The sequence below is a fragment of the Uliginosibacterium paludis genome (assembly GCF_039631355.1).
GTDB classification, from domain to species: Bacteria; Pseudomonadota; Gammaproteobacteria; order Burkholderiales; family Rhodocyclaceae; genus Uliginosibacterium; species Uliginosibacterium paludis.
Window position 1 is genome coordinate 508,647 of record NZ_JBDIVF010000003.1, and the last position, 57,671, is coordinate 566,317.

A 57,671-nucleotide genomic window follows, 5' to 3' on the forward strand; every position below is an offset into this window, starting at 1 on the left:
CTCAATCGCGAACTGGCGCGGGACGAGCGCGTCATGCTCGACGACCTTGCCCGCGCGCTCGATGAGAGCGCCGATCTCGTGACCGCAGCCGAACTTGTCCGCCGGCTGATGTTCATGGAAAAACTGCGTCAGGAGATTTCCGACGCATTGTCACAACTGGAAAATTGATGGCTCTTCTTCAGCTCTCCGAGCCGGGTGAATCGCCTGATCCCCATCAGCAGCGATTTGCCGTTGGCATCGACCTCGGCACGACAAATTCCCTGGTGGCGACCGTTCGCCACTCGATTCCCGAATGCCTTCCGGGAGAAGGCTGCGGCGTGATTCTGCCCTCTGTCGTACGCTATTTCAGGGACGGCCACACGGTCGTGGGCGCCGAGGCGCTGGCCGCCCAGGCGGCGGATCCCCGCAACACCATCGCCTCGGTCAAGCGCCTGATGGGGCGCGGTCTGGCCGACGCAGACGCGGGCATGCGGGCCCGTTATGACCTCATGGACTCCGGCGCCATGGTGAGGCTGAAGACCATCGCAGGCCCGCGCACGCCGGTCGAAGTCTCCGCCGAAATTCTCAAGGTCTTGCGCGCGCGTGCCGAAGCGACGCTCGGAGATGACCTCGTCGGGGCCGTGATCACTGTTCCGGCCTATTTCGATGATGCGCAGCGCCAGGCGACCAAGGATGCGGCGAAGCTGGCCGGCCTCAACGTGCTCCGCCTGCTCAACGAGCCCACCGCCGCCGCCATCGCCTACGGCCTGGATGAAGCAGCGGAGGGCGTTTACGCGGTCTATGACCTGGGTGGCGGCACTTTCGATTTCTCGGTGCTGCGCCTCTCGCGTGGGGTGTTCGAAGTGATGGCCACCAGCGGTGACTCTTCCCTGGGCGGCGACGACTTCGATGAAGCGCTGGCGCATTGGCTCGAGCAGCAGATTCATGGAGTCGATCTGGATTGCTCCAGTTCGCGGGCGCTGCTGGTCGAGGCTCGTCGCGTCAAGGAAGCCCTGACCACTCAGGCGAGCGTTGTGGCCCGTGTGCCCGTTGCGACCGATGGCGTGCGGGAAGTCACGGTGAGTGTCGAGCAGTTCCATGCACTGACCGCAGGGCTGGTCGATCGCAGTCTGCTACCCGTTCGCAAGGCGCTGCGTGACGCGGGCCTGGGATTTGAAGACATCGAGGCGGTGGTCATGGTGGGTGGCGCCACCCGCATGCCGCACGTCCGCACCGCTGTGGCGAAGCTCTTTGGCCGTGCGCCCCATACCGACATCGACCCGGACAAGGTTGTTGCCATCGGTGCCGCGATTCAGGCCAATGTTCTGGCCGGAAATCGTCGTCCGGGTGAAGACTGGTTGCTGCTGGACGTGATCCCGCTCTCGCTCGGTCTTGAAATGATGGGCGGGCTGACGGAGAAGATCATCACCCGGAACTCCACCATTCCGGTGGCCAAGGCGCAGGACTTCACCACCTTCAAGGATGGTCAGACGGCCATGGCGATTCATGTGGTGCAAGGGGAACGAGAACTGGTGCAGGACTGCCGCTCACTCGCCCGCTTCGAGCTCCGGGGCATTCCTCCGATGCCGGCTGGCGGCGCCCGGATCCGGGTGACCTTCCAGGTGGACGCGGATGGTCTGCTCTCCGTCAGCGCGCGGGAGCAGACAACCGGCGTCGAGTCGCATGTGCTGGTCAAACCCAGCTACGGCCTTTCGGATGAGGAAATTGCCGGCATGCTCAAGGCGGGTTACGACAATGCCGCGCTCGACATGCAAGCCCGTGCCTTGCGTGAGCAGCAGGTTGAGGCCGAGCGCCTGATCGAGGCGACCGAGCAGGCCATGAAGGAAGATCCTGATCTGCTCGGCACGGATGAACATGCCGCCCTCGATGCTGCCATTGCACGGTTACGAGCGCTGATTGCGGGCCCGGATCATCAGGCAATCCGTGTCGGGATTGATGCGCTCTCCGCCGCGACCGGCAACTTCGCCGCCCGGCGCATGGACAAGGCGATCCGCAAGGCGCTGACCGGCAGCACCGTGGATTCGCTCTCCCTTTGATCGAGGACTCCTGATGACCCAGATCGTTGTACTTCCCCATGCGGAACTCTGTCCCGACGGCGCGGTGATCGATGCCGAGCCCGGGACCAGTATTTGCGACGCCTTGCTGCAGAACGAAATCGAAATCGAGCATGCTTGCGAGAAGTCCTGCGCGTGTACCACCTGCCATGTCATTGTCCGTGAAGGCTTTGCCTCGCTTGAGCCGGCGGATGAACTGGAAGAGGATATGCTCGACAAGGCCTGGGGTCTTGAGCCGCAGTCCCGTCTCTCTTGCCAGGCCAAGCTCGCGGAGATTCCGCTGGTCGTGGAGTTGCCGCGTTACACCCTGAACATGGTCAGTGAGGGCAGCAAATGAAGTGGACGGATACGCTGGAAATCGCGATTGCGCTCGCCGATGCGCATCCTGATGTCGATCCCGCCCGGATCAATTTCGTGGATCTGATGAAGAAGGTTCAGGCCTTGCCGGAGTTCGACGACGATCCTGCACGCTGCGGCGAGCGTATTCTTGAAGCGATCCAGGGCGCCTGGATCGAAGAGCTGGCCTGATCAGTCCGCTGTTTCGTTGATGTTGAGCCAGTACTGGGCCAACTGGCCCAGTGCCGCCAGAAAACGCTCGAAGTCGACCGGTTTGCGCACATAGCTGTTCGCACCGAGCGCATGGGCTTCATGGATGTCTTCGGGCCGGCGCGACGTACTCAGAACCACGACCGGCACATGCCGGGTGTGCTCATCGGCGCGAATGCGCCGCAGGACTTCGCGACCATCCAGCCGGGGCAGCTTGAGGTCCAGCAGGATGACTGCGGGCGTTCTGGCAGGATTGCGGGTCGAGTGAGCGCCGGTCGCGAAGAGATAGTCCAGCGCTTCCTGTCCGTCCCGTGCCACTACGACCGGATGATCGATTTCGGCCTTCGCGAATGCCCTCAGCGCCAGGGCTTCATCGTCCGGATTGTCTTCAACGAGGAGTATCGGGCGCTTGGTCGGCATCGATCGGTCGTGAGCAAAACGCGCATCCGGGCAGGTTTCCGGTTCGGGCGGCGCGGGCTCAGGTAGCCCGCTTGGACGATTATAGGGATAGTGCCCGCAGGCTGGCGCCGCCGCCGAACCCCGGCGGCGGATTTTCAGGCGGGCAATTGGTCGGCGCGCAACAGGAAGACCTTTTCTTCCTCGCTGGCATTGGTGAGCCACACGAACTCGAGTTCGGGGAAGGCGGCTTCAACCAGATCACGGTTGTGGCCGACCTCGACAACCAGAATGCCGTCGTCGGTCAGGTGCTTTCTTGCGCCGGCAATGATCCGGCGAACGATATCCAGCCCGTCGTCTCCCGCAGCAAGCGCCATGCGCGGCTCGTGCAGATACTCTTCCGGCAGGACCTGCATGGCGTCTTCCGTGACATAGGGCGGGTTGCTCAGGATCAGTTGATAGCGCTCCTCACCCAGCGCGCCGAAAACATCGGATTCGATCAGGCGGACCACCTCCTCCAGCCCGTAATCGGCCACGTTCTGACGCGCCACGTCGAGGGCATCAGGCGACAGGTCGATGCCGTCGATCCGGGCCGACGGGAAGTAATGGGCCATCAGGATCGCCAGGCAGCCGCTGCCGGTGCAGAGATCCAGCGCATGGGTGACGCCCTCCGGATCCGCAATCCAGGGTTCGAAACCTTCGCGCAGCAACTCGAAGAAATAGGATCGCGGCACGATCACGCGCTCGTCTACGAAGAAGCGGAATTCGCCGAGCCAGGCTTCCTTGGTGAGGTAAGCCGCAGGAATCCGTTCCTCGACACGGCGCTGAATGACATCCAGCACCTCGATGCGTTCGTCAGCAGGGATGCAGGCATCAAAGAAGGGTTCGAGTCTGTCGATCGGCAGATGGAGGGTGTGCAGCACCAGGTAGACCGCTTCGTCATAGGCGTCCACGGAGCCGTGTCCGAAAAAGAGCCGGGCCCGGTTGAACTGGCTGGTCGCGTAGCGGATCAGATCGCGTACGGTCACGAGTTCGTCATGCGGGCCGTGGCTGTGTTCATGGTCCTCATGGTCGCAGTTCTCGCCGCATTCATGATCGTGTTCGTGTGCTTGCATGGTGTGCTTTCAAAATGAAGGCGGCGCCTACAGGCGCCGCAGATCAATGGAGTGTGCCGGAGATCAGCTGGTTTCGTCCATGTGCAGCGTAAAGGAGCTGAACGATGCGCCGTCGTCTTCCACCGGATCAAACTCCGCGATGGTATCCAGAACAGGCGAGGCCTTCTTGTTGACCTCGGAATCGGTCGGCGCATTGTTGACCAGCCAGGAGAAGTTCGTGGGCGAGTCGGAGTTGGCCAGGGCTTCTTCCAGAGTAATCGAATCGGACTTGTAGAGCCGGTAGAGGTCCTGCTCGAAGGTTTGCGATCCGGGGGCGAGGGATTTTTCCATCGCCTCGCGTACGTCGCCGAACTCGCCACGCTCGATGAGTTCGGCAATATGGCGTGTATTCATGAGGATTTCCGCTGCGGGAATCCGTGAGCCGTCGGGTTTCTTCACCAGCCGTTGCGAAATGATGCTCCGCAGCGAGACAGCCAGATCAAGGTAGAGCAGAGGCCGGTTTTCCAGCGGATAGAAGCTGGTGATGCGGTTGAGCGCGTGGTGAGCGTTGTTGGCGTGGAGCGTGGCCAGCACCAGGTGGCCTGACTGCGCGTAGGAGATCGCAGCCTTCATGGTTTCCAGATCACGGATTTCGCCGATGAGGATGCAGTCAGGCGCCTGGCGCATCGCGTTCTTCAGCGCGTCTCCCCAGCTGTGGGTGTCGAAGCCGACTTCGCGCTGGTTGATCACCGACTTCTTGTGCCGGAACAGGTATTCGATCGGATCCTCGACCGTCAGGATGTGCCCGGCGACATGGCCGTTCCGGTAGTCCAGCATCGACGCGATGGTGGTCGACTTGCCCGAACCCGTGGCCCCCACGACGAGGACCAGGCCGCGCTTCTCCATGATGATGTCGTTGAGCGCGGAGGGCAGGTTCAGCGTTTCGAGCGCCGGAATTTCGCCCTGGATGAAACGCACCACGATGCCGACGCTGTTGCGCTGCCAGAAGAAGTTGATCCGGAAATTGCCCAGTCCGCGGCGGGAGAACGAAATGTTGAGTTCCCGGTCCCGCTCGAAGAGCGTGATCTGTTCGGGATTCATGATTTCGTAAGCCATCCGCTGAATGACAGCGGGATCCATGACCTGCTGGTTGATGGGGATGACGACACCATCGATCTTGATATGGATCGGCGCACCGGCGGACACGAAAATGTCCGAAGCACGTCGTTCTGCCATCAACTGGAACAGCTTGTCGAAAATCATTCAGTTTCTTCCCTGCCGCAAAAACCGTTTCAGCGCCAGTCGGGGGCAAAAGCCCCCGGCTCCCGGATTGCTCAGTCGCGCAGCAACTCGTTGATCGAGGTCTTCGATCGGGTCTGAGCGTCGACCTTCTTCACGATCACTGCACAATACAGCGAATACTTGCCGTCGGAAGAGGGCAGGTTGCCCGATACCACGACGGAACCTTCAGGGATGCGGCCATAGCTCACTTCACCGGTGGCACGGTCATAGATCTTCGTGCTCTTGCCGATGTACACGCCCATCGAGATCACGCAGTTGTCTTCAACGATCACACCCTCCACGACTTCGGAGCGTGCGCCGATGAAGCAGTTGTCGCCGATGATCGTCGGGTTGGCCTGCAGCGGCTCAAGCACGCCACCGATACCGACGCCGCCCGAGAGATGAACGTTCTTGCCGATCTGGGCGCAGGAGCCGACAGTCGCCCAAGTGTCGACCATTGCGCCCTCATCCACATAGGCGCCGATATTCACATAGGACGGCATCAGCACGACGTTCTTGCCGATGAACGATCCGCGGCGGGCGATGGCGTTCGGGACCACGCGGAAACCGCCGTTGCGGAAATCTTCTTCGCTGTACTGACCGAACTTGGCCGGCACCTTGTCGAAATACTTCGTGCAGCCGCCGTCCAGTACGCTGTTGTCATGGGTGCGGAAGTAGAGCAGTACGGCTTTCTTCAGCCATTGATGGGTGACCCAGTCGCCATTGATCTTTTCGGCTACGCGAAGACGGCCGGCGTCGAGCTCGCCAATCACTTCCTCGATGGCACGAGCCAGAACCGGATCGCATGCCGACGGAGTGATCTCGGCACGACGTTCGAATGCATCTTCGATAAGACCTTGGAGCGGATGTTGAGACATTGGAGTTTCCTGGGGAAAGAAAGGGAATGAACTACTTCAGATACTCGACGATGCGCTGCGCGGCGGTAAAGCATTCATCAATGCCGGCAACCAGTGCGATGCGGACGAAACCCTGGCCCGGATTGCGGCCGTGGGCTTCACGGGCCAGATACTGCCCGGGCAGCACTGTGACGTTGGTCGCCGCGAGCAGCTTGCGGGCGAACTCGGCGTCGTCTCCGGGCGTACGCGCCCAGAGGTAGAAGGCTGCGTCAGGGCGGCTGACATCCAGAACCTGCGACAGCAGCGGTACCAGACGGTCGAACTTCTCGCGATACATCGTGCGGTTGGCCACGACATGCTGCTCGTCGTTCCAGACTGCAATGCTCGCCGCCTGAACCGTCGTACTCATGGCGCAGCCGTGATAGGTGCGGTATTTCAGGAAGCCGGCCAGGATGCGCGCGTCACCCGCAACAAAGCCGGAACGCAGGCCAGGCACGTTGGAGCGCTTGGAGAGGCTGGAGAACATCACGAGGCGTTCGAATCCATGCCGGCCGAGTTGATGGGCCGCCTCCAGAGCGCCCAGCGGCGGCTGCGCCTCGTCAAAGTAGATTTCCGAATAGCACTCGTCGGAAGCAATCACGAAACCGTAGCGATCGGAGAGTTCGAACAACTGGCGCCACTCGTCCAGTGACAGCACCCGGCCTGTCGGATTGCCTGGCGAGCAGACGTAGAAGAGCTGGACTCGCGACCACTCTTCCGCGCTCAGCGCATCGAGATCGAATCCGAAACCGTTTTCCGGAGTCTGGTTCAGGAACACCGGACGGGCGCCGGCCAGCAGCGCAGCACCTTCATAGATCTGATAGAACGGGTTGGGGCTCACGACCAGCGGCGCCGGGCGACTGGCGTCCACCACGGCCTGAGCGAAAGAAAAAAGTGCTTCACGCGAGCCATTGACGGGTAGAACCTGGGTCGCCCAGTCGAGCGAAGGCAGCTTGTAGCGCCGCATGGCCCAGCTGGCGATAGTCTGGCGCAGCGCATCGATACCGGCCGTGGTCGGATAGACCGACAGCCCGCCGAAAGCCTCGCGCAGCGCGTCATGAATGAGGGCAGGGGTTTCGTGTTGCGGCTCGCCGATCGAAAGTCTGATGGGCGGAACCGGAGCCGGCTCGACGCCGGCGAACAGTTTGCGGAGTTTCTCGAAGGGGTAAGGCTGGAGCAGGTCGAGCAGCGGATTCAATTTGATTCGCCCGGGTTATGTTGTAGCGCCGCTGCATGGCGGCTTTGGGTGCTGGAGCGGCTGCTATTATAGCCCGGCCTTCTGCCTTGAACTTTCCCGTCTGCTACCCAACGTGCGCCTCTCGAAGCTCAAGCTCGCCGGTTTCAAGTCATTTGTCGATCCGACCACGATCCTCACCCCGGGGCAGCTCGTCGGGATTGTCGGCCCTAACGGTTGTGGCAAGTCCAACGTCATTGACGCCGTGCGCTGGGTGCTGGGCGAGTCGCGCGCTTCCGCGCTGCGGGGCGAGTCGATGCAGGACGTGATCTTCAACGGTTCGACGACCCGCAAGCCCGTTTCACGCGCCAGCGTCGAGATGATTTTCGACAACGCCGAAGGACGCGCTGCCGGCCAGTGGTCGCAGTACGCGGAAATCTCGGTCAAGCGGCAGGTAGACCGGAACGGCGGCTCGGATTACTTCATCAACAATGTGGCTGTCCGCCGCAAGGACGTAATCGACCTCTTCCTCGGAACGGGGCTCGGGCCCAAGGCATACGCGATCATCGAGCAGGGCATGATTTCGCGGGTGATCGAGGCACGCCCGGAAGAGGTTCGTGCCTTTCTCGAAGAGGCCGCAGGCATTACCAAATACAAGGAGCGGCGCAGGGAAACGGAAGGCCGGCTTTCCGACGCCCGCGACAATCTGGCACGCGTGGAAGACATCCGTGCCGAGCTGGGTTCGCAGATCGAGCGTCTGGAGGGGCAGGCCGAACTCGCCCGGCGTTACAAGGATCTGTCTTCCCAGCTGGCGCAAAAACAGGTCCTGCTCTGGCGCTACAAGCACACCATGGCACAGCGGGAGCAGACTGCACTGGCCGAGGGGATTGCGCAACTCCAGACCCGGCTTGAGGAGTCGCAGCAGCAACTGGTCGAAACCGAGACGCGATCAACGCTCGCGCGAGACGCGCATGCTGTGGGTTCCGACGCCCTGAATGCAGCCCAGGCGGATCTTTATGCCATCGCGGCGGAAGTGACCCGTATCGAGGGCGAGTTGCGTAATCTGCGCGAAACACATGCCCGCCTGACGCAGCGTGGCAGTCAGCTGCTGGCCGAGGAGCAGACCTGGCAGGCCCGGCTGGAGCGGGCGCAGGCAGAAGACGGCCTCTGGGCCGAACGCGGCATGCAGGCCAACGAGGCGCTGGAGCTCGCACTTCTGCAGGTGGCCGAAGCCGAGGAGCGCCTGCCTGAGGCCGAATCCGCATGGCGCGAGGCGCTGGCGGCTCAGGAGCAGGCCCGCCGGGAGCTCTCCCAGGTCGAGCAGCATGTTCGGGTTGAAGAAGCCCGCCGCCTGGCGGCCGAGCGCGCGCTGGAGTCGCTGGCGCAGCGGCGCGGCCGGATGGAGGCCGAACGGGCCTCGCTGAGACCCGAGGACGAAGCGGCTCTGGCGCTGCTCGAAACCGAGGTTGCGGATCTCATCGAGTCCCAGCAGCAGGCCGAACTCCGGCTGGGAGACACGCAGGACGCACTGAGCCAGGCACAGGCGGCCCTTGAAGAAGCGCAGCGCCTCCGCCAGCAGACCGGGAAGGAGCTGACCGAGCAGCGTGCCCGCCTGGATGCGCTCCGGGGTTTGCAGGACAGCCTGCGCGATCAGGGCGACCTCGGCACCTGGATGCGCGAGGCAGGGCTGGAGGATTTGCCGCCCGTCTGGCGCAGTCTGCAGGTTGATGCCGGCTGGGCGCTGGCTGTAGAGGCGGTGCTGCGCGAGCGGATCGGCGCAGTCGGCCCGGTAGCGCTGGCGCCGCGGATGATTGCCGGCCCGGTGCCGGCGCCGCAGGCCGTGCTGTGCGCAGCGCAAGCGCCCGCGCCCATGGCACCTCTGTTTGACGCGCCCTTGCTGCTGGAAAAGATCCGCTGCACACGCCCCGAACTGGCGGCGAATCTGCGTCACTGGCTGGATGGCGTCTATGCGGTTGAGACGCTGGATGACTGGATCGGCTCGCCGGCGGCGCTTCCCGCCGGCGTAACGCTGGTGAGCCCGGCGGGGCAGCAACTGTCCTCCTCCCTGCTGAGTCTCTACGCGCCGGACGCGCGCACCCACGGCGCGATTGAACGACAACGGGAAATCGAGGAGCTGGAGGCTTCGATCCTTCCGCTCGAGGCTGCGTTCGACGAGCGTGGCGAGCGCGCGGAGGCTGCGGCCGAGGAAGTCCGGCAGTTGCAGCAGTCGCTCACCGATATCCGGCGCGACATCCAGTCACTGCAGTCGCGGCTTCACGACCGGCAGCTCGCCTTCGTCAAGGCTCAGCAGGAGCAGGCGAGGCAGAGCGAGCGCCTGGAGCAGATCGCTCGCGAGGCGGCTGAGTTGCTCAAGCTTGAGGGTGTTGAGCGCGGTCACGCCGAAGAGGCTGCGCTTGCCCGTGAGGCGGCCGAAGAGCGGATGCTGGGGCTGCGCGACGAGCTCCTGCAGGCCAATAGCGCGGCCGAAGGCACGGACCGTCTCCTGAGGCAGGCGCGCGACATGCTGGCTGCGTCGCAAAGGATCCGGCATGAAGCCGAGTTTGCCTTGCGGGACGCCAACGCAAAACTCGATGAGCAGCGACGGCATGCGCAACTGGCGGCGTCCGAGCTCGAAAAGCTGGCGCGTGAGCGCGAGCAGCTGGCCGGCGAGCAGGAGGAGCTGGATGACTCTGCACTGCAGACCGCCTTGCAGACCGCGCTCGACCTGCGCCGTGGGCGCGAGGAGGTGCTCGCCACGCGGCGCGAGGCGCTGGAAGAAGCGTCGCGGCAGATCCGCGCGCTCGACGAGCTGCGGCAACGTTGCGAGCACGCGCTCGGCCCCTTGCGCGATCAACTCGGGGATCTGCGCCTGAAGCATCAGGCTGCCGAACTGGGCTCGACTCAGGCGCTGGAGCGGCTGGGCGAGCTGGGCGCTGAGGTCGTCCCGCTGGAAGAGTCCGTGCTGGCTGAAATCCGTGAAGCCGCGCTGTCGCGCGAAGTCGGCCGGCTGGGGCGCGACATCGCCGAGATGGGCGCGGTGAATCTGGCAGCGCTGGCGGAGCTGGAATCCGCGCGCGAGCGCAAGCACTATCTGGACATGCAGTTCGATGACCTCATGCGGGCCATCGGCACGCTGGAGGACGCGATCCGGCGCATCGACCGGGATACCCGCGAGCAGCTGGGCGAGACCTATCACACGGTCAACCGTCATTTCAGCGAGCTCTTCCCGCGCCTGTTCGGCGGTGGGCAGGCGCAGCTCGTGCTTACCGGAGACGAAATTCTTGACGCCGGGATACAGATCGTCGCCCAGCCTCCGGGCAAGAAGAATGCGTCGATCCATCTGCTTTCGGGCGGCGAGAAGGCACTGACGGCGATCGCACTGGTTTTCGCGATGTTCCAGCTCAACCCCGCGCCCTTCTGCATGCTCGACGAAGTGGATGCGCCGCTCGATGACGCCAATACCGAGCGCTACTGCGAGATGGTGAAGCACATGTCCTCGGTGACGCAGTTCATCTTCATCAGTCACAGCAAGATCACGATGGAGATGGGCAAGCAGCTCGTCGGCGTGACGATGCAGGAGCAGGGCGTGTCGCGGATCGTCGAAGTGGACATGGAGGAAGCCCTGAAGCTCGCCCAGCCCGTCTCGGCTTGATGCGATAATGCGGGTCCCGGCGGAAGCCCAACCATCCGACCCAATACATGATGTCAGGTAACGAACTTCAATACGGCTTGATCGGCCTGGGCGTAATCGCTATCGCAGGCCTGGTGATCTACAACCTGTGGCAGGAACGCAAGGCGCGCAAGACGGCCGAGCACGCGTTCCGGTCCACGCACCACGACGTATTGCTGGACGGCGAACCCGAACCTGTCATTCCCCCGGCGCCCGGCGGGCGCATGGAGCCCGGGCTGCGCGAGGAGCCGGCCATCGAGTCCTCCGCCGCGGTGGCCGCACGCGCGGCAAGCACGCACGTCCGCCAGCAGGAGCCGGTGCTGCCACGTGACCTGCAGGCGATTGACTGTGCCGTCACCATCGAGGCGCCGGCTGGCGTTTCCGCCTCGTCGCTGTTCTCGACGCAGCTTGAAGCGCTGTCGGGAAATTCCCGCCATATCGCCTGGTATGGCTGGGCAGACCTGGACAACAAATGGTTCCCGATTGACGCCAGAACGCCTGGCAGCATCAATCGGGCCTGTGTGACGCTGCAGCTCGCAGACCGCCGTGGTGCGATCTCCGACCGCGAAGTCGACCGCTTCTATGATCGCCTTGGCCGCATCTGTGATCAGTTCCTGGCGGTGCCGCGCCTGCCCGAAAAGAACGAGACCCTGGCCCGTGCGCGGGAGCTGGATCAGTTCTGCGCCGATGTCGATATCCAGATCGCCATCAACGTGCTGGCGACGGCCGAGGCTTTTGACGGCATGCGCGTGCGCAGCATCGCAGAAGCTGCCGGGCTCACGCTGGGCAAGGATGGCTGCTTCCATGCGATTGACGAGTTCGGGCAGCGCATGTTCGTGCTCTCCAATCAGGAGTCGGCGCTGTTCACGCCTGAACAGATCCGCCATCTTCACACCATGGGCCTTTCACTGGTGCTTGATGTGCCGCGTGTGAGCGCGCCGACCGGTGCCTTCGATCGCATGGTCGAATTCGCAAGGCATCTTGCCGCGAGTCTCGACGGGCAGATCGTCGACGACAATCGCGCGCCGCTGTCGGATCGCTCGGTCTCCCTGATCCGTAACCAGATCGGGCAGTTCGAAGCCCGGATGGAGCGGCAATCCATTCCCGCTGGCAGCGAAATCGCCCAGCGTCTGTTCGCCTGATTTCCGGAAGCGCTGATGGACCTGTTTTCGAAGGCTGATGACGAGTCGCGTGCGCGCACGCTGCGCGATACGCTCAATCGCTACGCCCATGCGTACTACGTACTGGATGCGCCACTCGTGCCAGATGCCGAGTACGACCGCCTGTTCCGCGAGTTGCAGGCGCTGGAAGCTGAAAATCCCCATCTGCGCACTGCGGATTCGCCGACGCAACGTGTCGGGGGGCGTGCGCTGACTGAGCTTGCACAGGTTCGGCATGTGGTGGCCATGCTGTCCATCGAGACCGAAACCGACACGACGGAGCAGGGCGCACGAGCCTTCGATGCGCGTGTGCGCCGCAAACTCGGTCTGAGCGAAAGCGATCCGCTTGTCGAGTATGCGGCGGAGCTGAAATTTGACGGGCTTGCCATCAATCTGCGCTACGAAGCCGGTGTGCTCGTGCAGGCCGCGACGCGCGGTGACGGAGAGGTTGGCGAGGACGTCACGCACAATATCCGCACCATTGGTCGCATCCCCTTGCGGCTTCAAGGGGACGTACCGGAACTGCTCGAAGTTCGCGGTGAGGTCTACATGCGCCGGGACGACTTTGAGCGTCTCAATGCTCGTCAGCGCGAACGCGGCGAAAAAACCTTCATCAATCCGCGCAACACCGCAGCGGGGGCGGTTCGCCAGCTTGACCCGGCGGTGACCGCGCAGCGGCCGCTGGCGTTCTTTGCCTACGGGCTGGGCGAAGTACGCGGATGGACGGCGCAGCCGCAAACGCACAGCGCCATGGTCGAAGCCCTGGCAGCTTTCGGTTTGCCGGTGTGCGAGCACCGGGCGGTCGCCAAGGGCGCAGAGGGACTGGTCGAATTTCACGCCAGGATGGCGGCCTTGCGGGACAGTCTGCCTTTCGACATCGACGGCATCGTCTACAAGGTCAACAGTCTGGCGCTGCAGCGCGAACTGGGTTTCCGCAACCGCGAGCCGAACTGGGCGGTCGCGCACAAGTATCCGGCACAGGAAGAAATCACCGAACTGCTGGAGATCGAGGTGCAGGTCGGACGTACCGGCGCCATTACGCCGGTGGCTCGCCTGCGGCCTGTATTCGTCGGTGGCGTGACGGTCACCAATGCCACCCTGCACAACGAAGACGAGATGCGTCGCAAGGATCTCCGGATCGGTGATGCGGTGATCGTCCGTCGTGCTGGCGATGTGATTCCCGAGGTAGTGGCGCCGGTCCTCGAGCGCCGGACGGGCGCCGAGCGTCTGTTTGCGATGCCGCTGACCTGTCCGGTCTGTGGTTCTCATGTCGTGAAGGGCGAGGATGAGGCGGTTGCTCGCTGCTCGGGCGGGCTTTTTTGCCCGGCCCAGCGGAAGCAGGCGCTGATCTACTTCGCCGGACGCAAAGCCATGGATATCGAAGGGCTGGGCGACAAGATCGTCGAGCAACTGGTCGATGGGGGGCTCGTCCACACGCCGGCCGACCTCTATGGCCTGACGCTGCCGACGCTGGCGGGTCTGGAGCGGATGGCAGAGAAGTCCGCCAGAAACCTGCTCGAAGCGATTGATCGCAGCCGGAGCACCACGCTCGCGCGCTTCATCTTTGCGCTCGGGATCCGGAACGTGGGCGAAGCCACTGCCAAGGACCTGGCCCGTCATTTCGGCAAGCTTGACGGTCTCCTGGCAGCCACCGAATCAGATCTGCTGGAGGTGCCAGATGTGGGGCCGATCGTGGCGGCCAGCATTGCGGGCTTCCTGGCGGAGCCACACAACCGTGAGGTCATTGCCCGGCTGCGCGACGCAGGCGTGCAGTGGCCCGAGCAGGAGCCTGCGGGCAGGGCAGAGGGCGTACTGGCCGGCAAGACGCTGGTGCTGACCGGGACCTTGCCCTCGATGAGTCGGGAACAGGCGACTGCGCTGATCGAACAGCATGGCGGCAAGGTCAGTGGTTCGGTCTCGCGCAAGACGGATTACGTCGTGGCCGGGGCGGAGGCCGGTTCCAAGCTTGCCAAGGCCGAGCAACTGGGCGTTGCCGTGCTGGATGAGGCGGCATTGCGAAAGCTGCTGGGCACCCTCTGACACGGCTTTTGTCAGCATGGGTCTGACGACGCCTCATCGACCTGCCCTTATTGACACTTTGACACCACATTCCTGCAGGGAATGAATCCGCTTTGTCAGGAACCGGCGGAAGCCGGTCGCGGTCTAGGGTATTCTTGCGACCCCGAAGGCATGTCGAGTGCGCTTGCATGCCAAGATAATCAAGGATTTACTGGATGGAAAAGGTCTGGCTCAAGGCCTACCCGGCAGGTGTGCCGGCAGAGATCGATCTCACTGAATACGCGTCACTTGCGGATTTCTTTGCGCGTGGCGTGGAGCGCTGGGGCGACAGAACGGCTTACATCAACATGGGTGTCGAGCTCAGCTATCGCCAGATCGACGCGCTCTCGGCACGTTTTGCGTCCTATCTGCAGAACGTCCTGCAGCTGCCCAAGGGCAGCCGCGTTGCGCTGATGATGCCCAACATCCTGCAGTATCCCGTCTGCATGTTTGGCGCCCTGCGGGGGGGCTACACCGTCGTCAACTGCAATCCGCTCTACACGCCGCGCGAGCTTGAACATCAGTTGAAGGATTCGGGCGCCGAAACCATCGTGGTGATGGAGAACTTCGCGCACACCTTGCAGAGCGTGCTGGCCAATACCGCCGTCCGGAACGTGATCGTGACCAGCATGGGCGAGATGCTGGGGCTTCTGAAGGGCAAGCTCATCGACTTCGTGGTGCGTCGCGTTCGCAAGCTTGTGCCGCGCTGGACGATGCCTCGCGCTCAGCGGCTGACTGCGGCGATGAAGGCGGGCAGTGCGCATGAGCTGAAGCCGGTCGAGATCAGCCGGGACGACCTTGCTTTCCTGCAATACACCGGTGGCACGACCGGTGTAGCCAAGGGTGCCATGCTGAGTCACGGCAACATTCTGGCCAATCTGCTCCAGGCGCACGTCTGGATCGATGCACGCCTCAAGCATGGCCGGGAGTTCATCGTGACCGCCCTGCCGCTCTACCACATCTTTTCGCTGACGATCAATTGCTTCGTCTTCTTCATGATCGGCGCGAGAAACCTGCTGATCACGAATCCCCGTGACATGAAGGGTTTCGTAAAAGAGTTGGCCCGTTATCCCTGGACGGTCATTTCGGGCGTCAATACGCTCTACAACGTTCTGATGAATCAGCCGAAGTTCTGCGCGCTGGATTTCTCCCGTGTCACGCTATCGCTCTCTGGGGGCATGTCGCTGCAACGTTCTGTGGCGGATCGCTGGAAAAAACTCACTGGAAGCGCCCTGATCGAAGCCTACGGGCTGACCGAAGCGTCACCGGGCGTGTGCTGCAACCCGATTGATCAGGCCGAGTACACCGGCTCGATCGGCCAGCCGGTTCCTTCGACCGAGGTTTCCCTGCGCGACGAAGCTGGCAAGGAAGTCGGGATCGGTCAGGCAGGCGAACTGTGCATGCGTGGCCCGCAGATGATGAAGGGCTACTGGAATGCGCCGGAAGACACGGCTGCAGTCATGACCGACGACGGCTTCCTCCGGACGGGGGATGTCGCCGTCATGGATGAGCGCGGTTTCCTGCGGATCGTGGATCGCAAGAAAGACACCATTCTGGTGTCTGGCTTCAATGTGTACCCCAACGAAATCGAGGACGTTGTCTCCGCACATCCTGATGTGGCTGAGGTGGCCGCGATCGGCGTGCCCTGCGAGTCCACGGGCGAGGCCGTCAAGCTCTTTGTCGTGCGGAAAAATTCCGGGCTGACAGAGAAGGATCTGATGGCCTTCTGCAAGCGTTACCTGACTGCATACAAGGTGCCACGACAGGTCGAGTTCCGCGAAGAATTGCCCAAGACCAATGTCGGAAAGATCATGCGCCGGGCGCTGCGCGATGAAGAGGTCCTGCGGCTCCGAACCCTTGCAGCCCGGTCGCTTTGAAGCTTCGCATCAGGTATCCATTGGCTTCGTAGGGGAAACTACCTCCCTGCAGGTCGCTTGTGCGAAGTCGCTGCCTGTGCTTCAATGGAATCGCGTTTCTCACTTCTGTCTGGTTTCCTTTCCGTGACCTCTGCCTGCTTCAACGCTATCCGTACTGTTTCCGTCGCCGTTCTGGCTGCGGTAGTAGTCGTACGTGTAGTAGGCGTAGGCGGCAGCGCGCCGTAACGGGGACGAGTCAGACTCAAGAGATTCAACCCCGCCGGCGCGAGCCGGGCGGGGTTTTTTTATGCCCCACGGCAAGGCTGGCATGACCAGAACCAGGGAGTTTGAAGATGCAGTTCAATGGTGCTCAATTGATTGTTCGTCTGCTGGAGCAGCAGGGGATTACACAGCTTGCCGGCATTCCCGGCGGTGCGGCACTGCCGCTTTACGATGCCTTGTCGCAAAGCACGATCATTCACCACGTACTCGCCCGTCATGAGCAGGGGGCCGGTTTCATTGCCCAGGGCATGGCGCGGGTAAGCGGTCGTGCCGCTGTCTGTCTCGCTTCAAGCGGGCCGGGGGCCACCAACCTCGTGACCGCCATTGCGGATGCAAAGCTCGACTCGATTCCGCTGGTCTGTATTACGGCACAGGTGCCGCGCAGCATGATCGGCACCGACGCCTTTCAGGAAGTGGATACCTACGGGATTTCCATTCCGATCACGAAACACAACTGGCTGGTCCGGAATATCGAGGATCTGCTCGAAATCATTCCTTCAGCATTCCGCATTGCAGAGTCAGGGCGGCCCGGGCCGGTCTGGATTGATGTTCCGAAAGACGTTCTGACTGCGAAAATCGAGATCGAAGCCCTGCCGCCGCTGCCTGCTGCAGAGCCTTTGCCGGCGATTGATGCCGGTCTGGTGATGCGCGCGGCCGAGTTGATCAACGCGGCGAAGACGCCGGTGCTCTATCTGGGCGGCGGAGTGATTGCATCCGGAGCGAGTGCCGCTGCGGTGGCGTTTGCCGAGGCGGCCGGTCTTCCGACGACCATGACCCTGATGGGGCTGGGCGCGATGCCGGTGGATCACATCCTCTCGCTGGGCATGCTGGGCATGCATGGCGCGCGCTACACCAACTACGCGCTGGAGGAGTCGGATCTGCTCATTGTCATGGGGGCTCGCTTCGATGACCGGGCCATCGGTAATGCGGCAAAGTTCTGTCCGAACGCGGCGATCATTCATATCGATATCGATCCTGCCGAGCACGGCAAGATCCGGCGTCCGGACGTGGCGATTCATGGCGATGTGGGCAAGGTGCTCGAACGTCTCTCCGCTCACGTCCGTGCCAATCCGCGCACGGCATGGCGCGATCGTGTCAATGCGCTCAAGGCTGCGCATCCGCTCGCCTTGCCGGATGCCGAGGACCCTCGCAGTCATTACGGACTCGTCCTTGCGGTAGCCGGTCTGCTTGATGATGATGCGGTCATTGCGACGGACGTTGGCCAGCATCAGATGTGGGTGGCACAGGCCTATCCGTTCCGGCGTCCGCGTCAGTGGCTGACTTCGGGTGGTCTCGGTACGATGGGTTTCGGCATGCCGGCAGCCATTGGCGCCGCACTGGCGGAGCCGGAGCGTACCGTGGTGTGCTTCTCAGGCGACGGCAGTCTCAAGATGAACATCCAGGAAATGGATACCGCCGTCGAAGAGGGCGTCAACATCAAGGTCGTGCTGATGAACAACCAGTCGCTGGGGCTTGTGCATCAGCAGCAGGACATGTTCTACGGGCAGCGGATCTACGCCTCGGATTACCGGAGGCACACCAACTTCCAGATGATTGCGGCCGGCTTCGGCATGCGGGTGTTTGATCTCGATCAGACCGACGATCCGCGAAACATGCTGTCCGAGGCTCTGAGTGTTCGAGGCCCTTGCCTGATTCACTGTTCCATCGATGTGAATCAGAAGGTTTATCCGATGGTGCCCCCGGGTGCCGCCAACACCGAAATGATTGGAGGCTGAGATGGAACACGAGGTTCAGGATATTCCCGTCATGAAATCGGTGCAGAAGGTGGTGCTGGAGTTGTCGGTGCATAACCACCCGGGCGTGATGTCGCACGTCTGCGGGCTTTTTGCCCGGCGCGCCTTCAACGTGGAAGGCATTCTCTGCATGCCGGTCGGAGATGCCCGCGAGAGCCGGATCTGGCTGCTGGTCTTCGATGATGCACGTCTTGCGCAGATGATTGCGCAGGTGGAGAAGCTCGAAGATGTCATCCGCGTGGATCGTCACGGCGCGGATCATCGCGTGTTCGAGCGCCTGGAAGAGTTCTTCGTGTAATCAGGCGTCATGAAGCGAAAAAGCCGACCCCAGGGTCGGCTTTTTTCGTTCCGCTGGCCGGTATCAGGCCTGCAGTTCGTCGGTGCAGTGCGCGCGCACGATCTGAAGCAGTTGGGCAAAGATCTTCGGGGAGCCTGCAACCAGATTGCCGGTGCCAAGGTAGTCACCTTCTCCAGCAAAGTCGCTGGCCAGACCACCGGCTTCCGTCACCAGCAGCACGCCAGCGGCCATATCCCAGGGTTTCAGGCCGATTTCGAAGAAACCGTCGGTGCGGCCGCAGGCCAGCCAGGCGAGATCAAGCGCTGCGGAGCCGGGGCGGCGCAGTCCGGCGGTCTTGCCGGCGAGCTCCTTGAACATGCCGAGATAGGCATCCACATGCGCCATTTCCTTGAAGGGGAAGCCGGTGCCGATGAGGGCATCGAACAGCTTTGCGCGCTTGCCGACGCGGATCCGTCGATCATTCAGGAAAGCGCCGCGCCCTTTTGAGGCTGTAAACAGGTCGTTGCGGTTCGGATCGTAGATCACCGCGTGCTGGATAACACCGCGCTCGGCCAGTGCGATCGAAATCGAATATTGCGGAAAACCGTGGATGAAGTTGGTTGTGCCATCGAGCGGATCGATGATCCATTGGAATTCGCTCTCTGCGCCGGAGTCGCCGGACTCCTCTGCTAGAATCGCGTGCTCCGGATACGCCTCGCGAATGACATCGATGATGGCCGCTTCGGCTGCTCGATCCACTTCGGTGACGAAGTCATTCGGCTGTTTGGAGCTGATTTCGAGCTTGTCGAGATCCAGCGAAGCACGGTTGATGAGGGAGCCGGCACGGCGGGCGGCCTTGACGGCGGTATTCAGGAATGGATGCATGAGCCTAGGATCTCGAGACTGGCGCTGGTAAGTGACTGCAGGCGCAACAGGAAACCGCACATTATATATGCCCGAAGTACTGTCTTTGAATCGTTTTCGTGTGGTTTTGTCCAGACCCGGCATTCCGGGCAATATCGGGGCGGCGGCGCGAGCCTTGAAAACCATGGGGTTTTCGCGGCTGTATCTGGTCAATCCCAAGCACTATCCGCATCCGGAAGCCGAATCCCGCGCCTCGGGTGCTACGGATGTGCTGGCTTCCGCCGTTGTCTGTGAAACGCTCGAGGAGGCCTTGGCTGGCGTGAGTCTGGCGGCCGCCTTTACCGCCCGGCGCCGCGAGCTCGCCCTGCCGATGCAATGGTCGCGCGAGGCTGCCGGAACGCTGGCGGCGTCCGCGATGCAGGGGGAAGTTGCCCTGGTGTTCGGCAATGAGACCTACGGTTTGTCGAACGAAGAGCTCGCCTTGTGCCACCTGCCCGTGATGATCCCGGCCAATCCTGATTACAGCTCGCTCAATCTCGGGGCTGCGGTTCAGGTGATGTGTTACGAGCTGCGGATGGCCCTGCTGACACCGGGGGAGGCACCTTCGGGAGAAGGGGCGCTCGCCACGGTTGACGAGGTTGAGCAACTCATGACGCACATCGAGCAGGCCACGACTGAAAGCGGCTTTTACAATCCAGATAATCCCAAGCGCCTCATGCGCCGCCTGCGCAGGATGTTCGGACGGATCAGGCTTGAAAAGGACGAGGTGAACATCCTTCGCGGCATGCTCAACAGCTTCCAGTTTCCGGAGCGGTTTGGCAAAAAAGGCAAGTCCTGAGCCAGGGCACCCCGCCGCGATCGTTTCTTCCATATCCGTTGAGTACAGCGGTATCCAGCACCAGAGTTGTCATCACACATGTTTGCCCATCTTCGCGAAGACATTGCCAGCGTTCTAGAACGTGACCCCGCAGCCAGAAGCAGGCTGGAGGTGCTCCTGTGTTATCCGGGCGTTCATGCGCTGATTCTCTACCGGCTGGCCAACAAGTTGTGGCGCGGCCAGTTTTTCCTTGTGGCGAGGTTCATTTCGCACGTTGCACGCGTGCTGACGGGCATCGAAATCCATCCGGGGGCAACGATTGGTCGCCGGGTGTTCATCGATCACGGTTTTGGCGTGGTGATCGGTGAGACGGCGGAGGTCGGGGATGACTGCACGATCTATCAGGGCGTCACTTTGGGAGGGACCTCTCTTTACCGGGGCGTAAAGCGCCATCCCACGCTTGAAGCGGGGGTGGTGGTCGGGGCCGGGGCCAAGGTGCTGGGTGGTTTTACCGTCGGTGCTGGCGCCAAGATCGGTTCCAACGCGGTGGTGGTGAAGCCCGTGCCCGCCGGTGCCACTGCGGTCGGAAACCCGGCGCATGTGCTGCAACCGAAAGATGCGCGTGACGACAAGCCGGACTTCTCGGCCTATGGTGTGACGCGCAACATGGACGACCCGATCAGCAAGGCACTGCACTCCTTGCTGGACCATGCACATGAGCAGGATCGCCGGATCAGCCTGCTGACCGAGCGCCTCCGGAGTGCGGGGCTTTGCGGTGAGGGCGAAGGCGACTGCACCAAGCCGCTGGATGTAGAGTTTCTGAACCGGATCGTCGACTGAAGCTCAGGCGAGGGGCCTGAAGCTTTCCGGCACGGCAAAGCGCTCGGCGAGTTCATTGAGCCCGGTTGTTTCAAGCAGATCCTGAAGCCTCAGGGCTGCGGCGCGCTTCTTCTGTCCGGTGTGACGCGCGATGATGAGTTCGTTCTTCATCGAATGCTCCCAGCCGACGAGCTCGGTGACATTGAGCTGGTAACCGTGGGCTTCAAGCTGCAGGCAACGCAGCACATTGGTCAGCTGACTGCCGAATTCCCGCGTGTGGATCGGATGGCGCCAGAGCTCGGTCATCGAGGATCGCGATAGCATGCTGGCCTTGTTCTTGCGCAGGGTTGCCGCGACTTCCGCCTGGCAGCAGGGAACCAGCACGATATGCCTGGCCTGACGGGCGAGTGCGAAGCGGATGGCGTCATCCGTGGCGGTGTTGCAGGCATGCAGTGCGGTCACGACATCGATCCGCTCGGGCAGTTGCGTTGACTCAATCGATTCCGCGACCGACAGGTTGAGAAACTCCATGCCGGCAAACCCCAGTCGCTGCGCCAGCTCCCGCGAGCGGACGACCAGTTCGTCACGCGTCTCGATGCCCCAGATGCGTCCATGGGCTGCATGTTCGCGGAAGAACAGGTCGAAGAGGATGAAGCCGAGATAGGACTTGCCTGCGCCATGATCCACCAGCGTGATATCCGCGTGATCGCTCATGACGTCCCGCAACAGGGGTTCAATGAACTGGAAGAGGTGATAGACCTGCTTGAGCTTGCGACGGCTGTCCTGGTTCATCTTGCCGTCACGCGTGAGGATGTGGAGTTCCTTCAGCAGCTCGACGGACTGGCCTGGCTGGATGTCGTAAGTCTTGGAGTTCATGGCGGGTCCCTCGGCGGCAAGGGCGCGATTCTGGCACGCCGCGCGCCGTCCGTCAGCCTTGCATGATCCTGCGGTGAAGCGCGAGCTCAGCGGATCAGGTTGAAAGCGAGGGAACCCATGCCGATGCCGATCAGTCCGTCCAGTACGCGCCACGACGAGGGACGCGAGAAAAACGGGGTCAGGCGACTCGCACCGAAGCCCAACGCACTGAACCAGAGCACGGATGCGCTGATGCAGCCGCCCCAGAAGATCCAGCGCTGGTCGCTGGCAAGGTGCGCACCGATCGAGCCGATGAGGACGACGGTATCGAGGTAGGCATGCGGATTGAGATAGGTAAAGGCGAGAACGAGCCATACCGCTCGCCGGAGGCTGATTGCCTGTTCATTGAGGCCGACTTCCATGCTGCGCGGCGCCAGTGCTGAGCGCAGCGAATTGATGGCGTACCAGAACAGGAAGGCCGCTCCCGCCCAGGTTGCGAGGCGGACTGCTTCAGGCCAGCGGTCGAGCAGGGCGCCCATGCCGGCGATGCCGAGCCCGATGAGCAGCGCGTCCGAAAGCGCGCAGATGAGCACGGTCGGAAGGACGTGTTGCCGTGAAAGCCCCATTCTGAGGACGTGCGCGTTCTGGGCGCCTATGGCAAGAATGAGACCGCCGCAGACTGTGAATCCTTGTACAAAGCTGTTCATGATGCGTTTCCGTGAATCCGGGGATTGATCTTCGGCAGGATTCTCGCGCTGCGGATCATTGTGGATTAGCATCATGCATAGATTTCATGTTTGATCAGGTTTTCTAATGAATCCAGACTTCTCCTTGCTGGAATGCCTCGAGGCTGTCGTGACGGAGGGCAGCTTCGACAAGGCTGCGGCAGCGCTTTCGATTACCCAGTCCGCCGTGTCACAGCGCATCCGGGCGCTGGAATCCCAAATTGGTCAGCCCTTGCTGTTCCGGACACGTCCGGTCAAACCGACGCCCGCCGCACAGCCTCTGCTGAGGTTTGCGCGACAAACCCGATTGCTGGCGATGGAGGTCTGGCCGGAGGTGAGGGAGAGCCTCAAGCGCGGGCAGTTGCGCCTGGCGGTTAACGCGGACAGTCTGGGCAGTTGGGTGCTCCCTGCGCTTCAGCCCTGGATGCGCCAGTACCCTGATGTGATGCTGGAGTTTGTGGTGGATGACCAGACTCAGACCCAGGCGCGACTGCGCAACGGCGAAGTCATCGGTTCCATCAGCTCCGATCCGGTCGCGGCAAAGGGCTTCAGTGTCCGGCCGCTCGGCCGGATGGGCTACGTCTGCGTCGCCTCTCCGGACTTCATGCGGCGCTATTTTCCGGAGGGATTGAGCATCCCGGCAGCGCTGAAGGCGCCTGCACTGGTGTTCAACCGGCGCGATGATCTGCAGGCAGACCACCTCTCGCGGTGTCTGGACTGGCCCGAGCCGAGATTTCCGCACCATTTTGTTCCGGCCTACGAGGCCTATCTTGATGCCGCTATTCTCGGCTACGGCTACGGCATGTCGCCCCTGTTGCAGTGCGAGCCGGCCCTCAAGGACGGGCGGCTGGTTGACGTGACGCCTCATGCTCCTGTCACGGTTCCGCTCTATTGGCACACATGGCAGTTGCAGTCCGAGCTCATGGAAGGAATCGGCAAAGCGCTCGAGACCGGAGCGGCGGCGGTGCTCGAACCGATCTGAGGCGCGGCAGCGACTGCAGCATGCGACGCAGACTTTCTCAAGAGCGGGTAGAGCCTGAATGGCAGGTCAAACCTGTCGCGAATTGAGTGCCAAAAAACTAGTTGTACGCGGCAGCTTGCCAAACGCCTTGCGTGAAGGCACAATGCCAAGGCGATTTTCAAGTAGTGTTCAGTTGTTGTCCGGCGTAATGCCCGGTTTTCCGGTAGTTCCTCCCTTCATCACCCGCTGTCTTGATCCTCGCAGAACGGCATTCTTCCGTTCTGAGGCATCTGTTTTTCATTTTTATTTCAGGAGTATCAAGACATGGCAACCGGTATCGTCAAGTGGTTCAATGATTCCAAGGGTTTCGGCTTCATCACCCCCGATGGTGGTGGCAAGGACCTCTTCGCCCACTTTTCCGCCATTCAAGGCAACGGCTTCAAGTCGCTTCAAGAAAACCAACGCGTGACCTTTGACGTGGTCACCGGCCCGAAGGGCGATCAGGCAGCGAACATTCGCCCTGAATAAGTTGGAGTGCTGCGGCGTACAAGCTGTCGCCGCACCTCCCGACCGGAAGAGCCCGGCCAGCGCCGGGCTTTTTCGTTTCCGTTAATCTGACAGGAGACCTCAATGGCCAAAGAAGAACTGATTGAAATGAATGGCTCGGTCGATGAAGTGCTGCCCGATTCCCGTTACCGCGTGACGCTGGAAAACGGTCACCAACTCGTCGCCTACACGTCCGGCAAGATGCGCAAGCACCACATCCGGATTCTGGCGGGCGACAAGGTTTCACTCGAGCTGTCCCCGTACGATCTCTCGAAGGGACGCATCACCTTCCGCCACATCGAAGGTCGCGGTCCCGGCCCCGCAGCATCGGGTGCTCCGCAACGTCGCCGCTGATTTGCCTGGCCACCGGCATGTGCCGGACTGGCCCGGTAGAATGACGCCCCGTCGTTCTGCCCGGCTTTGTCTTTCTACTGATGTCCGCAGCCCAGTCTTTCGTTGATTATTCCGAACTCGTTCTCAGCCGCGACCGGCCTGCCATCAGGCGCCAGCTGCGTGAACTGCGAACACCTGCCAGTAACCTGCAGGAGCTGCCTGCCGGTTTGCGGGAACGGATCGAGAAGTCGCTAGCCCTCCGTCAGCAACGCCGCGAGAAGCTGCCAAAGCCGACTTTCCCGGCTGAACTGCCGGTCAATCAGCGTCGCGACGAGATTGCCAAGGCGATCCGTGAGCATCAGGTCGTCATCGTCTGTGGTGAAACCGGCTCCGGCAAGACCACCCAGCTGCCCAAGATCTGCCTCGAACTCGGGCGCGGCGAAGCCGGCCTGATTGGCCACACCCAGCCGCGGCGGCTGGCTGCGCGCGCCACCGCCACGCGCATTGCCGAAGAACTGCAGAGCGAGCTGGGCAGCACTGTCGGTTTCAAGGTGCGTTTCACCGATCACACCAGTGCCGACAGCTACATCAAGCTGATGACGGACGGCATCCTGCTTGCCGAAACCCAGGGCGACCCGCAGCTTTCCGCCTACGACACCCTGATCATCGACGAGGCGCACGAGCGCAGCCTCAACATCGACTTCCTGCTCGGCTACCTGCGTCAGCTTCTGCCGCGCCGGCCGGATATGAAGGTGATCGTCACCTCCGCGACGCTGGACGCCGAGCGTTTTGCGAAGCACTTCAGCTTCGACGGCAAACCCGCGCCGGTGATCGAGGTGTCGGGCCGCCTCTACCCGATCGAGCTGCGCTACCGCCCGATCGAGGAAGAGGAACAGGTGCAGCAGCGCTCTGCCACCGACCGCCGCCTGCAGCGCCGTGATGATCGCCGCAGCAATCAGCCGCAGAAGGATCTCTACGAGGCGATTGTCGATGCGGTGGGCGAGCTGCAGCGCGAAGGGCCGGGCGATGTGCTGGTCTTCCTGCCCGGCGAGCGCGAGATCCGCGAGGCCGCTGAAGCGCTCCGCAAGAACCATCTGCCGGGCACCGAAATCCTGCCGCTGTTCGCGCGCCAGTCCGCCGGCGAGCAGGCGCGGGTTTTTTCTCGCTCCAACGGACGCCGCGTGGTGCTTTCCACCAATGTCGCCGAGACCTCGCTGACCGTGCCGGGCATCCGCTATGTGGTGGATGCAGGCCTCGCGCGGATCAACCGCTATTCGCACCGCAACAAGGTCGAGCTGCTGCAGATCGAGAAGATCGCGCAGAGTGCGGCCAAGCAGCGCGCCGGCCGCTGCGGCCGGGTGCAGGACGGCGTGTGCATCCGCCTTTACGATGAAGACGACTTCAACAAGCGCTTGTCCCACACCGAGCCGGAAGTACTGAGATGCTCGCTGGCCGGCGTGATCCTGCGCATGAAGTCGCTGCGTCTGGGCGCGGTGGAGGACTTCCCCTTCATCGACGCGCCCAGCCCGAAGATGATTGCCGATGGCTACCAGCTCCTGAACGAGCTGGGCGCGGTCGATGATGACAATGAGCTGACGCCGATCGGCCGCGAGCTCGCCAAGCTGCCGCTGGACCCGAAGATCGGCCGCATGATTCTCGCCGCGCGCGATCGTGGCGCGCTGCGCGAAGTGCTGGTGATCGCCGCAGCGCTCTCCGTGCAGGATCCGCGCGAGCGCCCGCAGGAATCACCCGGCACGGCCGATCAGGCGCATGCGCGCTTCCGTGTGGCACCCGATGACAAGGGCGAACCGAAGAGCGAATTCCTCTGGTACTGGAATCTGTGGCAGGCCGCCGACGAGGTCTGGCGTCACGAAGGCTCCAGCAAGCAGAAGGCCTGGTGCAAGACGCATTTCCTCTCCTGGCTGCGCATGCGCGAGTGGCGCGACATCCACACCCAACTCCACGAGTTATGCGCGGAGCATGGCTGGATTCACAAGACGCCCAAGGGTGAAGCCGCTGCGGCCGCGCCCGCCAAGGCCAAGCCCGAGGCGAAGCCGGCTGTACGCAGCAAATCCTTCGACAAGTTGAAAGGCCAGATCCTGGCTCCCGAACCCGCTGATGAAAAGCCTGCGAAATCAGGCGGGCAGGGCGCGTCTTATGAGGCGATCCACAAAGCCTTGCTGGCCGGGCTTCTCGGCCATGTGGGCGTGAAAATCGAGGACGCGAGCGGTCCCTGGGTCGGTGCCTTCAATGGCGCGCGCAGCATCAAGTTCTGGCCACATCCGGGCTCCTTCATGGCCAAGCGCGTCGGCAAGTGGCTGATGGCGGCAGAGCTGATCGACACCTCCAAGCTCTTCGCGCGCTGCATCGCGAAGATCGAGCCGGAATGGCTGGAAGAGGTCGGCGCGCACCTCGTTCGCAAGAGCGTGTATGAGCCGCATTGGGAGAAAGCCAAGGGCGCGGTGCGCGCCTGGGAACGCGGCGTGCTGCACGGCATCACGCTCTATCCGCGTCGCCCCTGCGGCTATGACAAGGAAGATCCGGCGCTGTGCCGCGAGCTCTTGATCCGCGATGGTCTGGTGAATGGCGAGATCGACGAGAATGCCGCGCGCAACATGCCTTTCTTCCAGCACAACCACCGCCTGGTGGCCGAGATCGAGCGCCTGGAGCAGAAGATGCGCCGGCCCGATCTGCTGGTGGATGAAGCGCTGATCGAAGCGTTCTATGACGCGCAGATTCCGGCGGAGATCACCGATCTGCGTGCTTTCGAGGCCTGGCGCAAGCAGGCCGAGCGCAAGGATCCGAAGTGCCTGTTCCTCGAACGCGAGCAGCTCATGCGCCACGAGGCGGCCGGCGTGTCGAGCGACAAGTTCCCGGCGAGCTTCGAGGTGATGGGGCAGAAGTTGAAGCTCAGCTATGTGCACGAGCCGCGCGCCAATGACGATGGCGTGACACTCGCCGTGCCGGTGGCCATGCTCAACCAGATTCCGGCTGCGCGCTGCGAATGGCTGGTGCCGGGCATGCTGGAGGAGAAGGTCATCGCACTCCTCAAGACCGTGCCGCAGAAGCATCGCCATCGCCTGCAGCCGATCGGCGAGAGTGCGGCCGCTTTCCTCGAAGCAGTAGAAGCGGGCGAGTTCAAACCGGATGAGCCGCTGGCGCGCGCCCTGCAGCGCTTCGTCGAGGTGCGGGTGAGTCTCAAGCTCGATCTCGCCAGCTTCCGCGCCGAGAACCTGAATCCGCACTGCTTCATGAATTTCCGTGTGATCGACCAGCACGGCCGTGTGCTGGATCAATCCCGTGATCTCGCCGAGTTGCGCCTCAAGCTCAAGGACACCGCAGCCGCAGCCTTCCGTGCCGCACAGATCGAGGGCTCGATGGGGGCGCAGCTTGCGGCGCTGAATGTGCAGGGCAAGCCTGCTACCGAGGATGCGTCGAGAGTCGCACCGAGTGGGCCTGCGCAGGCAGGCGGCCCGGAGAAGGCCGTCAGCGCTGCGTCTGCCGACATGCGCGACGAAAACGGCCTGCACACCCAGTATTCCGGCATCACGAGCTGGAGCTTTGGGCCGCTGCCCGAGCTGCTCGAAGTGAAGATCGTTAACCGCAACCTGATCGGCTTCCCCGCGCTGCATGACGATGGCGATTCGGTCAGTCTGCGTCCCTTCGATACCGAAGAGGAAGCCGCGCGCGTGCATCGCAAGGGCCTGGTGCGCTTGTTTGCGCTGAACCTCAAGGATCAGGTCAAGGCGGTGGAGCGCCTGCCGGGCTTGCGCCCGCTCTCGCTGCAGTTCATGCCCTTCGGCACCGAGCCCGAGCTCAAGGCCCAGCTCATCGAGGCGACGCTCGTGCGCTGCTGCCTGATGGAGCCGTTGCCGGTGAATCCGACCGACTTCAACCAGCGCGTGCTCGAAGCCAAGACCCGCGTGAGCCTGATCGCGCAGGAGCTGATGCGCTTGGTGCAGACGCTGTTGGCAGAACATGCCTCGCTGCAGAAGCGTTTTGCCAACCTGAAGAATTTCCCGGAGCTGCTTGCGGATGTTCAGGGCCAGGTCGGCAAGTTGCTGCCCAAGAACTTCCTCGTCGCCTATCCCTTCGAGAAGCTCTCGCTCTTCCCGCGTTACTTGAAGGCCATCGATGTGCGCATCGAGAAGATGCGCAACAACCCGGCGCGCGATGCGCAGTTGATGGCGGAGTGGAAGTCGTTGGCCGGCCCGTGGGAGCGTGAGCACTTGGCCAAGCTCAAGGCTGGCGTGACCGATCCGCAGCTGGAAGAATTCCGCTGGCTGCTCGAAGAGCTGCGCGTGGGCCTCTACGCGCAGGAGTTGAAGACGCCGATGCCGGTGAGTGTGAAGCGCCTGCAGAAGATCTGGGAATCACGCCCACGCTAAGCGGCCGAGCTTAGCGTGTGCTTTAGCTGCTCCAGACGCCAGCGCTTGTTGCCGGGCTGTTCCGGCGGGGCAGGTCAGCGCGTCAGTGTGGCCCACACCCTGTGTGGCGACTGGCCGTTGACGCGCACCATACGCACCCACAGCAGCGTCATGTGCTCCAGGTGCAGTGCCTGTTCCGCGCCTCCCACGTCCAGCGGCTCCCAGCCAAGCTGCGCGATCAGCTGTGCAACCGTTTCCTTCGCACGTGTGTTGGCGCCGCAGTACATCATGACCGGCTTCACGTTGTAATCAGGGAAGGCTGAATTCTCGAAATTCTCGAATCCATAGATCGTGAAGGCCTTCACCACCAGGGTGTCAGGCACGATCTGCTGGACCTTTTCCAGACCTGACTGGAGGCTGTTCAAACCATGACTGAGCTTCGGCCCGACCGGGTTGGTGCAGTCAACAAGAATCTTGCCCCGGACTTCTTCGGCGACGGTTTCCAGTGCTGCTTCGTTGGCCTCGAAAGGCGTGGCGAGAAACACGACATCCGCGTTGCGCACCGCGTCTTTCGCTGGAGCCAGCTTGAGCTGGCTGTTTCTTTCAAGCGCGCGCCTGGCCCGCGCGGATTGCGGATCGTTGGCTGCGAGCGTCACTTCATGCCCAAGCTGCTGCAGGTGATCGGCGAGCGGCGCGCCGACCTGTCCATAGCCGAGAAACGCAATCTTCATGACAACGCACTCCTTTCTGTCGATTATCCGAGGGGTAGATTATTGGTCCATGAAAAGCGGGGCTGAGGTCTCCGAGCGTACTGCACCCCCTCGTTTGATGCGTGGAATGCCGCACTTTGGGCAATGGGCTCGCGGCGCAAACGTCTCGCTGGCTTGCACGCCAGCGCACCGTGAAAGTGCTTGTCCGAGCTCGCCCGGACGAGACTCGCCGGCCTCAAGCTGACGGCCAGCTTTCAAGGACTCGCTGGCCTGCCGGAACGGGCTATGATCGGGCTCACCGCGCAGCTCTGCACGGTGTTTCCCGAAAATCCCTGCCTGGAGCCCGCCGGATGAAAACACTTCACCGCGCCCGCCATCTTGCGCGTCAACTCGGCCCCGGCCTCATCACCGGTGCTGCGGATGATGATCCCAGCGGCCTTGCGACCTACTCGCAGGCCGGAGCGCAGTATGGTGCCGGCCTGCTCTGGACGCTGGCACTGACCACTCCGCTGATGATCGCCATCCAGATGGTCAGTGCGCGGATCGGCTGGCTCACCGGGCAGGGGCTTGCTGCGAACATGCGGCGCATTTTGCCGACCTGGCTCACGATCGCGCTGGTAACGCTGCTGGTGCTGGCAAACACTCTCAACATCGCGGCAGACGTTGCCGCAATGGGCGAGGCCCTGCAGCTCATCGTGGGTGGTCCGGAGCACGGTCATGCACTGCTGTTCGGCCTTTTGTGCACGCTGCTGCCGCTCTGGCTGGATTACGAAGCCATGGTGCGTGTTCTCAAGTGGCTCACCCTGAGCCTGCTGGCCTATGTGGCGGTCGTGCTCATGCTGAAAGTGGACTGGCATGCGGTCATGCTTGAAACGGTGAGGCCCCCCTTGCTGGCCGGAGACGGTTACTGGACCATGGTGGTCGCGGTACTCGGCACCACGATCAGCCCTTACCTGTTCTTCTGGCAGGCGGCACAGGAAGCCGAATCGCGCCAGCGGGCCGAGGCCGCGGGGGAGGGGCTGCAGGCGCTGAGCAACGAGCATTCGGTCAGGAAGCATCTGCGCCGGATCCGGCTGGATACGGTCATCGGCATGCTGTTTTCCAACCTCATTGCCTTCTGCGTGATCCTGGCGACGACGATCACACTGCATCAGCACGGCGTGACCGACATCCAGACGACGCGGCAGGCGGCCGAAGCACTGCGCCCGCTGGCTGGTGAATTCACGTTTCTGCTTTTCGCGCTTGGCATCATCGGCACCGGGATGCTTGCCGTACCGGTGCTGGCAGCATCAGCCGCCTATGCGGTGGCCGACACGCTGGGCTGGCGCTCGGGCATGGATCACGATTTCGCCGAAGCGCGCGGTTTCTTCATGGTGATCGCAGGCGCCACGCTGCTGGGCACGCTGATCGATTTCACGCCGCTCGACCCCATCAAGGCGCTGGTCTGGAGTGCCGTAGCCAACGGCGTGATCGCGGTGCCGATCATGGCGGCGATGATGTGGCTGGGCTCGCAGCGCTCGTTGCTCGGGGCGCACACCCTGCATGCCCGTCACCGCTTTCTCGGCTGGCTTGCAACCGGCGTGATGGCGGTCGCCGTGGTGGTGATGCTCATACTCTGAGGCCGCGTCCTCGCTGGGCGGAAAACGATCAGTCCTGCGGCGAGAGCCGCACTCCGGAAGGCCTTGTCGGCGGCCATCGATGCGCCGCATCATGTCATTGGTATTCAAGGATGCGATGACATGAACGATGACGTGCAGGTGTCCGGCTGGCGCCGGATCGAGAATACGGAGGCCGAGCGGATTCTGCTGCTCGCCGCGGTGGCGCGGCAACTGCAGCATCCCTCGGCGTTCAGGCGAACTTTGCCGTGGATCGCGGTTGCGGCAGGTATCGGACTGCTGAGCTGGCTGCTGCAGACAGACGGCGAGCTGGCGTCGGTCAACGGACTGTTTGTTCTCCTCTTCGTCAGTGCCGTGCTGGGCGCGCAGTGCTTGGTGGCGTGGGGGCGGCTCATGCGCGCGGTCCGTGCCTGGCCTTCCGCGTACGGCATTTCGATGGATGACGAAGGTATTCATCTGGCGCTTGAGGCGGAGCGGAGCAGCTTTTCCTGGCGAGCGCTGCGGGCGCTTGAGCAACGCAATGATGGCTTGCTGATCCTGTTGCAGGATCTGCGTGCGCTTTTCCTGCCCGTCCGCTGTTTCGCCAGTCGGGATGAAGCGGATGCCTGGCGAGAACGGATCGAGCAGGCAAGCGGGCTCCGGCCCGGCCACGTCGCACCGGCGCCTTCCTCGGCAGCTGAGGCGGGGCTCGGACAGGTGCTCGGCGATCTGGGAAGCAACCTGCGGGCAGGCTGTCTGTTCGCCCTGTTCCGCGCGAGTGCGGTGAGCCTGCTGCGGGTGTCGGTCGGCCAGATCATCCTCGTCGCGGCGCTGAGCATGTTGCTGGGGCTGTTGTTTGACCTCGCCATGGCGGGAACGACGGGCAGCGTGAACTGGTATGCATTGCCCTATGCCGGATTCGGCTGGCTGCTCACGCTGCTCTGCGCCTGGGCCGTGGCAGGCTGTTCGCCCAGACGCGAGCGGGTGCTGGTGGCCGTGCTGGCGATGGCCAGCTGCAGTCTGGTGCTGAACGTGCCGCAGATGCTCTCGATTCTGGGCGTCAGCCATTTTCCCTCGCTCATGGCGTATGGCGGACTCATGACCCTGGTGCTGGGCGGCTGGCTTGTCCTGGCCCTGATCGTGGCCCTCGTGCGTACGCTTGAAATCAGCCCTGACCAGCGCATGGGCGCGGTACTGGGCGTGGTCTTCACGGTGGCCGCCAGCGTTCTGCTGGGGCTGGGCGAAGCGCGTCTGTGGGTCGCCGAGCCGGCGATCGATGAGCGCGCGGACACCGCACAGGACTGGCGGAGCACCGTGCGCGAGTCGGTGCTCTACAGCCAGCCGGCAATGCTGGACAAAGCCCTGGCCTCTCTCGAACCCGGCACCCCGGGCAAGCCGGAGATCTTCCTGCTCGCACTGGCAGGTTACGGGCAGCAGGACGTGTTCCGGCGCGAAGTGGACAGTGTTGAGTCCCTCTTCTCCGAGCGTTTTTCGACTGCGGCGCACAGCCTGGTGCTGGCGAACAATCCGGACACGCTGGAGACGCGCCCGATTGCGAGCGTGACGGCGCTGCGGCGTTCGCTCGCTGAGATCGGCCGCAAGATGAATCCGGAAGAAGACGTACTCTTCCTGTTCATGACCTCGCATGGCGCGGCGGATTTCCGTTTTTCGCTCGAACTGTGGCCCTACAGGTTCGACGAACTGACTCCGCAGACGCTGCTTGCTGCGCTTGATGCTGCCGGCATACGCAACCGCGTCATCGTGGTGTCTGCCTGTTATTCAGGTGGCTTCGTGCCTGCGCTGGCCGGCCCGCGGACGCTGATGATGAGTGCTTCGCGCGCAGACCGGAACTCCCATGGTTGCAGCCATGAGGCCGAATGGACCTTCTTCGGCAAGGCCTACTTCAACGAAGCGCTTCGCCAGACGCGGAACTTCGAACAGGCGTTCGACATTGCACGCAAGGCCATCGCGCAGCGCGAGGATGCCGAGGGGCTCGTGCACTCGGAGCCGCAGATCCAGGTGGGCAGCGACATTCGCCCGGTGCTGGAGCGGCTGGCCGCACAGCTGGAACGCGATGGGCCGACCCTTGCCGTGGGGCTCCCCCGGCAGGGCCATATAGGGAAAACGGAATGAGCCGGCCGTGCGGGTGGCCGCGTCGAGCCAGGAAAGGCTGATATGTGGGATGAGCGCTATGCGCGTGACGAGTATGTGTACGGCACCGAGCCGAATGAGTTTCTGCTCGCGCACGCGTCCAGGCTGCAGGGCCCGGTGCTCTCGCTGGCCGAGGGTGAGGGGCGCAACGCGGTGTTCCTCGCGGAGCAGGGGCTGGATGTGCTGGGCGTGGATGCGTCCGGCGTAGGGCTGGCCAAGGCTCAGGCACTTGCCGTCCGCCGTGGCGTGAAGATCCGTACTGAAGTGGCCGATCTCGGCACTTTTGATCCGGGCGCGGCGCGGTATGGCGCGATCGTCTCGGTCTTCGCCCATCTGCCCGGCCCGATCCGCGCGCGGCTGTACCCGCGCCTGCTCGACGCCTTGATGCCCGGCGGACTCGTCGTGATGGAGTCCTATTCGGAGCGCCAGCCTGCCTTTGGCACCGGGGGGCCGAAAGACCTCGACATGCTGATGACGCCGGACAAGGTGCGGGCGGATTTCTCCGGACTCGAAATCCTGCTGCTACAGGAAATCGAGCGTGAAGTCGTCGAAGGCAGTTTTCACACCGGGCTCGCGGCCGTCGTGCAGTTCGTCGGGCGCAAGCCAGGCTGAGTTTCAGTGTGTCGTCTCAGGCTTGCCGGGTCGCCTCGGCGGCCGGGCTGGCGGCCGGGATCGCCGGCTTGCGTGTCTTGAGGCGAGATACGCCGAAGAGCACGAGACCCAGCCCGGCGAGCTGGGCGACCGACAGGGGCTCGCCCAGCACCAGCCATGAGGCCAGGATCGTCAGGACCGGACCGAGGTTGCCCACCGCCGCGGCCTGAGCCGTACCCATGCGCTGGATGGCGAGCGAGAGCCAGTAGATCGGCAAGACCGTCGAGAAGATCGCCATGGCGGCGCAATAGATCCAGACGCTGGCCGGCAATTGCAAGAGCGTGCCGGGCGTGCCCATGACGCTGAAATGCAGCAGCACCTGGACTGAGGATACGGCACCTGCGAATCCGGCGAGAGTCGTCGCGCCCATGCGCTTGAGCAACATCCCGGTGCCGAGGTAGTAGAGCGCGTAGCTCACCGCCGCGGCAAAAACCCAGGCCGACCCGACCATGACGCTGCGACCATGGCCGGCCAGCCCGAGATCGTGGAAGAAGGCGATCCCCAGGCCGACATAGCAGATCGCCATGGCGTGCAACACGTTGCGCTCGGGGCGCTTGCGCGAAAGCAGGCACTGGAAAAGCAGCACCAGCGTGGGATAAACGAACAGGATCATCCGTTCCAGACCGGTCGAGATATGGGCCAGCCCCTTGAAGTCGAACAGGCTTGAAAGGTAGTAGCCGCTCATCGCGATCAGGAAAATCCGCAGGCCGTCTGCCGCGCTCAGCCCCTGCTTGCGCTCGGCGCGGCCGATCCAGAGCAGCCAGACGAAGAAGGGCAGGGCAATGCCCATGCGGAGTGTCAGCAGATCGAGGGCGCCCACGGGAGCTGCGCCATAGCCGAGCTTCACGAAAATCGCTTTCATGCTGAAGCCGCACGCGCTGAGGATGGCAAAGAGTTTGCCGTCGGCAGCGAGGCGTTTGAATGCCTGCCGGATACGGATCATCGGAGTCAGCCGGATTGAGGAACGAGGGGCTTATTGTTGCGAGAAGGCCCGATTTGCGGAATGCTTTCTTCACGTAGCCGGTCTTCGTCTGGAGAGAAAGCTTGCACTTTGACTTGACTGATCTGCGCCTGCTGCTGGCGATTGCCGAAACCGGCAGCCTGAGTCGTGCGGCGGCCGCGTTTCCAATTGCGCTGTCGGCGGCGAGCAATCGCCTGCGGGCGTTCGAGGCCCGTTGCGGAGTCATGCTTTTCAGCCGGAGCGCGAGTGGCATGGTGCTCACCCCGCAGGGGCGGCTGGTGATCGATCGTGTCCGCCAGGTCGTCAACGAAAGCCTGCGGCTGAAGGAAACCATGCAGGATCTGGCCGGGCACCGCCGCATCGTGCTGCGTCTTGCGGGAACCACGGTCGCCAACAGCAGCTTCCTGCCCGCCGCCCTCGGGCCTTTTCTTGCCGACCATCCCGAAATCGATCTCCAGCTGACCGAGCGCAACAGCGCCGAGGTCGTGCAGGCGCTGCATGCCGGTGACATCGAGATCGGTGTTTATGACGGCAGCCTGCCGGCTGCGGATCTGGTCTCGCTGCCTTTCCGTGATGACCGCCTCGTGCTTCTGGTGCCCGGCGGGCATCCGCTCGCCAGTCGGCGCGAAACGCTCTTTGCCGACGCGCTGGCCTACCCCTTCGTGTGCCTGCCGCCGGAGCGTTCGATGCAGCGGTTCATCGAATCAGGCGCGGAACGGCTAGGTCGCGCATTGCAGATCCGCGTCAGGGCGCCGGGCTTTGATGCGATTGCGCAGCTGGTGGCCCAGAAGGCGGGCGTTGCGATGTTGCCGGAAGCTGCCGCCCTGCGACTTGTGAGGGAGCTGCCGGTCGAGATCGTGACGCTGGCAGACGCCTGGGCGAGCCGTGAACTGCGTCTCTGCATCCGGGACTGGGAGACACTTTCGCCGCACGCGCACAGCTTGTTGAGCTATCTGTGCGGCGATCTGCCCCGCTGATCCGGGGGCGGGGCGGCAAATCCTGCCGGCTCGCTGCGGCACAGCTTCCCCGTCCTCCGTTCCTGGCGGGATGGCCTTTGCGGTGCTCAAATAAAGTTCATTCAAAACAGAGGCTTGAAAAGAATTCCGGATGCAGGGCCAAGACTGGCATCCAACTTGCCATAAGGGCTTCAGATACCGCTGGAGCGCATGAACATGGCAGGGCTACTCAACATTTCGCTGACGGGTTTGAATGCAGCACAGGCTGCCCTGAACACGACCAGCCATAACATCTCGAACGCGAGCGTGGCCGGCTACAACCGGCAACAGGTCGTTCAGAGCGCCAGCACACCTCTGTTCAGCGGCGTCGGTTTTTTCGGCCAGGGCACGCAGATCGATACGGTCAAGCGGGTCTACAGCCAGTTCCTGACCGCGCAGGTGCTGGCGGCCGATACCTCCCGTGCCGAGTACGAGACCTATTACAACGAGATCAAGCAGGTCGACAATCTCTTGTCCAACACCAGCTCCGGCCTGAGTTCGGCGCTGGATTCCTTTTTCGTGGGGGTTCAGCAGGTTGCGGCGGATCCCTCCAGCGTTCCGTCCCGGCAATCGATGCTGTCATCGAGCGAAGCGCTGGTGAGCCGATTCCACTCGCTGCAATCGCGGTTTGACGAGATTCGCGATGGCGTTGAATCCCAGATCGCGCAGTCGGTGGACCAGGTCAATACCCTGGCCAGGAAGATTTCGGATCTCAACCAGAAGATCGTGACCGCCCAGTCGGCAGGCACCAACGTGCCCGCCAACGATCTGCTTGACCAGCGGGATGCGGCCGTCGCCGACCTGAACGCGATGATCAAGGTGAGCACGAGCACCAACTCGGACGGTACCGTGAACGTCTTCATCGGCAGCGGTCAGCCCCTGGTGATGAATACCGATGTTTTCACGCTCTCCACCGCGCCCTCGGATGCCGATCCCGGTCGTCTCGCCGTCGGCATCCAGTTGCCCAGTGGCGGGACGGTTGCGATCCAGGAGAGCCTGCTCACAGGCGGTACGCTGGGGGGCCTGCTGCGCTATCGCTCGGAGTCGCTTGACCCGGCGCAGAACGCGCTGGGCCGCATCGCGCTGGGCATGGTCACGCTCTTCAATGCCCAGCACAAGCTCGGCCAGGATCTCTCGGGCAACATGGGCGGCAATTATTTCAATGCGCTCACGGCCGGGGTGCAAAATTTGCCGAACCTTACGACGGGCACCACGTCCACCGCCGCAGTCAGCGCGACCGTGACCAGTGTGGGGGGGCTCAGCACCTCTGACTATGTGCTCAGTTACGACGGCACGAACTATTCGCTGGCCCGGACTTCCGACGGCGCCGTGCTCTATACCGGCAGCTCCATGCCGGGCAACTCCGTGACGCAGACCACGGGCACCTCGGGCGCGACGTTCAGCATCACGGCCACGGCGAACGCGACCGGCAATGCGGAGAACTATTCGCTCTCCTATGACGGCACGAATTACACCGTCAAATCGGCCGCCAGCGGCAAGACGCTCTACACCGGCAGCCTGCCGACCACGCTCGAAGGCATCAACATCAGCCTCGCGAGCGGCACGCCTGCCGCCGGTGATGTGTTTGCGCTCAGCCCGGCGGTCGAAGGCCTGCAGTTCTCGGGCAGCATGGCAGTCGGAGACCGGGTGCTCATCCAGCCTACCCGCAATGCCGCGCGTGACATCTCGGTTGCCATCAAGGATACGTCGCTGATTGCGGCCGGTTCCCCGGTCAGAAGCGTGGCGGCCAGCACCAACACCGGCACCGGAGCGGTATCGCAACCGATCGCGCTGAGCCTCAACGGCATTCAGGCCAGCGCAACGGCGCACCTCACCACGCCGGTCAAGCTGACTTTCGATGCCGCTACGAACCAGTTCAATGTTTCCGGCGCCACGCCGTCAACGATTGCATACAACCCTTCCAGCAATGCCGCCGGCACCACCATCAGCCTGACGGATCCGAACCTCAGCTTCCAGATTTCGGGGCGTCCGGCGGACGGTGACAGTTTCACCCTCGAGACCAATGTGGGGGGCACGAAGGACGGGCGCAATGCCAATGCGCTGTATGCCCTGGCGTCAGGCAAAAGCCTTCTCGGTGGAACGGCCACCCTGGGCTACGCCTATTCGCAGCTGGTCAGCAGCGTCGGTACGCAGACCAACTCGGCCAAGATCAACCAGGAGGCTCAGACCGCCTTGCTCGAGCAGGCCACCGCCGAGCAGCAGAACCTCTCCGGCGTGAATCTGGACGAAGAGGCGGCCAACCTGCTGCGTTACCAGCAGGCTTACCAGGCTTGCGCGCGCGCCATCGGCATTGCCGGCACGCTGTTTGACGACATCCTCTCCGTGATGAGGTAAGCAAGATGAGAATCAGCACATCACAGATCTACGCGGTCAACGTATCGACGATCAGTCGTCAGCAGGCAGACCAGCTGCATACCCAGCAACAGCTCTCGACCGGCAACCGGGTGGTCTCCCCGAGTGACGATCCGGTCGCCGCCGCCCGCGCGCTTGAAATCAGCCAGTCGATCAACCGGATCGGGCTGGAATCCTCCAACCAGGGCAAGGCGGGCGACAACCTGCGCAACCTCGACAGCCAGCTCGGCGCGATCGGCGACATTCTCCAGTACGTGCGCGAAAAGGCGGTTCAAGCCGGCAATGCCTCGCTTTCTGCCGAAGACAAGACCTACCTCGCGACCGATATCAAGCAGCAATTCGATGCCTTGCTGAACCTCGCCAACTCGCGCGACGAAACCGGCGAATACCTGTTCTCCGGTTACAAGGGCGACACGCAGCCTTTCACCGGAGACATCAACGATGTCAGCTACCAGGGAGACGAAGGCGTGCGCACACTGCAGGTCTCAAGCTCCCGCCTGATGCCGGTCAGCATCAGCGGCGCGGAACTCTTCATGAAGATCCCTTCCGAGAACGGCGCTTTCTCGACGCACGCTTCATCTGCGACGGCCGTCATCAGCGATGGCAGCGTGACCGGCCCGGTGAGCTATTCCGGCGGACAGTACGGCATCAAGTTCACCAGCGCGACCACTTACGGTGTATTCGATCTGGCTTCCGACCCGAACATGAGTGGCACCGCGATGGCGACCGGCACCTATACGGCGGGCCAGGCCATCGGCCTGCCCGATCCGGCGAATGCCGCGACGCGGGAGATCTCGGTGTCGATCTCCGGCACACCGGCGGTGGGCGACACCTTCAGCGCTACGCCGGGCAGCACGACGGACATGTTTAACACACTCCAGGAGTTCGTCGTCGGTCTGGAAAACGTGACCGACAGCGCCGGCTTCGGCACCCTGGTTTCCGACACCCTGAACCGGCTCGACGGTGCGCTGGAAAACGTCCTGCGCTTGCGCTCACAGACTGGCTCGCGCCTCGTCGAAGTCGATTCGCTCAAGTCGATCGGTGAAGACCTCAACATCCAGTACTCGGATCGGCTCGAACGGCTGGTGGGTGTCGACTACGTGTCAGCGATCTCCGACTTCCAGTTGCAGCAGACCTATCTGGAAGCCGCGCGGAATACCTTCGCCAAGGTCTCCGGCCTTTCCCTCTTCAACTTCATTTCCTAGGAAAAATGGCCATGCGGCGCATCGGAGGCTGTCTTCTTCTGGTGCTGGGGCTTGCTGCCTGCAGCAGCACCGGAGACATTCCACGCCAGACCTCCATCATTCCGAAGGGCAGCCTGCGGCTTTTCCCCGAATACGCGATCACCTTTGCCGATCTCGTGCAGGTCGGCCTGGTGGCCGGGGCCGTCTATCTGGTGACGGATCCGCTTTCGCCTGCCTGGCAGATCACGGAGACCCGGCTTGACGACGATCGCGTGATCTTCCAGCTCAAGAAGCAACACCTGTCGTTCGGCGGCGAGGGCGAGGCGCGGCTGATCATGACCCGGCGCGTCGACGCCCTCAGGCGAGAGCAGGGCAAGGAGGGCTACGTCATCGAGCGCTACGAGGAAGCGCTGGACAGCCGCATGCTGCTGCCATACCGCACCGCCTATGCCGAAGTCCGGCTCAGATAAGCCAGCCGGCCATCCGGCAGCAACGGGGCAGAAGCGCTGACCGGGCTTATTGGCCGTCCGTGATGTCAGGAATTGCTTGCGTAAATATACAGTACTGTATATAAATACACGCAAGGAGACCTGACCGCCATGAGCAACGAACTGACCCGCCGGCAGCACGACATTTTCAACTTCATCCGCGAGCGCATCGAGCAGCGCGGCATGCCGCCGACCCGCGCCGAAATCTCTTCGCATTTCGGCTTCGCGTCGCCCAATGCCGCGGAAAGTCATCTGCGCGCACTGGCACAAAAAGGGGTCATTCGCCTTGAGTCCGGCGCAGCCCGGGGTATCCGCCTTGTGCAGGAAGCCGCCGAGGCGATCGCCGAATCCCTCGGCTTGCCGCTGATCGGTCGCGTTGCGGCAGGCTCGCCGATCCTGGCCCAGGAACACATTCAGAAACATCTGCCGGTCGACCCCGCAATGTTTTCGCCGCGCGCCGACTACCTCCTTCAGGTGCGCGGACTCTCCATGATCAATGCCGGCATCCTGGAGGGCGACCTGCTGGCCGTGCATCGCTGCAATGACGCACGCAACGGTCAGATCGTCGTTGCCCGCGTCGACGACGAAGTCACCGTCAAGCGCCTGCAGCGCCGCAACGGAGGCATTGTCGAACTGATCGCCGAGAACCCCGATTTCGAACCCATCGTGGTCGACACCAACAGCCAGCCGCTCGCGATCGAAGGCCTGGCAGTGGGGCTGATCCGCGATGGTTTCGGCCGCCTCTGATTCCCCCGTCCTGCATCACCGAGCAACACAAGGAGCCGCATCATGAAGTCGTTCAGCAGCGCGTCCCACACCACCATCGTCCGTAGCCCCTTGCTCGCTCATGCTGCGCAAGCGCCGCGAAGCGAAGCCGCTTCGCTGGCCTCACGGCTCAACATCCGTCCGCATGCCATTCTCGACATCGTCCGCCGTCGCGGCAGGAGCTGGGGCCTGTCGGCTCAATACGAAGAGAGCCGCTTGCGCTTTACGAACCTTGCAGGCTGAGCTGCACGGGCGCCATGTCATCAGACAAAGCCCGGCAAATGCCGGGCTTTGTTTTTTCCGCTCGCCGTGCTTTCAGTCAGGACAGCCCGAATCCGATCGAGGCTTTACCCAGCAGGCATCCGGGTGAAGCAAAGGAGCGGAGCTGGTGCGCAGCCAGGCCGTTGCTTGGTCCGTCCTTCAGATGGTGAAGCCACCCACGGCAGACTTCAGCTGTGCGGAGAGTGTTCCGACCTGGCCGGCCGTGCCCACCACACGCTTCATCGTCGTATCGGACTCTTCCGCGATGCGGCTGATGTCTTCTATCTGCTGGGCAACCGAGGTACTGGCGGAGTTCTGTTCCTCAATCGAGCTGACGATCTCGCTGACCGCGCTGGACAATTCCTCGGAGCTCTTTGCGATATCCTGAATGGCGCCTTCTGCCTGGCGGGCACAGTCAAGAACCTGCTGGACCAGATCGACGCCGCCACGCATGCGCTCCACGCTCGCCCGTACGCCGTGCTGCACCACGCCGATGGTCTCGCCGATTTCCACGGTCGAGCGGGTGGTGCGTTCGGCAAGCTTGCGAACCTCGTCGGCCACCACCGCAAAGCCACGCCCCTGATCACCCGCGCGGGCGGCTTCAATCGCAGCATTGAGCGCCAGCAGATTGGTCTGGTCGGCGATTTCCTTGATGACGCCGATCACCGCGCCGATCTTCTCGGATTCTTCGCCAAGGGATTCGACCGTGCGCGACGCATTGACCACGGTGTCACTGACTACGCCCATTCCCGCAATGAGTTCAACGATCACCTCACGGCCACGTGTGGACAACTGCTCGCTGCGCGAAGACACCTCGCGCACATCGCCCGAAAAACGCGCAATGTGATTGATGCTTACGGTCATTTCCTCTGTAGCGGCGGCAATGGCCGCGATCGCGTCATTCTCGCGGGCGGTGCGATGTGCCATGTCGTCCGATTCCTCGCTCATGCTGGAAGACGAGGTCTGAAGGTGATGTGCGCCGTCGACCACCTGCCGCACGATGCCTTGCAGGTTTTCGACGAAGCGGTTGAAGAGCATTGCGACTTCGCCGATTTCATCCTCGCGTGACACATGAAGGCGCCGGGTCAGGTCCGCGCGCCCGGTGGCGATTTCGTGCAATGCATCGCGTACCCGCCGCAAGGGCCGCAATACGACGGACCGCAGCATCGTGATCAGTACCAGGATGATGACCGCATTGAGCACCACGACTTCAACCAGCGAGGTGACGATCGCGTTGGCCTGGGCTTTTTCGGCGCGGGCACGCGAAATGTAGATGTCGACCGTTCCAGCCGGCTTGCCGGAGTAAGTCAGTTCCGCACTGTATTTTTCTCCGACAGGCTTGGCGGATTCCTTCAGCGGAACGGCTTTGCCTCCGTCATTGCTGCGCGCAACGAGGATCTTGTCTCCGTTGCGCACCACAATGGCCGACACGTCGGCAGCGATCACTTCCGAGTCGAGCAGGGCACCGGCGATTTCGTAGTCCATGTTCCACAGCAGCGTGGGCAGCCCTGCCTGCATCCGCACCTGCATGGCATTGGCCAGATCTGCCAGCTGAGCGTCTCCCTGCCGGTGTTCTTCGATCACCACATAGGTACCGAAGGCGCCCAGCAATACCGTGACGATCAATGCGAAAAGCAGGATGAAACGCAACTCGATACTCTTGGTCAGCTTGCTCATGTGCCCTCCCAGGACAGGATCACGACGGTCGACGGTCAGGAGCGATCACTTGTATTTCGCCAGGATCTTCCCCATCTCGCCGGAGTCCACCAGCTTCTTGACCGCGGCCTCGAGCTTGTCGAACACCGGTTTGCTCACCGCGTTGGATACCGAGATGTACTGCCCCGTGTCGTCACCCGCGACAGGGACGACCTTGATCTGCTTGGTGACACCGTCCTGCTTGGCTTCGTAGAGACCAGACAGTTCCGAGGCATAGAAGAAGCGGCCCTTGCCGTCGATGAGCTTCTTGAGGTTGTCACTGTTGGTCTTGGCGCCGTCATCGACCTTCAGTCCGGGGACGGCCTTGGCGGTCGTCGCTTGGACATAGCCATTGTTGGCCAGCACAAGGTTGTCACCAGAGAGCTTGGCGATGTCCTCCAGACTGGAGATCTTGACGTCGTCATTGGCCCGGACGAAGACCACGTTCTTCACCGAGTAGATCATCGTGCTGACATAGCGGTACTTCTTTTCGCGCTCGGGTGTCTTCGCCATTCCCACGAAGAGATCGATGTGTTCAGGTCCACTCGCGACTTCGGCGAGCAGGCCATTCTCGATGCGCTTCATCGGCCAGAAGCTCTCTTCACCGCTGAACTTCAGATCAGGGTCGATTTTCTCGAGGGCGCGCAGCACGTCCACTGCGATGCCGCCCATCTTGCCGCCCTGGGTAACGAATTTCGGCGAGTTGTCCTGTGCCGCGGTGGTGAGCGCCATCGGTGCAGCCTGAACGGCCAAAGCACCGACACTCAGAACGACAGCGCAAAACCGGGTCGAAAAATTCATGCTTGCCTCCTTGGGTTTGGTTCTCGACGGAATCCCTTCACGCAGTGCGTCATCGGATCTGCCTTGCGGGAGATCCGTCGCCCTTGCTTGTCCACGCGGGGAAACAGACTGGCTTTACGACGAGGCCGGCAAGGTCTTGATATGCCCTGTGCAAACAAATGAAACACGCGGATTCATGGCCGGGAGGCCCCATCCCCGGGAAAGCGGGCAACAGCACGCATTCCGGCACATCGCAGCCGTCTCTTGCACACAAGGGCAGAACCGGATGGCAGGTGCCTGGCGCGGGTCGTCGAGTAGCTGCTCCGTTGCTGGCCGTCAGGACCCGCCTCTGACCAGCCCTCTGACCCTGTCGGCGTGTTTGCGGCTGCCCGCCGGCCAGACCAGCCCGGCAGGGAACGATGTCTGCGTTGCGGGTTCCTGCACCGTGCCGTGCGGGCGTTGCGGCGTTTGCCGGAAACCATGCCTGCATGTGCTTTCGGAAGCGCCGCGCTCCCAGTCCATCATCCCGCCCGGGGCGCAGGCCTCGGCACCCCGGTCATCCTTTGAACCGCAATTCGTCTGCAAGGGCAGAGGCTTCGTTCGGAGGGCGGAGGTGATCAACTGCTCGTCAGGACGCGCTGCTGCCAGAGGCGCGTTCTGTTGCAGAGATTTGTCTTGCCGGCCTGGCCTGCAGGGAGATGAGTTTGTCCGCGTGCCTCAAGCGGGCAGGAGTCCGTGTCGCTTCATCAAGGTCCGGAGTACATTCCTGGATATGCCAAGAGCATCGGCAGTGCGAACCTGATTCTCTCCGTTGAGACTGAATGCGCGCTCGATGACTGTCTGCTCGATGTAATCGAAGAGGCCGGGGGGGTCCTCGTCGATCAGACGGTCGAGCGCATCCGCGAAAGCCTCCTGAGGCGTCTGTTGCACAGCGAAGCGCTGGTTGGGCGCGCAGGTCGGCACAAAGCGAAGATCCATCGGTTCGATGAGACTGTTGCGGCACACCAGCGATGCAAACTGCATGACGTTTTCCAGCTCGCGGATATTGCCGGGCCAGCTGTAGTGGAGCAGGGCGTGCAGTGCGGCAGGGCTGACCTCTGGCGCCAGCACGCCTTGCCGCTCTGCATGGGTCCGTGCGAAGTGATGTACAAGCGGTGTGATGTCGCCGGGCCGCTCGCGCAGGGGCGGAATGTGCAGGCTCGCCACATTGATGCGATAGAACAGGTCCACGCGGAAATTGCCGACGCTGACGGCCCGGCAGAGATCGATATTGGTGGCCGTGATCAAGCGGACATCCACCGGCACCGGCGTACGCGAACCGATCCGTACGACCTCGCGCTCCTGCAGTACGCGCAGCAGCTTGACCTGCATGGCGAGCGGCAGATCACCGATCTCGTCCAGAAACAGCGTGCCGCCATGGGCCGCTTCGAACCAGCCGGCGCGCGCCCGATGGGCGCCGGTGAAGGCGCCGGCTTCATGGCCGAAGAGCTCGGCCTCGACGAGTGCCTCGGAAAACGCGCCGCAGTTGACCGCAACGAAAGGCCCGGGGCGCCCGCTCAACTCGTGAAGGTACATGGCGACGAGCTCCTTGCCCGTGCCGCTTTCGCCCTGGATCAGCACGCTGACCAGGCCGTTCGCGACCTGCTCGATCTGCCGCAACAGCGCCAGCGAGCGAGGATCCGAGAAGAGCAGGGCCTTGGCGCGGATGGACAGTATATGTCCGGCCTGTGCGGGAAAGGAAAGCAGTCGTGCGGTGGCTTCGTGGGAATTCTGTGTCGTGGTCATGGGCGCGTCATGGCTGCTCGCTCCTTGCTTGAGGAGTCCAATATATGTGTCGCTCAGCTGCTGCCGAACGATGATTTGCTTTGTTCGATATGTCGACGCGGAAAAGGTTCGGAACATGCGCTCAGACCCACTGCATGGGAAGTGCCGTACCGATCGAATCCTCGTCTGGTGTTCAGGAGTTGCTCCAGTTGCGTCTCCCACGACTGCTAGACCCCGGGCCGTCTGGCCGCTTGCATCGACGGCGGTCAACAAGGCCGCGTTCGCCGCGCCAAGCCCTGCGGGCTCCTGCGTCCACGCCGAAGCCTGAGCGAGGTCTCAATGCACCGCAGACCTTCACCTGATGGCCCGCCTATGGCGGAGCGCTCGAGGTGGTGTCGATGGCTGCCATTCAGCAGAATGTCCGGAAAGTGCCTGCACTGGATGCTGTCGCGGACAAGATCGTGGATGCGGCGCTGGGGCCGTGGAAGATGTGCCATACGCCCAGGGGCGAGGCCACGCTTCTGGCGCTGCTGCGACGATTCACGCCGGCGGGACCAAAAAAAAGCGCTTCGCAAGACCTTCGGCCTTGCCTGAGCGAATGGAGCCGAAGCCATGCCGATGCAGTCCGCTGGCGATCTGATTCCGGGAACAGGGCGCGCAAAGAGGGGGCCGGCAAAGATGTGCTTGCGATTATATGATGACTATAATATGATGAACGTCATGCAAAGCAAACCCAGCCGAAAACAGATCACACATGACCGCATCGTGGAGGTTGCCTCCCGGGCGATTCGCCGCGCGGGTACGAATGGCGTCGGGGTGGCGGATCTCATGAAGGAGGCCGGCCTCACGCACGGCGGCTTTTACGCCCACTTCGAGTCGCGCGATGCGCTCGTGGTCGAAGCGATGCAGCGTGCCTGGCAGGACAGTTCCGGCGCGCTCCGGGATGCCATGGCGCGTCAGGTTGAAAAGGGCGAAACCGCCTTCGGTGCTCTGGTGCAGGCTTACCTTCACGACAGCAACCTGGATCGCATCGACTGCGGTTGCATGGTGGCGGCATTGGCGTCCGAGATGCCCCGGCTGAATGAGTCAGGGCTCGCAGAGGCCCGTCGCCGCGTCAGCGCTCTGGTCGAGCTTGTCCGCTCTACCTTGCCGGACAAGGCGGATCCTGCCCTTGCAGAAGGGCTCGCCGCCACGCTGGTCGGTGCGCTGCAGATGGCCCGCGTATTCGGCGGAGAGCCGGGGCGTAGCCTGCTGGCGCGCACGCGTCAGCAACTCCTGTCCCGTTTCGAACCTGTTTCCCCCGACTGAGTCGGTCGGCGAATTGTGCTGACCGGCTTTTTTACCCACAAATATGATGAACATCATAAGGAATATGAGCCATGAAAATCGCTGACGCTACCGTTCTCATCACCGGCGCTAATCGGGGCATCGGGCTTGCCTTCGCGAAGGCTTTCCTCGTTCGTGGCGCGCGCAAGGTCTATGCGGGCGCGCGCAACCCCGGAAGCATCACCTTGCCGGGTGTCGAGCCGATCAAGCTTGACGTGACCTCGGCGTCGGAAGTCGAGGCCGCCGCCCGCCTGGCCGGTGACGTCAGCATCGTCGTCAACAACGCCGGTATCGCCGCCGTGGGCGGTTTCCTCGCCGAGGACGCCGAAGCCTTGCTGCGAAGCCACTTCGAAACCAATGTTTTCGGGGTGTTGCGGGTGAGCCGCGCATTTGCGCCTGCACTTGCACGCAATGGTGGCGGTGCGCTGCTCAATGTGGCGTCAATCGGCAGCTGGCTGAGTTTTCCGATGCTGGCGACCTATGCCACCTCAAAGGCCGCTGTCTGGAGTCTGAGCAATGGCTTGCGCAATGAGTTGCGGGGGCAGGGCACCCAGGTGATGAGCCTGCACATGGGCTTTGTCGACACCGACCTCACCCGGGGTCTCGACGCCCAGAAGTCCTCACCCGAGGCGATCGTCGAGTACGCGCTCGATGCGCTGGAAGCAGGCGCGGAGGAAGCTCTTGCTGATGAACTCACCCGACAGGTGCATGGCGGCCTGTCGGCCGAGTCGCCGGTCTATCTGATGCCGCGCTGAACACCCTTTGAAACCGGCTTCGTGCACGGCTGACGATCGCACAAGCGGCGGCGATCGCAGCCGTGCCTAAAGCTCGATATCGCTCCGCAAAACGGGTGTCCGCACGCCGAAGGGCATCAGGTCGACCCGCGGAGTGTGCAGCAGGAAAATCGCATGGAAACCGGACACAACTCATCGAGCTGGACTGCACAGCAGTCGGAAGCCCTGCAGCGCATGCGCGAGGGCGGCGGCGCACCCGGATTCGCCGATGCCGCACAGATCGCCGGCATGAGCGGCCGGCAGATCCTGGAAGCGATGATGCAGGGCCGACTGCCGTATCCGCCAATGAACGACGCCCTGAACATGACATTGCTGGAAGTGGGTGAGGGCCGCGCGGTGTTTCAGGGCATTGCGCTGCGCCAGCACTGCAACCCGCTCGGTACTGTGCACGGAGGCTGGTTTGCCACGCTTCTGGATTCAGCGCTTGGCTGTGCGGTACAGAGCGTTTTGCAGTCGGGTCAGTCCTGCACGACTGTCGAGCTCAGTCTCAACATCGTCAGAGCTGCAACCCCGGAAACCGGACCGCTTCGCGCGACGGCAAAGCTCATTCACGGAGGAAATCAGCTGGCAACCGCGGAGGCCCGTATCGAGGACGACAAAGGCAGGCTGTATGCCCACGCCACCACAAGCTGCTTCATCCTGAGAAAATCGGCGCCCTGAGCGTTGCCTGGCGTGAGAGACATGACTCTGCAGAAAAAACGCCGACCGGAATCAGTGGTCGGCGTTCTTCATTCCAGGCGCGACCAGGCTTCAGGGCAGACGTGCTGCCCTGGCTGCACGCCCGGTGCGCGAGGCACCGTAGCCGACGGCCAGTGCGATGAACCACAGTGGCGTGACATACAGGGCCTGACGCGTATCGTCCTGCAGCGCGAGCAGACCCAGCACGAAGGCAAAGAAGGCCAGGCAGGCCCAGCACATTCCGACACCCCCGGGCATCTTGTATTTCGATGCCGCATGCAGGGCTGGCCGATGCTTGCGGTAGGCGAGGTAGGAAAGCAGGATGATGGCCCACACGAACATGAAGCAGATCGCCGAAATGGTGGTCACCAGTGTGAAAGCCGTCATCACGTTCGGCTCGATATAGATCAGCACCACGCCGCCCAGCAGGCAGATGCACGAGAAGAGCAGGCCGCGCGCCGGCACGGCACGGCTCGAGAGACGTGCAAAGCCTTCAGGGGCGTCGCCTTCCTGCGCCAGACCGTAGAGCATGCGGCTGGTCGAGAAGATGCCGCTGTTGGCCGAGGAGGCGGCGGAAGTCATGACCACGAAGTTGATGACGCCTGCCGCAGCGGGCAGGCCTGCCAGCAGGAACAGCTCCACGAAGGGACTCTTGTCGGCATGAACGCTATTCCAGGGCGTCACGCACATGATGGTGATCAGCGCCAGCACGTAGAACATGATGATGCGGATCGGAATCGAGTTGATCGCCTTGGGCAGTGTCTTTTCCGGATCCTTGGTCTCGGCCGCCGCAGCGCCGACGAGCTCGATGCCGACGAAGGCGAATACCGCTATCTGGAACCCGGCGAAGAAGCCCATGATGCCCTTGGGGAACATGCCGCCATCCGCCCACAGATGGCTCAGCGCCGCCCTGGTGCCGGAAGGCGAGGTATAGCCTGTGCCTACCATGTAGATGCCGACCAGGATCAGGCACACGATGGCCACGATCTTGACCATGGCGAACCAGAACTCCATTTCGCCGAACAGCTTCACGGTGGCGAGGTTCAGGCTCAGCAGCAAGGCCACGCACATCAGCGCCGGCATCCATTGCGGCAGCTCGGGAAACCAGAATTGCGCATAGCCGGCGATGGCGACGACGTCTGCAATGCCGGTCACGACCCAGCAGAACCAGTAAGTCCAGCCGGTGAAGAATCCAGCCCACGGGCCTAGCAGATCGGTTGCGAAGTCACTGAAGGATTTGTACTGCAGGTTGGATAGCAGCAACTCGCCCATCGCGCGCATCACGAAGAACAGCATGAAGCCGATGATCATGTAGACGAAAATGATGGACGGGCCGGCCAGGCTGATGGTCTTGCCCGAACCCATGAACAGCCCGGTGCCGATGGCACCGCCAATGGCGATGAGCTGGATGTGGCGGTTGCTCAGACTGCGTTTGAGGTGCTCTTCACCGGTGTCTTGATGCATGTAGTTGTCTCATGTATTGGCACGGAAAGCCGCGCAAGGGGTGAATGTTCGCGCCCTCGATGGAAAACGGGGCGGGGTTTGGTCAAATCCTGACGCTTTGGCTGCAGGTCTCGCAAGGTCGGCCGAGAATAGCTCACCCAGCGATCGTGCTGAAGCCTTGCCGGTTTGCACGACGATGCGATGTCTGGCAGTCAGTTGAATGCGTGCGCGCGCCACCGGGTGCCTCGTCGTGGATGATAGTGTAACTGACGATAATTTTGGGTTTTGTCGCGTTTTCGCAGGAGTTCAGCGAAGATCAATGACATAGGGCGTTCGTCCTGAGTGACGAACCAACCAGCACGCCCCCGAGAACGCCCGAAAGGCGTTCGAAGGGGCTTTTTTGTGCGTTTTTGACCCTCTGGCAGGGCGTTTTATGACGCCTGAAAAGTGACGATTTGCAGCCCCCGAAAACGGGGGCTGAAAAGGGGGTGTAGTTCCACCCGTGGGAAAAAAGGTAGGTGTTACAGGCACCTACCTTGCCAAAACCCTGCCCCGGCTGGGAGGGTGAAAAGTGGCCGGTTTTCGTGGGGGTTTGAGAGGGTTTCGGAGGGGGGAGGGATTGAGCGTCCGGGCGCCTCGCGCTGGGGGCGCTTCGGACTGAGAAGGCAGGGTTGCCGCTGAACGCGGCAATCCGGTACGCGCTTCGCGCTGCGGACTCAAATCGCCCTGCTGGGCGTGGGCGACAGCTCGCCCGTCTGCTGGCAGCAGAAAGCGCTACTTCCAGCCCTGCCGCCTACCAAACTCCAGCCAAAGCTCACGAGCTTCATCCTGCGGCGTCTCCGAGTCCGACATGTAGCGAGCAATTCTGATGTTGGAAAGGCTCACGAAGCGCGCTTTCCGCTCCTCAGATCGATCCAGCGTGGCTGGGAGGTACCGAGACAGCCTTCGACCCTCAGAAAACGAACCACGGGCCTTTTGAGGCGGCGCGTCAAACAAATCGTCAGTCGTAAAATCCTTGGGGTCAATCACGAAACATCCTTTCGCAATACTCGGAGGGGGCCCCCCAAAGGGTCCCCCCCTCCGATATTGCTCAGATTTTTATTTGCCGTTACGTAACGAAAATTCAATTAAAGTCATTCAAGCAGCGCCGCCTGCCATCGGAACCTGAAGCTGATCTTATCAGGCAACCAAGGAAGCCCTGGCATGATCGCCTTGAATCGATTATGACTGCTGAATCAAACCGGAATGAACATCCCAAAGAGCACGTTGAAAATCCTTTGTAAGCCCCTCGAGGACGAAAGCAAACTCTTCGGCAGTAGGTGCATTCGGCTGCGAATAGTCGGTAAAAGTCATGATCTTCTGAAACAACTCAATCCGTGAAAACTCGGCGGAAAGTTGATCAAAAGCCCCGGTAAGCGAAGAAGTAGAATTAGAAGACATCAATAATCCCTTTTTAGAAAAAGATAATTAGCCACCGCTAAATCGATCCAGATCTTTACGAGTAAATCCCGCTGACTCCAAAAAACTAAGATGTCGATACCAAGTGGAAATGGGGGCCAATTTTTTAGCCTCTAAGAAACCGAGCGCCCTGATGCGAAGAAGAGTGTCAAAAACAGAAAGTGCAGAACCAGGGGAAATGCCAGGGACAGCACGTATAGCATCGAGGTCTTTTTGCATAGCTCTCATCCATGAGAAAAGTCTAACACATGAGAATGAAGTCTAACAGATGAGAATCTTCAATCCAGGGCAAAGACGTTGAGATCGGCACAAAGAACCAGGGGAAAGGTGTTGGCGTGACGCAAGCGCCTTGCTCATACTTCGCCGGCTTTTGCGTTACGCCAACTGACGATAATTTTGGGTTTTGTCGCGTTTTCGCAGGAGTTCAGCGAAGATCAATGACATAGGGCGTTCGTCCTGAGTGACGAACCAACCAGCACGCCCCCGAGAACGCCCGAAAGGCGTTCGAAGGGGCTTTTTTGTGCGTTTTTGACCCTCTGGCAGGGCGTTTTATGACGCCTGAAAAGTGACGATTTGCAGCCCCCGAAAACGGGGGCTGAAAAGGGGGTGTAGTTCCACCCGTGGGAAAAAAGGTAGGTGTTACAGGCACCTACCTTGCCAAAACCCTGCCCCGGCTGGGAGGGTGAAAAGTGGCCGGTTTTCGTGGGGGTTTGAGAGGGTTTCGGAGGGGGGAGGGATTGAGCGTCCGGGCGCCTCGCGCTGGGGGCGCTTCGGACTGAGAAGGCAGGGTTGCCGCTGAACGCGGCAATCCGGTACGCGCTTCGCGCTGCGGACTCAAATCGCCCTGCTGGGCGTGGGCGACAGCTCGCCCGTCTGCTGGCAGCAGAAAGCGCTACTTCCAGCCCTGCCGCCTACCAAACTCCAGCCAAAGCTCACGAGCTTCATCCTGCGGCGTCTCCGAGTCCGACATGTAGCGAGCAATTCTGATGTTGGAAAGGCTCACGAAGCGCGCTTTCCGCTCCTCAGATCGATCCAGCGTGGCTGGGAGGTACCGAGACAGCCTTCGACCCTCAGAAAACGAACCACGGGCCTTTTGAGGCGGCGCGTCAAACAAATCGTCAGTCGTAAAATCCTTGGGGTCAATCACGAAACATCCTTTCGCAATACTCGGAGGGGGCCCCCCAAAGGGTCCCCCCCTCCGATATTGCTCAGATTTTTATTTGCCGTTACGTAACGAAAATTCAATTAAAGTCATTCAAGCAGCGCCGCCTGCCATCGGAACCTGAAGCTGATCTTATCAGGCAACCAAGGAAGCCCTGGCATGATCGCCTTGAATCGATTATGACTGCTGAATCAAACCGGAATGAACATCCCAAAGAGCACGTTGAAAATCCTTTGTAAGCCCCTCGAGGACGAAAGCAAACTCTTCGGCAGTAGGTGCATTCGGCTGCGAATAGTCGGTAAAAGTCATGATCTTCTGAAACAACTCAATCCGTGAAAACTCGGCGGAAAGTTGATCAAAAGCCCCGGTAAGCGAAGAAGTAGAATTAGAAGACATCAATAATCCCTTTTTAGAAAAAGATAATTAGCCACCGCTAAATCGATCCAGATCTTTACGAGTAAATCCCGCTGACTCCAAAAAACTAAGATGTCGATACCAAGTGGAAATGGGGGCCAATTTTTTAGCCTCTAAGAAACCGAGCGCCCTGATGCGAAGAAGAGTGTCAAAAACAGAAAGTGCAGAACCAGGGGAAATGCCAGGGACAGCACGTATAGCATCGAGGTCTTTTTGCATAGCTCTCATCCATGAGAAAAGTCTAACACATGAGAATGAAGTCTAACAGATGAGAATCTTCAATCCAGGGCAAAGACGTTGAGATCGGCACAAAGAACCAGGGGAAAGGTGTTGGCGTGACGCAAGCGCCTTGCTCATACTTCGCCGGCTTTTGCGTTACGCCAACTGACGATAATTTTTATTATGTCAAGTTTCGAGGAAGGTCAAAAGACTGCTGCGCCAGATGCTGGGCAAGGCGCAAAAGGCGCTCGTCCCTCTTCGGATTTGCAAGGTGTAAGCAGTACAGCCGGAGCGCCTCAGAATCAACAACGCCTGCATTGAGCAGGCGTTTTTTTTCGCGTGCCGCCACCCGATACCATCGCCGGCGACTCTTCGGAAACCGGGCTGCCCTGATCCGCCGAGATACGACTCCGTGCATGTGAGCCAGGAAAAAATGAGGATCGGCCGCAGCACTTTCGCGAAAGCTCAGCTCACCAGAGCCGAGACGTCCAGCCGCCTCCGAATCGTCTCCGACCGGACGCTGCTTGCTGCGCCAGCCGTTCCGGACTCGGTCAGGGTTGTTCCGAGTTTCTTCAGCACGTTGTGTGGTCCCGGGAATCTGACACGCGGCAGGCTCGTTGCGCAGCGAGCCAGCCTCTGGCCTTGGGGTTCGCGAATGGACGTGGCGCAGAGCTTGGAATGAAATTCCAGTATCATGGATTCATGGATCTTGATGCGCTTCTTGCCCGGCGCGTGCGCGACCTGCGTCGCGCCCGCAGCCTGACCCTGGATCAGCTGGCCGAACTCAGCGGTGTGAGCCGCTCGATGATTTCGCTGATTGAGCGCCAGGAAACCAGCCCGACGGCAGCGGTACTCAACAAGCTCGCCGCGGCTTTCGGCATTTCGATGGCGGCACTTTTCACGACCGAGTCTTCCGGCCCGGAGCCGGAGCCTGTTGCCCGTCGCGAGGCGCAGCCCGTCTGGACCGATCCGGCTTCCGGCTACACACGCCGGCATTTATCACCGGCCAGAGCCGCTTCTCCCTTCGAACTGGTGGAGGTGGTTTTCCCGGCGGGCGCCTCGGTCCTGTTCGACACCCCGGTGCGCCCTGCCGGTCTTCATCAGCAGCTCTGGATGCTGGAGGGCGAGATGGCGATCACGCATGAGGCGAAGACCTGGCGCCTCGCGCCAGGCGATTGCCTTGCCATGGAGTTGGGCGCACAGATCCGGTTTCACAATCCTTCAATGCAGCCCGCGCGCTACCTGCTGGCGCTTGCTGGCCACACACGGCAGAAAACACCATGAGCACGCATTCCCTCGTGACCTGCAGCCATGCCAGGCATGCCCCGGCCATTCTGGACATTTTCAACGAAGCCATCCTGAATTCGACCGCGCTCTACGATTACCAGCAGCGCTCGCCGGCCAGCATGGATGCCTGGTTCGAAACCAAGGCAAGAGGCAATTTTCCGGTCATCGGCATCGAGGATGAAGCCGGCAAGCTGGTGGCATTCGGCAGCTTCGGAACCTTCAGGGCCTGGCCGGCCTACAAGTATTCGGTAGAGCATTCTGTCTATGTGCATCGTGATCATCGCGGCCAGGGGCTGGGGCTGCGGATCATGCAGGGCCTGATCGAGGCAGCGCGGCAGCGCGAAGTGCATGCGATGATTGGCGGCATCGACGCCAGCAATGCAGGAAGCATTGCCCTGCATGAACGCCTGGGGTTCTCGCATGTTGGCACTTTGCCGCAGGTCGGTTTCAAGTTCGGCCGCTGGCTCGATCTCGCCTTCTACCAGCTGCTGCTGGAGACACCTGCCCATCCCGTCGACGGTTGAAAGCATTCATACGTCATGTATCTGCCCCGCGCATTCCGTGAAGACCGGCTCGAAATCCTGCACGAACTGGTGCGGAGCCATCCGCTTGGCCTCCTGATCAGTAGTGGTCCGCAAGGGCTGCAGGCCTCCCCTCTTCCCTTCCTGCTCTATCCGGACGAAGGCGAATACGGGGTACAGCCGGGATGAAGCAAAAATTAGGACATTGGCTACGTAATCGTTTGTTTTGCTGAAAGTTTTTTCGTAACCGTCACCTTTCGGGCATCTGCGCAAGTTATCCTTACCCCTCCTTCAGGGCCAGAGGGACACTGCATGGTATCGATAGAACGGACAGCCTATCCTCGCTTCAGCAAGCCTCCGGCAGGCAAAGAGCTGCAGCGCAACTTCACGCCAACTGAAGAAGAGCGAGCGTGGGCCGAACGCACGGCGCGCACGCCAATTCAGCGACTTGGCCTCTTGGTGCTGCTGAAAACCTTTCAGTACCTGCACTACTTCCCCTCTCTGGAAGATGTCCCGCTCGAAGTCATCAATCACGTGCGCGAATCATTGGGTTACGCAAAGCGGATCGTTATTGACTATTCAACAGAGCGCACCCTGTACCGGCACATGGCGGCTGTTCGGAGCTATCTGCGCGTCAAGGCTTTCTATGGCACTGACGCCAGCGAAATTGCGGACAAGCTGGCGCACGAATCGGCAGAGCTGCTAGACCAGCGCATCGACATCATCAATGCACTCGTCGATGAGCTGGTACATCGGCAGATGGAACTACCCGCTTTTTCTGCACTGGACACCCTGGCTGAGCGCGCACACGCGGAGGTGCAGGAACGGATATTCAACACGGTGCTGAGCAGGATTCCTCCAAAGACTCTGGAAGGATTCAAAGCGCTGCTTTTCACCGACAAACTGGAACATCGCCAGAGCGAGTACAACACGCTCAAGAAATCGGCGAAGCGCCCTACCCGCAAGCACCTTGAAATGTTGGTCGAGCATCTGGAATGGCTCGAATCAGTTTCTGGCGTCGACTCGCTTTTCGACGGGGTTGTGGATACGAAAATTCGCCATTTTGCGGCGCAAGCCATGGCCTATGATGTGTCCGAGCTGCGCGAATGCACTGAGGCCAAACGCTACACCCTCATGGTCGCGTTGATTCAGCGCATGCAGGTTCGGGCTCGCGATCAACTGGCGGAAATGTTCCTTCGCCGAGTCGCTACGATTCACAAACGGGCCAAGGAAGAACTTGAACAGATCCAGTTCAGCCAGCGCAACCAGATCGAAAAACTGATTGGAACGCTCGATGGCGTTCTCTCAATTCTCGCCATTGAGCCAGACAACGCAGTAGCCGGAGGCCAGATCCGTAACTACTTGGCACCGGCTGGCGGGATTGAGAAGGTGCGCGAGACCTGCGCGCAAGTACAGGCCACCAGCGGAAACAACTACCTGCCGCTGGTGTGGAAACACTTCAAGAGTCACCGCTCCATCCTGTTCAGGCTCGTTCATCTGCTCGACATTCGTCCGACGTCCCAGGATCACTCACTGATTGATGCCTTGGACTTGATAAAGACCTATCAGGACAAACATCGCATCGAATGGATTGAGGATGGCATCGACCTGTCCTTTGTTTCGGATCGGTGGCGCAAGCTCTTGCGTGAAGGCAACGAAGAAGGTTTCGGACTGGGCGTAAGCCGTCGCAGCCTTGAGATTTGTGTTTTTTCCTACTTGGCCGAAGAACTGCGCTCTGGCGATCTGAGTGTTGCCGGCTCCGAGGAATTTGCCGATTACCGCGACCAATTGCTGTCGTGGGATGAGTGTCAGAAGATATTGCCCGCCTACTGCGACAAGATTGGGCTTCCGCAGAATGCGGCCAATTTTGCGAGCAGCTTGCGTGATTGGTTGAGCGAGACAGCCCAGCATCTTGATGACAAATTCCCCGAGTGCCGTGGCGATGTAGCACTCAATGGTGATGGCGAGCCCGTCTTGCGCAAACCGGTTGCACGTGAAATTCCGGCATCGGTCGTATCGCTGCAAAATGCTTTAACGCAACATATGCCGTCACGGCACATTCTGGATGTGCTGGCCAACATTGAGCACTGGATGGGCTTCACGCGCCACTTTGGGCCGCTGTCGGGCAATATGGCCAAGCTCAATCAGCCGGCAGAACGCTATCTGCTGACCATTTTTGCAATGGGCTGCAATCTTGGGCCAACGCAAGCCGCCCGCCATCTTGGCAATAGCGGCGTGACGCCGCACATGCTCTCGTTTGTGAATCGGCGCCATCTCTCGCTGGAAAGCCTGGAGGCGGCACAGCGCGAGCTGAATGAGGTGTATCTGCGGCTTGACCTCCCCAAGGCGTGGGGCGATGGAAAGACCGTCGCGGCAGATGGCACGCAATACGATTTCTACGACGAAAACCTGCTGGCGGGCTATCACTTTCGCTATCGGAAAATGGGCGCCGTGGCTTACCGACATGTGGCCAATAACTACATCGCGGTGTTCCGCCACTTCATTCCACCAGGTGTGTGGGAAGCCATTTATGTGATCGAAGGCTTGCTCAAGGCGGGCCTGTCGGTCGAAGCAGATACTGTGCATGCCGATACGCAGGGCCAGTCTGCAACGGTTTTTGCTTTCACGCATCTGCTTGGCATCAAGCTGATGCCGCGCATCCGTAACTGGAAAAATCTCACCCTCTACAAGCCTGACAAGGCAGTGAAGTACCAGCACATCAATCGGCTGTTCGGTGACAGCGCAGATTGGGGCTTGATCGAGCGTCATTGGCAAGATTTGATGCAGGTGGCGCTGTCCATCTACACGGGCAAGATTTCATCGGCGACGCTGCTTCGCAAGCTGGGCTCCTACAGTCGCAAAAACCGTCTTTACTTTGCCGCCCAGGAACTCGGCAATGTCATCCGCACCGGCTTCTTGCTCGAATGGATTGGCAGTCGAGAGCTACGCCAGGAAATTACGTCTAATACCAACAAAATCGAGTCCTACAATGGATTCGCAAAGTGGCTCTCATTCGGAGGCGATGTAATCGCCGTCAATGAGCCAGATGAGCAGCAGAAGCGCCTGCGTTACAACGATCTGGTGGCGTCTGCCCTGATTCTGCAGAACACGGTCGACATGATGCGCACGCTCGGTGGCCTGCAAAAAGAGGGCTGGAAAATCACCGAAGAGGACGTGAGTTTTCTGAGTCCCTATCAGGTTGCTCACGTGA

At 61.6% G+C, this 57,671-nt stretch carries 48 protein-coding genes (2 of these 48 cut by a window edge); 32 read left to right on the forward strand and 16 right to left on the reverse strand.

Annotated elements, in window-relative coordinates; translation table 11 throughout:
• The 4 genes in view from hscB to iscX are tightly spaced (at most 13 nt apart) and all read left to right on the forward strand, a layout consistent with a single transcriptional unit that may run on beyond the window.
• Positions 1–168: the end of a Fe-S protein assembly co-chaperone HscB gene (hscB, locus tag ABDB87_RS11125; protein ID WP_345926938.1), read on the forward strand. It extends 345 nt beyond the left edge of the window; the window shows 168 of its 513 coding nt (coding positions 346–513); the start codon falls outside the window, past its left edge; the stop codon is at positions 166–168.
• Positions 168–2,036 carry a Fe-S protein assembly chaperone HscA gene (gene hscA / locus ABDB87_RS11130; RefSeq protein ID WP_345926940.1) on the forward strand — a complete coding sequence of 623 codons (1,869 nt, stop codon included), beginning with the start codon at positions 168–170 and terminating at the stop codon, positions 2,034–2,036. Before hscB ends, hscA begins: the two co-directional genes overlap by 1 nt.
• Before the next feature lie 13 nt (positions 2,037–2,049).
• On the forward strand, positions 2,050–2,391 hold the full coding sequence (gene fdx, locus ABDB87_RS11135; RefSeq protein ID WP_345926942.1) for an ISC system 2Fe-2S type ferredoxin: 342 nt from the start codon (positions 2,050–2,052) through the stop codon (positions 2,389–2,391).
• Positions 2,388–2,582, forward strand: coding sequence for a Fe-S cluster assembly protein IscX (gene iscX / locus ABDB87_RS11140; RefSeq protein WP_345926944.1), 195 nt, complete (start codon positions 2,388–2,390; stop codon positions 2,580–2,582). The genes fdx and iscX overlap by 4 nt, the downstream gene beginning before the upstream one ends.
• Here iscX and ABDB87_RS11145 read toward each other — a convergent pair whose 3' ends face one another.
• The 5 genes from ABDB87_RS11145 to dapC all read right to left on the reverse strand — a co-directional run bounded on the left by ABDB87_RS11145 (position 2,583) and on the right by dapC (position 7,465).
• Entirely contained in the window at positions 2,583–3,020 is a 438-nt protein-coding gene (locus tag ABDB87_RS11145; RefSeq protein ID WP_345926946.1) for a response regulator, read from the reverse strand.
• Between the two features lie 134 nt (positions 3,021–3,154).
• On the reverse strand, positions 3,155–4,111 hold the full coding sequence (prmB, locus tag ABDB87_RS11150; RefSeq protein WP_345926948.1) for a 50S ribosomal protein L3 N(5)-glutamine methyltransferase: 957 nt from the start codon (positions 4,109–4,111) through the stop codon (positions 3,155–3,157).
• Positions 4,112–4,174: 63 nt separating this feature from the next.
• The gene (locus ABDB87_RS11155) at positions 4,175–5,353 is read right to left on the reverse strand and encodes a PilT/PilU family type 4a pilus ATPase (RefSeq protein WP_345926950.1); all 1,179 of its coding nucleotides are present in this window, start codon (positions 5,351–5,353) and stop codon (positions 4,175–4,177) included.
• Between the two features lie 71 nt (positions 5,354–5,424).
• A complete protein-coding gene (gene dapD / locus ABDB87_RS11160; RefSeq protein WP_345926952.1) occupies positions 5,425–6,249 on the reverse strand; it encodes a 2,3,4,5-tetrahydropyridine-2,6-dicarboxylate N-succinyltransferase in 825 nt (274 codons plus the stop codon).
• A gap of 31 nt (positions 6,250–6,280) precedes the next feature.
• Positions 6,281–7,465 (reverse strand): succinyldiaminopimelate transaminase, encoded by a 1,185-nt coding sequence (dapC, locus tag ABDB87_RS11165; protein WP_345926954.1) that lies wholly within the window; start codon positions 7,463–7,465, stop codon positions 6,281–6,283.
• Between the two features lie 112 nt (positions 7,466–7,577).
• Between dapC and smc the strand changes: the two genes are divergently transcribed.
• The 6 genes from smc to ilvN all read left to right on the forward strand — a co-directional run bounded on the left by smc (position 7,578) and on the right by ilvN (position 18,519).
• Positions 7,578–11,093 (forward strand): chromosome segregation protein SMC, encoded by a 3,516-nt coding sequence (gene smc / locus ABDB87_RS11170; RefSeq protein ID WP_345926956.1) that lies wholly within the window; start codon positions 7,578–7,580, stop codon positions 11,091–11,093.
• A gap of 47 nt (positions 11,094–11,140) precedes the next feature.
• On the forward strand, positions 11,141–12,253 hold the full coding sequence (locus ABDB87_RS11175; RefSeq protein ID WP_345926958.1) for a cell division protein ZipA: 1,113 nt from the start codon (positions 11,141–11,143) through the stop codon (positions 12,251–12,253).
• A 15-nt stretch (positions 12,254–12,268) separates the two neighbouring features.
• A complete protein-coding gene (ligA, locus tag ABDB87_RS11180) occupies positions 12,269–14,311 on the forward strand; it encodes an NAD-dependent DNA ligase LigA (RefSeq protein WP_345926960.1) in 2,043 nt (680 codons plus the stop codon).
• A 194-nt stretch (positions 14,312–14,505) separates the two neighbouring features.
• A complete protein-coding gene (locus tag ABDB87_RS11185) occupies positions 14,506–16,206 on the forward strand; it encodes an AMP-binding protein (protein ID WP_345926962.1) in 1,701 nt (566 codons plus the stop codon).
• Between the two features lie 332 nt (positions 16,207–16,538).
• Positions 16,539–18,203 (forward strand): acetolactate synthase large subunit, encoded by a 1,665-nt coding sequence (gene ilvB, locus ABDB87_RS11190; RefSeq protein WP_345926963.1) that lies wholly within the window; start codon positions 16,539–16,541, stop codon positions 18,201–18,203.
• A 1-nt stretch (position 18,204) separates the two neighbouring features.
• Positions 18,205–18,519, forward strand: coding sequence for an acetolactate synthase small subunit (ilvN, locus tag ABDB87_RS11195; protein ID WP_345926965.1), 315 nt, complete (start codon positions 18,205–18,207; stop codon positions 18,517–18,519).
• A 63-nt stretch (positions 18,520–18,582) separates the two neighbouring features.
• Here the strand turns inward: ilvN and ABDB87_RS11200 are convergent, their stop codons facing one another.
• A complete protein-coding gene (locus tag ABDB87_RS11200) occupies positions 18,583–19,383 on the reverse strand; it encodes an inositol monophosphatase family protein (protein ID WP_345926967.1) in 801 nt (266 codons plus the stop codon).
• A gap of 67 nt (positions 19,384–19,450) precedes the next feature.
• On the opposite strand from ABDB87_RS11200, the gene ABDB87_RS11205 reads away from it, so the two are divergent.
• Entirely contained in the window at positions 19,451–20,200 is a 750-nt protein-coding gene (locus tag ABDB87_RS11205; protein ID WP_345927309.1) for an RNA methyltransferase, read from the forward strand.
• Between the two features lie 78 nt (positions 20,201–20,278).
• Positions 20,279–21,019 carry a serine O-acetyltransferase gene (gene cysE, locus ABDB87_RS11210; RefSeq protein WP_345926969.1) on the forward strand — a complete coding sequence of 247 codons (741 nt, stop codon included), beginning with the start codon at positions 20,279–20,281 and terminating at the stop codon, positions 21,017–21,019.
• 3 nt (positions 21,020–21,022) lie between these two features.
• On the opposite strand, the gene ABDB87_RS11215 is transcribed toward cysE, so the two are convergent.
• Both ABDB87_RS11215 and ABDB87_RS11220 read right to left on the reverse strand, forming a co-directional pair.
• Entirely contained in the window at positions 21,023–21,874 is an 852-nt protein-coding gene (locus ABDB87_RS11215) for a class I SAM-dependent methyltransferase (protein ID WP_345926971.1), read from the reverse strand.
• Between the two features lie 86 nt (positions 21,875–21,960).
• Positions 21,961–22,560 (reverse strand): LysE/ArgO family amino acid transporter, encoded by a 600-nt coding sequence (locus ABDB87_RS11220; RefSeq protein ID WP_345926974.1) that lies wholly within the window; start codon positions 22,558–22,560, stop codon positions 21,961–21,963.
• A 124-nt stretch (positions 22,561–22,684) separates the two neighbouring features.
• Between ABDB87_RS11220 and ABDB87_RS11225 the strand changes: the two genes are divergently transcribed.
• The 4 genes from ABDB87_RS11225 to hrpA all read left to right on the forward strand — a co-directional run bounded on the left by ABDB87_RS11225 (position 22,685) and on the right by hrpA (position 28,806).
• The gene (locus ABDB87_RS11225) at positions 22,685–23,560 is read left to right on the forward strand and encodes a LysR family transcriptional regulator ArgP (protein ID WP_345926976.1); all 876 of its coding nucleotides are present in this window, start codon (positions 22,685–22,687) and stop codon (positions 23,558–23,560) included.
• Positions 23,561–23,863: 303 nt separating this feature from the next.
• Positions 23,864–24,067: a cold-shock protein gene (locus ABDB87_RS11230; RefSeq protein WP_345926978.1), complete on the forward strand. Its 204-nt coding sequence runs from the start codon at positions 23,864–23,866 to the stop codon at positions 24,065–24,067.
• Positions 24,068–24,169: 102 nt separating this feature from the next.
• The gene (gene infA / locus ABDB87_RS11235; RefSeq protein ID WP_345926980.1) at positions 24,170–24,439 is read left to right on the forward strand and encodes a translation initiation factor IF-1; all 270 of its coding nucleotides are present in this window, start codon (positions 24,170–24,172) and stop codon (positions 24,437–24,439) included.
• Between the two features lie 80 nt (positions 24,440–24,519).
• Entirely contained in the window at positions 24,520–28,806 is a 4,287-nt protein-coding gene (gene hrpA / locus ABDB87_RS11240; RefSeq protein WP_345926982.1) for an ATP-dependent RNA helicase HrpA, read from the forward strand.
• A 74-nt stretch (positions 28,807–28,880) separates the two neighbouring features.
• Here the strand turns inward: hrpA and ABDB87_RS11245 are convergent, their stop codons facing one another.
• Entirely contained in the window at positions 28,881–29,516 is a 636-nt protein-coding gene (locus ABDB87_RS11245) for an NADPH-dependent F420 reductase (protein WP_345926985.1), read from the reverse strand.
• 329 nt (positions 29,517–29,845) lie between these two features.
• On the opposite strand from ABDB87_RS11245, the gene ABDB87_RS11250 reads away from it, so the two are divergent.
• From ABDB87_RS11250 to ABDB87_RS11260, 3 genes are all read left to right on the forward strand, one after another.
• Entirely contained in the window at positions 29,846–31,114 is a 1,269-nt protein-coding gene (locus ABDB87_RS11250) for an Nramp family divalent metal transporter (protein WP_345926987.1), read from the forward strand.
• Between the two features lie 120 nt (positions 31,115–31,234).
• A complete protein-coding gene (locus ABDB87_RS11255; protein ID WP_345926989.1) occupies positions 31,235–33,223 on the forward strand; it encodes a C13 family peptidase in 1,989 nt (662 codons plus the stop codon).
• 42 nt (positions 33,224–33,265) lie between these two features.
• Positions 33,266–33,853: an SAM-dependent methyltransferase gene (locus ABDB87_RS11260; RefSeq protein ID WP_345926991.1), complete on the forward strand. Its 588-nt coding sequence runs from the start codon at positions 33,266–33,268 to the stop codon at positions 33,851–33,853.
• Between the two features lie 16 nt (positions 33,854–33,869).
• On the opposite strand, the gene ABDB87_RS11265 is transcribed toward ABDB87_RS11260, so the two are convergent.
• Positions 33,870–34,835 (reverse strand): DMT family transporter, encoded by a 966-nt coding sequence (locus tag ABDB87_RS11265; RefSeq protein ID WP_345926993.1) that lies wholly within the window; start codon positions 34,833–34,835, stop codon positions 33,870–33,872.
• Between the two features lie 101 nt (positions 34,836–34,936).
• Between ABDB87_RS11265 and ABDB87_RS11270 the strand changes: the two genes are divergently transcribed.
• The 6 genes from ABDB87_RS11270 (at position 34,937) to ABDB87_RS11295 (ending at position 40,901) form a co-directional block, all read left to right on the forward strand.
• Complete coding sequence (locus tag ABDB87_RS11270) at positions 34,937–35,830, forward strand: LysR family transcriptional regulator (RefSeq protein WP_345926995.1); 894 nt, start codon at positions 34,937–34,939, stop codon at positions 35,828–35,830.
• Positions 35,831–36,025: 195 nt separating this feature from the next.
• The gene (gene flgK, locus ABDB87_RS11275; RefSeq protein ID WP_345926997.1) at positions 36,026–38,203 is read left to right on the forward strand and encodes a flagellar hook-associated protein FlgK; all 2,178 of its coding nucleotides are present in this window, start codon (positions 36,026–36,028) and stop codon (positions 38,201–38,203) included.
• Between the two features lie 5 nt (positions 38,204–38,208).
• Positions 38,209–39,426 (forward strand): flagellar hook-associated protein FlgL, encoded by a 1,218-nt coding sequence (gene flgL / locus ABDB87_RS11280; protein WP_345926999.1) that lies wholly within the window; start codon positions 38,209–38,211, stop codon positions 39,424–39,426.
• An 11-nt stretch (positions 39,427–39,437) separates the two neighbouring features.
• Positions 39,438–39,875, forward strand: a complete 438-nt coding sequence (locus ABDB87_RS11285; RefSeq protein WP_345927002.1) for a hypothetical protein — start codon at positions 39,438–39,440, stop codon at positions 39,873–39,875.
• A 129-nt stretch (positions 39,876–40,004) separates the two neighbouring features.
• Positions 40,005–40,640, forward strand: coding sequence for a transcriptional repressor LexA (lexA, locus tag ABDB87_RS11290; RefSeq protein ID WP_385917774.1), 636 nt, complete (start codon positions 40,005–40,007; stop codon positions 40,638–40,640).
• 42 nt (positions 40,641–40,682) lie between these two features.
• On the forward strand, positions 40,683–40,901 hold the full coding sequence (locus tag ABDB87_RS11295; protein WP_345927003.1) for a hypothetical protein: 219 nt from the start codon (positions 40,683–40,685) through the stop codon (positions 40,899–40,901).
• 177 nt (positions 40,902–41,078) lie between these two features.
• On the opposite strand, the gene ABDB87_RS11300 is transcribed toward ABDB87_RS11295, so the two are convergent.
• From ABDB87_RS11300 to ABDB87_RS11310, 3 genes are all read right to left on the reverse strand, one after another.
• Positions 41,079–42,596, reverse strand: coding sequence for a methyl-accepting chemotaxis protein (locus ABDB87_RS11300; RefSeq protein WP_345927006.1), 1,518 nt, complete (start codon positions 42,594–42,596; stop codon positions 41,079–41,081).
• Between the two features lie 45 nt (positions 42,597–42,641).
• Positions 42,642–43,415 (reverse strand): substrate-binding periplasmic protein, encoded by a 774-nt coding sequence (locus ABDB87_RS11305; protein WP_345927008.1) that lies wholly within the window; start codon positions 43,413–43,415, stop codon positions 42,642–42,644.
• A gap of 696 nt (positions 43,416–44,111) precedes the next feature.
• Positions 44,112–45,179, reverse strand: a complete 1,068-nt coding sequence (locus ABDB87_RS11310) for a sigma-54 interaction domain-containing protein (protein WP_345927010.1) — start codon at positions 45,177–45,179, stop codon at positions 44,112–44,114.
• Positions 45,180–45,770: 591 nt separating this feature from the next.
• Here ABDB87_RS11310 and ABDB87_RS11315 point away from each other — a divergent pair.
• The 3 genes from ABDB87_RS11315 (at position 45,771) to ABDB87_RS11325 (ending at position 47,938) form a co-directional block, all read left to right on the forward strand.
• Positions 45,771–46,466, forward strand: coding sequence for a TetR/AcrR family transcriptional regulator (locus tag ABDB87_RS11315; RefSeq protein ID WP_345927011.1), 696 nt, complete (start codon positions 45,771–45,773; stop codon positions 46,464–46,466).
• A gap of 71 nt (positions 46,467–46,537) precedes the next feature.
• A complete protein-coding gene (locus ABDB87_RS11320) occupies positions 46,538–47,239 on the forward strand; it encodes an SDR family oxidoreductase (RefSeq protein WP_345927014.1) in 702 nt (233 codons plus the stop codon).
• Positions 47,240–47,452: 213 nt separating this feature from the next.
• Complete coding sequence (locus ABDB87_RS11325) at positions 47,453–47,938, forward strand: PaaI family thioesterase (protein WP_345927016.1); 486 nt, start codon at positions 47,453–47,455, stop codon at positions 47,936–47,938.
• A 90-nt stretch (positions 47,939–48,028) separates the two neighbouring features.
• Here ABDB87_RS11325 and cycA read toward each other — a convergent pair whose 3' ends face one another.
• The 3 genes from cycA to ABDB87_RS11340 all read right to left on the reverse strand — a co-directional run bounded on the left by cycA (position 48,029) and on the right by ABDB87_RS11340 (position 52,415).
• Positions 48,029–49,420, reverse strand: coding sequence for a D-serine/D-alanine/glycine transporter (gene cycA, locus ABDB87_RS11330; protein WP_345927018.1), 1,392 nt, complete (start codon positions 49,418–49,420; stop codon positions 48,029–48,031).
• Positions 49,421–50,620: 1,200 nt separating this feature from the next.
• Positions 50,621–50,839 carry a hypothetical protein gene (locus ABDB87_RS11335; RefSeq protein ID WP_345927020.1) on the reverse strand — a complete coding sequence of 73 codons (219 nt, stop codon included), beginning with the start codon at positions 50,837–50,839 and terminating at the stop codon, positions 50,621–50,623.
• A gap of 1,357 nt (positions 50,840–52,196) precedes the next feature.
• Positions 52,197–52,415: a hypothetical protein gene (locus ABDB87_RS11340; protein WP_345927020.1), complete on the reverse strand. Its 219-nt coding sequence runs from the start codon at positions 52,413–52,415 to the stop codon at positions 52,197–52,199.
• Between the two features lie 915 nt (positions 52,416–53,330).
• On the opposite strand from ABDB87_RS11340, the gene ABDB87_RS11345 reads away from it, so the two are divergent.
• From ABDB87_RS11345 to ABDB87_RS11360, 4 genes are all read left to right on the forward strand, one after another.
• Positions 53,331–53,936: a helix-turn-helix domain-containing protein gene (locus ABDB87_RS11345; protein WP_345927022.1), complete on the forward strand. Its 606-nt coding sequence runs from the start codon at positions 53,331–53,333 to the stop codon at positions 53,934–53,936.
• Positions 53,933–54,463: a GNAT family N-acetyltransferase gene (locus tag ABDB87_RS11350; RefSeq protein WP_345927024.1), complete on the forward strand. Its 531-nt coding sequence runs from the start codon at positions 53,933–53,935 to the stop codon at positions 54,461–54,463. The genes ABDB87_RS11345 and ABDB87_RS11350 overlap by 4 nt, the downstream gene beginning before the upstream one ends.
• Positions 54,464–54,478: 15 nt before the next feature.
• The gene (locus ABDB87_RS11355; RefSeq protein WP_345927026.1) at positions 54,479–54,649 is read left to right on the forward strand and encodes an FMN-binding negative transcriptional regulator; all 171 of its coding nucleotides are present in this window, start codon (positions 54,479–54,481) and stop codon (positions 54,647–54,649) included.
• A 123-nt stretch (positions 54,650–54,772) separates the two neighbouring features.
• Positions 54,773–57,671, forward strand: the 5' portion of a protein-coding gene (locus ABDB87_RS11360) for a Tn3 family transposase (RefSeq protein WP_345927028.1). It continues 122 nt past the right edge of the window; only the first 2,899 of its 3,021 coding nucleotides appear in the window; the start codon lies at positions 54,773–54,775; its stop codon lies off the right edge, out of view.

Excerpts from the sequence above, each read along its gene's own strand:
- hscA (WP_345926940.1), top strand. The coding sequence starts at position 168 with ATGGCTCTTCTTCAGCTCTCCGAGCCGGGTGAATCGCCTGATCCCCAT.
- fdx (WP_345926942.1), top strand. The coding sequence starts at position 2,050 with ATGACCCAGATCGTTGTACTTCCCCATGCGGAACTCTGTCCCGACGGC.
- iscX (WP_345926944.1), top strand. The coding sequence starts at position 2,388 with ATGAAGTGGACGGATACGCTGGAAATCGCGATTGCGCTCGCCGATGCG.
- ABDB87_RS11145 (WP_345926946.1), bottom strand. The coding sequence starts at position 3,020 with ATGCCGACCAAGCGCCCGATACTCCTCGTTGAAGACAATCCGGACGAT.
- prmB (WP_345926948.1), bottom strand. The coding sequence starts at position 4,111 with ATGCAAGCACACGAACACGATCATGAATGCGGCGAGAACTGCGACCAT.
- ABDB87_RS11155 (WP_345926950.1), bottom strand. The coding sequence starts at position 5,353 with ATGATTTTCGACAAGCTGTTCCAGTTGATGGCAGAACGACGTGCTTCG.
- dapD (WP_345926952.1), bottom strand. The coding sequence starts at position 6,249 with ATGTCTCAACATCCGCTCCAAGGTCTTATCGAAGATGCATTCGAACGT.
- ABDB87_RS11175 (WP_345926958.1), top strand. The coding sequence starts at position 11,141 with ATGATGTCAGGTAACGAACTTCAATACGGCTTGATCGGCCTGGGCGTA.
- ligA (WP_345926960.1), top strand. The coding sequence starts at position 12,269 with ATGGACCTGTTTTCGAAGGCTGATGACGAGTCGCGTGCGCGCACGCTG.
- ABDB87_RS11185 (WP_345926962.1), top strand. The coding sequence starts at position 14,506 with ATGGAAAAGGTCTGGCTCAAGGCCTACCCGGCAGGTGTGCCGGCAGAG.
- ilvB (WP_345926963.1), top strand. The coding sequence starts at position 16,539 with ATGCAGTTCAATGGTGCTCAATTGATTGTTCGTCTGCTGGAGCAGCAG.
- ilvN (WP_345926965.1), top strand. The coding sequence starts at position 18,205 with ATGGAACACGAGGTTCAGGATATTCCCGTCATGAAATCGGTGCAGAAG.
- ABDB87_RS11200 (WP_345926967.1), bottom strand. The coding sequence starts at position 19,383 with ATGCATCCATTCCTGAATACCGCCGTCAAGGCCGCCCGCCGTGCCGGC.
- ABDB87_RS11205 (WP_345927309.1), top strand. The coding sequence starts at position 19,451 with ATGCCCGAAGTACTGTCTTTGAATCGTTTTCGTGTGGTTTTGTCCAGA.
- cysE (WP_345926969.1), top strand. The coding sequence starts at position 20,279 with ATGTTTGCCCATCTTCGCGAAGACATTGCCAGCGTTCTAGAACGTGAC.
- ABDB87_RS11215 (WP_345926971.1), bottom strand. The coding sequence starts at position 21,874 with ATGAACTCCAAGACTTACGACATCCAGCCAGGCCAGTCCGTCGAGCTG.
- ABDB87_RS11220 (WP_345926974.1), bottom strand. The coding sequence starts at position 22,560 with ATGAACAGCTTTGTACAAGGATTCACAGTCTGCGGCGGTCTCATTCTT.
- ABDB87_RS11230 (WP_345926978.1), top strand. The coding sequence starts at position 23,864 with ATGGCAACCGGTATCGTCAAGTGGTTCAATGATTCCAAGGGTTTCGGC.
- infA (WP_345926980.1), top strand. The coding sequence starts at position 24,170 with ATGGCCAAAGAAGAACTGATTGAAATGAATGGCTCGGTCGATGAAGTG.
- hrpA (WP_345926982.1), top strand. The coding sequence starts at position 24,520 with ATGTCCGCAGCCCAGTCTTTCGTTGATTATTCCGAACTCGTTCTCAGC.
- ABDB87_RS11245 (WP_345926985.1), bottom strand. The coding sequence starts at position 29,516 with ATGAAGATTGCGTTTCTCGGCTATGGACAGGTCGGCGCGCCGCTCGCC.
- ABDB87_RS11250 (WP_345926987.1), top strand. The coding sequence starts at position 29,846 with ATGAAAACACTTCACCGCGCCCGCCATCTTGCGCGTCAACTCGGCCCC.
- ABDB87_RS11255 (WP_345926989.1), top strand. The coding sequence starts at position 31,235 with ATGAACGATGACGTGCAGGTGTCCGGCTGGCGCCGGATCGAGAATACG.
- ABDB87_RS11260 (WP_345926991.1), top strand. The coding sequence starts at position 33,266 with ATGTGGGATGAGCGCTATGCGCGTGACGAGTATGTGTACGGCACCGAG.
- ABDB87_RS11265 (WP_345926993.1), bottom strand. The coding sequence starts at position 34,835 with ATGATCCGTATCCGGCAGGCATTCAAACGCCTCGCTGCCGACGGCAAA.
- flgK (WP_345926997.1), top strand. The coding sequence starts at position 36,026 with ATGGCAGGGCTACTCAACATTTCGCTGACGGGTTTGAATGCAGCACAG.
- flgL (WP_345926999.1), top strand. The coding sequence starts at position 38,209 with ATGAGAATCAGCACATCACAGATCTACGCGGTCAACGTATCGACGATC.
- ABDB87_RS11285 (WP_345927002.1), top strand. The coding sequence starts at position 39,438 with ATGCGGCGCATCGGAGGCTGTCTTCTTCTGGTGCTGGGGCTTGCTGCC.
- lexA (WP_385917774.1), top strand. The coding sequence starts at position 40,005 with ATGAGCAACGAACTGACCCGCCGGCAGCACGACATTTTCAACTTCATC.
- ABDB87_RS11295 (WP_345927003.1), top strand. The coding sequence starts at position 40,683 with ATGAAGTCGTTCAGCAGCGCGTCCCACACCACCATCGTCCGTAGCCCC.
- ABDB87_RS11300 (WP_345927006.1), bottom strand. The coding sequence starts at position 42,596 with ATGAGCAAGCTGACCAAGAGTATCGAGTTGCGTTTCATCCTGCTTTTC.
- ABDB87_RS11305 (WP_345927008.1), bottom strand. The coding sequence starts at position 43,415 with ATGAATTTTTCGACCCGGTTTTGCGCTGTCGTTCTGAGTGTCGGTGCT.
- ABDB87_RS11310 (WP_345927010.1), bottom strand. The coding sequence starts at position 45,179 with ATGACCACGACACAGAATTCCCACGAAGCCACCGCACGACTGCTTTCC.
- ABDB87_RS11315 (WP_345927011.1), top strand. The coding sequence starts at position 45,771 with ATGCCGATGCAGTCCGCTGGCGATCTGATTCCGGGAACAGGGCGCGCA.
- ABDB87_RS11320 (WP_345927014.1), top strand. The coding sequence starts at position 46,538 with ATGAAAATCGCTGACGCTACCGTTCTCATCACCGGCGCTAATCGGGGC.
- ABDB87_RS11325 (WP_345927016.1), top strand. The coding sequence starts at position 47,453 with ATGCGCGAGGGCGGCGGCGCACCCGGATTCGCCGATGCCGCACAGATC.
- cycA (WP_345927018.1), bottom strand. The coding sequence starts at position 49,420 with ATGCATCAAGACACCGGTGAAGAGCACCTCAAACGCAGTCTGAGCAAC.
- ABDB87_RS11335 (WP_345927020.1), bottom strand. The coding sequence starts at position 50,839 with ATGTCTTCTAATTCTACTTCTTCGCTTACCGGGGCTTTTGATCAACTT.
- ABDB87_RS11340 (WP_345927020.1), bottom strand. The coding sequence starts at position 52,415 with ATGTCTTCTAATTCTACTTCTTCGCTTACCGGGGCTTTTGATCAACTT.
- ABDB87_RS11345 (WP_345927022.1), top strand. The coding sequence starts at position 53,331 with ATGAAATTCCAGTATCATGGATTCATGGATCTTGATGCGCTTCTTGCC.
- ABDB87_RS11350 (WP_345927024.1), top strand. The coding sequence starts at position 53,933 with ATGAGCACGCATTCCCTCGTGACCTGCAGCCATGCCAGGCATGCCCCG.
- ABDB87_RS11355 (WP_345927026.1), top strand. The coding sequence starts at position 54,479 with ATGTATCTGCCCCGCGCATTCCGTGAAGACCGGCTCGAAATCCTGCAC.